Here is a 46,780-nt window from a genome sequence, read left to right as displayed (position 1 = left end):
CAATTTCATCTAAAGGAATGGCTAATTCTTGGCTTAATGCGCTGAGTGCCACGCCTTTATCTTCACGACCTTGCAATAAATGTTTAATGCCTAAATTGGCAGCACGTCTTGCCACTAATTGGGTGTTTCGGCCAGTAATAATGGCACATTGAATACCGGCTTGTTGCAACATTTTGATGCCATGACCGTCTTGTGTATCAAAGGTTTTTAACTCTTGGCCATCTTCGCTAAAATATAAACGGCCATCAGTTAAAACACCGTCTACGTCTAACACTAATAAACGAACGGCACGGGCTTTTTCGGTAATACGGACAGCAGCCATTTAAACAACTCCAGCTTTGAGTAAATCGTGCATGTTTAATGCGCCAATCGGTTTGTGTTGTTCATCAACAACAATGACACCATTAATCTTTTTCTCTTCCATTAAGGCAACAGCTTCAGCCGCTAATAAATGTTGACGAATGGTTTTAGGATTTTTGCTCATCACTTGCACAATCGGGGAGGTACGAATATCCACTTCTAAATCAAGGGTACGACGTAAGTCACCATCGGTATAAATGCCCGTCAGTTGACCTTGTTGGTTAACAACAGCCGTCATGCCCAAACCTTTGCGGCTAATTTCTAATAGGGCATCACGAATCAGAGTTTGTTCTTGGACAATCGGCACATTATCGCCACTGTGCATTAAATCAGCAACACGCAATAACAGCTTTCTGCCTAAAGCTCCACCAGGATGGGAAAGGGCAAAATCTTCAGCAGTAAAACCACGAGCAGCGAGTAAGGCAACGGCTAAAGCATCACCTAATACTAAGGTGGCGGTGGTGCTAGAGGTTGGCGCTAAACCTAATGGGCAGGCTTCGACACTTTTGCCAATCTCTAAACTAATATTGGCAAATTGTGCCAAACTAGATTGACCATTGGCAGTAATGCTAATTAATGGAATATGTAAGCGTTTTAAAACAGGTAAAATACTCAAAATTTCGTGTGCTTCACCCGAGTTAGAAATAGCGATAACGACATCTTGTGCGGTAATCATGCCTAAGTCACCATGACTTGCTTCGGCTGGGTGAACAAAAAACGAGGGCGTTCCTGTTGAGGCTAAGGTTGCAGCAATTTTATTGCCAATATGACCCGATTTGCCCATACCCATGACCACAACTCGACCTTTACACTCCAAAATTAACTGACATGCTTGTTGAAAATCATGATTAATAAAAGGTTTAAGAGTCTCTAAAGCAGCTTGCTCGGTGGCAATTACTTGTTGACCTGCTGCAATAAAATCAAAGGTCATGTCGACATATCCTATAGCAAAGCAAAACATGGGGGCTTATGTGTCAAGAATGGAGTGATTACGATAAAATCGTGAGCCACATAAGTCTAAAGCCAGCAATTATCGCTAACTCTGCGCCAGTATGGTAGAGCTTTATGTAATAACTGATTTATAATCATTGACTATTTTGCAAATTTTTAGGAAACATCATCGTATGTTAACGATTTTTAACACCGAAACTCGCCAAAAAGAAAATTTTAAACCTTTACAAGAAGGTCATATCAAAATGTATGTTTGTGGTATGACGGTTTATGATTATTGTCATATTGGTCATGCACGAGTGTTAGTGTCGTTTGATGTGATTACCCGTTATTTACGTGAGCGTGGTTATCAAGTCGAATATGTGCGTAATATTACCGATATTGATGACAAAATTATCAAACGTGCCAATGAAAATGGTGAGTCGATTGAGGCTTTGACGGCACGTTATATTGCGGCCATGGATGAAGATGCAGCCGCATTAGGCGTGATTAAACCTAATCAAGAACCCAAAGCCACCGAGTTTGTGCCAGAAATTATTAATATGGTACAAAAATTGGTCGATAATGGTTTTGCATATCCTGCTGCGAATGGTGATGTTTATTATCAAGTCAATAAATTTGCTTCTTATGGGCGTTTATCGCATAAAAATTTAGAGGATTTGCAAGCAGGGGCGCGTGTTGAGGTTGATGAAGTTAAAAAAAATCCGATGGATTTTGTGTTGTGGAAAGCAGCAAAAGCCAATGAGCCAGCATGGTTGTCTCCGTGGGGTAATGGCAGACCTGGTTGGCACATTGAGTGCTCTGCAATGTCAACGTGCTGCTTGGGTAATCATTTTGATATTCATGGTGGCGGTGGTGATTTACAGTTTCCGCATCATGAAAATGAAATTGCCCAATCTGAAGGAGCAACAGGTGAAAAGTATGTAAATACATGGATGCACGTCGGTTTTGTGTTGGTTGATGACGAAAAAATGTCTAAATCACTCAACAATTTTTTTACCATTCGTGAAGTGTTAAAACTATTTGCGCCTGAAGTGTTACGCTATTTTATTGTTGCTAGTCATTATCGTAGTCCGTTAAACTTTTCGGATGCAGCTTTGCAACAAGCCAAAAGTGCCTTAGAGCGTTTTTATCACACTTTAAAAGGCTTACCTGTGGTTACTGCCCAAGGTGGTGAGGAGTTTGTGACTCGTTTTAATAGTGCCATGGACGATGACTTTAATACACCAGAAGCTTTAGCAGTTTTGTATGAATTAGCACGTGAAGTTAATCGCGCTGAAAAAGCGGGTGAAACCACAGTTGCTGCTGGTTTAGCAGGACGTTTACGCGAATTAGCGGCTATTTTAGGTTTATTGCAAGATAATCCCGAAAAGTTTTTGCAAGGCTTTGCTCAAGATGGTTTGAGTGATGCCGAGATTGACGCCTTAATTCAAGCACGAGCTGATGCCAAAAAAGCCAAAGACTTTGCTCGGTCAGATAAAATCCGTGCCGATTTATTGGCAAAAGGTATTATTTTGGAGGACTCTCGCCAAGGCACAACATGGCGTAGAGGCTGAAAAATAAGCGGTTGATATCAAAATGTAAAAAAAGCCATTTTGATGCTTGACCTATAATTTAAATGGCCTATAATGCGCGCCTACTTGATGACAACGTCGTTAAGTAAATAAGCGGGAATAGCTCAGTTGGTAGAGCATAACCTTGCCAAGGTTAGGGTCGCGAGTTCGAGTCTCGTTTCCCGCTCCAAATTTTTAAAAGCCGATTTTACAATCGGCTTTTTTTATGGCTAAAATTTGTTTTTAGGGTAATTCTATGCTGTCAGCCAGTTCTGCACCCATTGGTGTGTTTGATTCGGGGTATGGTGGTTTGACGGTTTTAAAAGAGTTATTACAGCATTTGCCACAATACGACTACTTATATTTGGGCGATAATGCCCGTACCCCTTATGGCACACGCTCCTATCAAACCGTGTATGAATTTACCTTCGAATGTGTTCGCTACTTATTTGATGCAGGATGTCCATTAGTTATTTTGGCGTGTAATACGGCATCCGCCAAAGCATTACGCACCATTCAACAGCATGATTTACCATTATTGGATGCATCTAAACGTGTTTTAGGTGTAATACGACCTAGTGTTGAGCAAGTTGGCTTATTAACTAAAACAGGACATGTAGGAGTCTTAGGAACAACAGGTACGGTTAATTCGGAATCCTATCGTTTAGAAATCAATAAGTTATTTCCTAGTATTCAAGTGTTTCAGCAAGCTTGCCCAATGTGGGTACCATTGGTGGAAAATGGTGAATATCAAGGTGATGGGGCAGATTTTTTTGTGAAACGCGATTTAGCATTACTTTTTGCTCAAAGTGAAAAAATTGATACAATTATTTTGGGATGTACTCATTATCCTTTATTAATCAATAAAATACGTCAATACTTGCCAAGTCATATACAGGTATTATCTCAAGGAGAGGTGGTTGCTCATAGTCTAAAGGATTATTTGCAGCGACATACTGAGATGGCTAAACGTTGTTCTCAATTTACTCAACGTCAGTTTTTAACCACAGATAATCCCGAAACATTTAGTCAATTAGCCAGTTTATTTTTAGGTCAAAGTATAGATGCTCAAAAAATCTCATTAGGCTAAGATGGTTTAGCAGCATCTATATCTAGCCAATTTTGATGCTTAGTGGTATTGTCTTAAAGTTACAAGCTTATTATATAAAGCAAAAGTATGGTAACTAGTTTGCAAAAAAAATGTTCAAAATGGATTGCTATAGTTTGCTTGCTAAAGTTATCGTAAGCTTCTGATGTGTTGATTAGATATAATTTAAAAAATCTGAATTTTTGTTTGTCAATGCTTTAAAAGTATTTGCCAAACTCAGTAATGAGTAAAAATATAAAACCTATGGATTGTGCTGCAACCAGTGTTTTTTAAGCGAGAGCCTAGGTTTTAAAAAATTAGTATTCAAATTTAATAGCTATATATTGCTACATTTTTAGGAAGTTTAATTGTGACCGATAAACGCTACCAAGTTTTTATCAGTGCGACCTATATGGACTTGCGTGAAGAGCGAGGTATGTTATTGCAGACCTTACCATCGCTAGGATGTTTACCAAGTACCTTTGAAGCTCACACGCAAAGTCTAAGTACCATGGTTAATATTCGCCGTCGAATTGATGAATGTGATTATTATTTGCTTATTGTTGGCAGTCGTTATGGTTCACTAATGCCCTCTGGTGTCAGTTATACCCATATGGAGTATGTTTACGCTGCGACCAAACAAAAGCCAATGTTGGTATTGATGCATGAAGCCCCAGAAACTCGCTCTACAGAGTTTCAAGAGCAAAGCATTGAAGGAAAATTAAAATTTAATGATTTTCGTAAAGTGTTGCAGCGCGAGCGTGACAATATCGTTTATTGGCGTGATGTTAAAGATTTAAGTCATGCCTTACATAATGCTATTCCAGCTTTAATTCGTAAATACCCAACTGTTGGTTGGTCAAGAGTCATTAAAGGAGCGAGTACTGGTGCCACAAGTACAGTTTCTAATTCTGCACTAGAAAAAGAGTGTGAAGCCCTAAAAAGACGTGTCAAAGAGTTAGAGGCTGAAAAAGAAAAATGGTTAAGTGCTGGTGTCAATAGCCCAGAAACCTTAGCCAAAGGTGAAGACTTATTTGACATTCAATACAAGTGTAAAGCCTATGCTGGCGGCAACTGTCAAGATGTATTTGGCAAAACTCGCCTATCATGGAACGAGTTATTGGTTAGTTTTGGCTCCAACTTATTGCAAGCTCAAACAGAAGAGTTTATGGCTGCTAAGTTAAATGAACGCTTACAAAAGAATGCCTTAGCTGAAATACAAAGCGAATATCCTAAAACTCATGCCGTTGTTGATGTACAAATTACGCCTGCAACATTTAATGCCATAAAAATGCAATTTAGAGTCTTAGGATATATTCAACGTGTTTCACGAGAGAACGATCTCAAACAATGGTGGCAGATGACCGCGATTGGTGAGCGTATGTTGGCTAGTATTATGAGTGTTAGACGTACAGCGAGCCGATTAGCTTAAATGACCTTTGGTTTTTATCGATGTGTCGATCAGTCTAAGTTAACTTATTGTTGAGGTACGGTATGCGTCAGTGGAATAGTTGGGGTGATAGTGAAACTAAAATGGCAATTAATGCCAAAGCAGCCCAATTTTTACAAGAGCTTATTGGCCAGTCAACTGCCTTAGCTGATGCGACTTTAGCAGAGGTGATGGCAAAAGTTCCTGTCACACGGTTACCTAAACATCCATTAATTTCTATAGACGCTGAAGATCGAGTTCGCCATGCGCGTGGTCAAAGTTTGCCTGATTGGTTGGCATGGCGTTCAGGTGAGATTCCCGTTTTTCCAGATGGCGTTGCCTTTCCCACAAATAGCCAACAAGTTGCGGAGTTATTAGCTCTTGCCAAAACTCATAATTGGGTAGTGATTCCTTATGGTGGCGGTACTTCTGTTGTTGGTCATATTAACCCTATTGCTGACGAACGGCCCATTTTAACCTTGTCATTAGCGCGATTAAATCAATTGATCGCCTTAGATGAAGCTTCTCAATTAGCAACAATTGGGGCAGGTGCAAACGGTCCGCAAGTTGAAGCCTTATTAAAACCGCATGGTTATACATTAGGGCATTATCCTCAATCATTTGAATTATCTACTTTGGGTGGTTGGATTGCTAGTCGTTCTAGTGGTCAACAATCATTGCATTATGGTCGTATTGAGCAGTTATTTGCTGGCGGACGTGTTGAAACCTTAGAGGGTACTTTAGATATTCCAACGATGCCTGCGTCTAGTGCTGGCCCAGATATTCGTGAAATAATTATGGGGTCAGAAGGGCGTTTTGGTGTCATTACTGAAGCTGTTGTTCGTGTTAGCCGTACGCCAAACAAAGAAGTGTTTTGTGTTTATTTTGTGCCTGATTGGGCAAAAGCTAAAGCAGCAGTACGTGAATTAGTCCAACAAAAAATTCCCTTGTCTATGGTGCGTTTGAGTAATGGAGAAGAAACTCGTACTCAACTGATTTTAGCAGGCCATGCCTTAGCCATTGCGGGTTTAGAAAAAGTGCTAAACTGGCGTGGTGTTGGCGCAGGTAAATGTATGTTAACTATCGGTTTTACGGGTAGTGACCAACGAATTAAGTTTGCGCGTAACGAAGTAACCCGAATTCTTAAAGAGTTTGATTGTGTGGCAACAGGTCAAGTGTTGGGCAAACGCTGGGCGCAAAATCGTTTCCGTGCTCCCTATTTACGAGAAGCTTTATGGTATTTGGGATATGCAGTGGATACCCTAGAAACGGCAGTTGATTGGCATAAAGTGACGCCATATATGACTGATGTTGAACAAGCTTTACGTTTCGCATTACAAGATGAGAATGAGCATGTATTGGCTTTTAGTCATTTATCGCATGTTTATGGTCAAGGATCGAGTATTTATACCACTTATGTTTATAGAGTGGCGGGCAATTATCAACAAACCTATGCTCGTTGGCAAAAATTAAAGGCAGCAGCATCAGCACAAATCATTAAGCACGGTGGCACTATTAGTCATCAACATGGTGTTGGTCAAGATCATGCACCCTATTTACCTGCCGAAAAAGGTGTATTGGGTATGTCTGTATTAAAAACATTGGCAAGCCATTTTGATGTAGATAAGCGTCTAAATCCGCATAAATTATTAGAGGATTAAGCCAATAAAGTGGCTGTTTATTTTTATTAAATAAACACTTTGTCGGCTATTTATCTGATTTGTATAATCTTTGTTGATGAAAAATTGATGTTCTAAGTCCTTAAATTGTCAGTTAAGAACAATCATTTTAATAAAAGACCGAGTATCCTTTGTTTATTCGGTTCTTTTAGTATCTAAGGTAAATACATGTTAAATCGTGATGTCTTGTGGCAAGAGTTGCCTCAAACAGAATGGGATATTATTGTTGTTGGTGGTGGTATCACAGGTGCAGGTGTTGCTCGTGAAGCTGCTCGTGCAGGTGCAAAGGTTTTATTAATTGACCAAAAAGATTATGCCTTTGGCACATCCAGCCGTTCTTCAAAAATGGTGCATGGCGGATTGCGTTATATTGCGATGGGTGATATCAAATTAACTCGTCACTCCTTGGTTGAACGTGAGCGTTTGTTGCGTGAAGCACCTGGCTTGGTTGACCGTATGAGTTACTTTTTTGCCCATTACCAAGGTGGTGGAATCAAAAGTAACCGTTGGGCATTTGCGATTTTATTAATGGCTTATGATATTTTGGCAGGTATCAAAGACCGTAGTTATTTTAATGCTAAAAAGTTTTTAGCCCGTGTGCCAAATTACCGCAGTGATAAATTACTAGGTGCTTCACGTTATACGGATGCAGTGACTGATGATACTCGTTTAGTGATTCGAGTTTTGGATGAAGCTTGTAAGGATGGGGCGGTTACCGTTAACTATGTTAAAGCCGAAAAAACCATTATTACCAATGATCAAGTGACGGCTCTTGTGGTGCGCGATGAACTGAGCCAAGAAACAGCGACATTGAAGGCAAAAGTAGTGGTTAATGCAACGGGCGCATGGGTCAATCGTTTGCGTCAGGAAGTTGCTACAGAGACTGTCAGTGTGCGACCACAACGTGGTAGTCATTTAGTTGTTTCGGCCGAACGCTTACCCTTAAACGATGCTTTAATTTTATTTCATCCTGATGATAATCGTGCCATGTTTATTTATACATGGGAGGGTCGTACGGTTATTGGTACGACCGATTTAGATCATAAAGATAATCTTGATGATGAAGCGGTGATTACGGCTGAGGAGGTTAAATACTTATTACGTGCAGCTAATCATGAATTTCCTCAAGCTAAATTGACACCAAATGATGTAATTGCCACATTCTCTGGCGTGCGTCCTATTGTGAGTAGTGGTAAAGGTCTAGACCCATCCAAAGAGCGTCGTGATCATGCCGTATGGGCGGACAAAGGTGTGATTAGTGTTTCAGGTGGTAAATTAACCACTTTCCGTCAAATTGCTCAAGATGTATTAACAGCGGCTGAGTCTTGGTTGCCAACAATTAAACAACGAGATCAAAAAGCGTCTGTGTTTAGCAAACCTGAAGGACATATTAGTAGTCCATTATCGCCAGAGCAATATCGCCGTTTTGTGGGTAAATATGGCTATTTAGCACAACGTTTTTTGGCTGAAATGCCAGCTCAAGAGTTAAAGTTAATTCCAGAAACTCAAACCATGTGGGCAGAGGTTCGTTGGGCATTGCGTTATGAACAAGTCGTTCATTTAGATGATTTAATGTTACGACGTACGCGTTTAGGTTTATTGTTGGTCAAAGGTGGTGCTGCCCATTTTGACACCATCAAACAAATAGCCTTGAGTGAAGGTTGGACAGAAGAACGCTGGGTAAGTGAGCAAGCTCGTTATAGTCAAATTTGGCAAGCTTATTACAGTTTGCCTAAATTATAGGGTGGGTCATCGACCCATCAATTTGTTGATGGAATGATTAGCATGAATAAAGCACGTTTTTTGAGTATAGATTGTGGTACACAAAGTTTACGTGCTTTTATTTTTGATACTCGTGGTGAGTTGTTGGCGCGTAGCCAGATTCATTTTGAGCCACCTTATCAAGCACCCAAACAGGGTTTTGCTGAACAAGATGCTAATTATTATTGGCATCAATTAGTGACTGCTTGTCAATCATTATGGCGGCAGGGTATTGATCCTAATACAGTGACGGCTGCAAGTGTTACCACTCAGCGTGGTACAACGGTAATTGTTGATGGACGAGGTCAACCTTTATATCCTGCGGTTTTATGGCTAGATGAACGACAAAGCGAAAAATTGCCAGCATTGCCTGTTTATTGGCAAAAACTCCATCAAGTCAGTGGCCATCAACAAACTATTTTAAAATTACGTAAACGTGCGCCTGCCAATTGGTTTATTAGTCATCGTCCAGAATTATGGGCAAAAACCTATAAATTTTTATTATTATCGGGGTATTTAAATTACAAACTAACAGGTGAGTATAGTGATGCTATTCCTTCACAAGTTGGTTATATCCCTTTTGATTATAAAAAGCATCAATGGCATAGTCGTTGGGATTGGCGTTGGCAGGCGTTGGGTTTAACAGCTCAAAAATTGCCTAAATTGATTCCAGCAGGCAAATTAATTGGCCAGCTAACCGTTGCTGCCGCCCATGAATTAGGTTTGCCAGCAGGCTTGGCGATTGTTGCCGCAGGCGCAGATAAGGCTTGTGAAGTCTTAGGTGCAGGATGTGTGAATGCTACTCAAGCGGCATTAAGTTTTGGTACAACAGCCACTTATAATACCGTGACTTCGCGTTATTTATCGTTAAATCCGCCTATGCCACCATATCCTGCTGTATTACCTAAGCAGTATTGTTTGGAGACCCAAATTCCTCAAGGATTTGCTTTAGTTAAATATTTCAAAGAACAGATTGCTGCGAACGAAATTGCTCAAGCAGAACAAGGCAGAGATTGGTTGGCTGTTCTTGAGGATTGGTTAAATGCAACACCAGCAGGTGCTAACGGCTTGATGTGGCAGCCTAGTTTGAGCGTGCAAGCATCAGGTGAAAGTGTGTCAAAAGGAGCATTGTTAGGCTTAAGTACGCAACATACTAAAGCTGATTGGTATAGAGCTTTAGTTGAAGGCTTATTGTTTGCCTTAAAACAAGGCAAAGAACACGTCGAGCAACATACCAAACAAAAAATTGCACAGCTTTTTGCTGCTGGTGGTGGTTCTCAGTCTAATGCAGTGATGCAAATAGCAGCTGATATTTTTAATATGCCCATCAGTAAACCACATACCAGTGAAACTTCTGGTTTGGGTGCTGCGATGTGTGCGGCAGTCGCAATGGGGATTTATCCCGATCTGAATCAAGCGGTACGAGCCATGAGTCGCACCGAAAAAGTTTTTTACCCCAATGCAATCAATGCACGTTTTTATCAGCAACGTTATCAACATGTTTATAAGCCTTGGGTTCAAAACTTAATACAATTGTATGCAGCAAACTGAATTGCTTGAAAAAACATGCGTTAACCGCCATTATTAGCTAAATATTAATTGATTTAGGTTTTTGCTATGAAGTGGCGTCAATGGTTAGTGGCATCTAGTTTTGCTGTGCTAACAGCGTGTACTAGTAGTACTCATGAGGGAGCAACAGGCATTCAACGCAAGCAGTTTTTATTATTGCCTGCAGAGCAAGTGAATGCAATGGCACTACAATCTTATCGTGGAGAGCTGTCGCAAGCCAAACAAAAAGGCGCGCTCAATACCGATAAAGCTAATCTTGAACGTATTCGCAAAATTGCCGATCGTCTCATTCCTCAAGTTGCAACTTTTCGTCCAGATGCCCTGAATTGGGCATGGGAAGTCAATTTAGAAAGTCGTAATGAATTAAATGCTTACTGCGCACCTGGCGGTAAGATTATGTTTTTTACAGGTATTATTAATAATTTAAAACTCACTGATGACGAAATAGCCGCAATTATGGGGCATGAAATTGCTCATGCTTTGCGTGAGCATGGTCGCGAGCGTATTTCGCAAGCCTATGCTCAACAAGCAGGTATGGCTATTTTGGCGATGGTGACAGACATGAGCCAAAAACAAGCGACCATTTTACAAACCGCCACACATTTAGGTTTAACATTACCACATGGTCGAGGCCAAGAAACCGAAGCTGATGTTATGGGTTTAGAATTATTGGCTAGAGCAGGTTATGATCCTAAAGCGGCAGTGACTTTATGGCAAAAAATGGCGGCAGCCAATAAAAGTGCGCCACCTGCTTTTTTGAGTACCCATCCTTCGAGTAGTCAGCGTATTAATGAATTAAATAGTAAAATAGCGGTGGTTATGCCACTTTATCAGGCGGCTAAACGTAATCCACCCGCCACAAAAATTGTTGTGCCACGTAGTTAAGAGATTTTATTTATGTTTCATCATTTGAATATTTTTTCCTCGGTTGTAGCTTCTACAGTACGTGGTTGGCGTGGCTCCAAAGGCAGTAAAACAACACAACAGCCTGTTCAACTGCCAATATTGTTTGATAGTGAAGATAATGCTGAATGTCGCTTAGTACGTGAGGCATTAACAGAGTTAAATTTGGATGTGTTGATCTATCCTTGTCCACAGGGTGCAGACCGTTTTGCAGGTGAATTACAACGATACGGAGGTGCTAATGCAAGTATCCCTTATTTGGTTGATCCTAATACAAATGTCAAATTAGAAGGGGCAGAGGCAATAAATGCTTATTTATTTCAGCAATATAAACAACAGGAAATACCTAAAAATTTAGATGCTACGCAGTTAAATTTGTTTAATTCTCGATTGGCTTCTTTTGCGCGTTTAAGAATAACGGCATTACAGGCAAAACCTGCAAAATCAGCTGCTCAACCACTCATCTTATATAGTTTTGAATCTAGTCCATACTCACGGCCTGTTCGTGAAAAATTATGTGAATTGCAGTTGCCATATCGTTTAATTAATTTAGGGAAACAACAGTTAGCAGATGTTGGGCCAGCAACTTTTCGGTTTCATTTAGGGGAGTATCATCCTATACCTAATAGCAAACGAGCAGAGTTGTTAACAACAAAAGGTCGTGTACAGGTGCCTTTTTTGATCGATCCTAATAACAATATAGAAATGTTTGAGTCTAAAGATATTTTGGAATACTTAGATAAAATGTATGCCTTATAAAAACAGACTACTAAATAAAAAAACCACCAAATTTGGTGGTTTTTTTATGACGGTAGTTATTATGCTGTGGCGTTTTTATTAAGTTTAGCTTTGATTGCTTGAAAAACAATAGGTGCAAAACTAATACCAATAATGCCAAAAATAACTAATGTGAAATTCTCTTTAACAATGGGTTGGCTGCCAAAAAAATAACCTAAGGGTACAAAAGTCAAAATCCAACACAAAGAACCAAACATACTAAAACTGATAAACCGTTTAAATGGCATTGCACCCATACCTGAAACAAAAGGTGTAAAGGTGCGAACAATCGGGACAAAACGAGCAAAAATGACGGTTTTGCCACCGTGTTTTTCAAAATATCGTTCAGTTTGATGTAAATAATCCATATTAATTAATTTGTATTTTTCTATCAATCCTCGCCCAAAATATTTACCAATATGATAATTACTGGTGTCTCCTAAAGCTGCTGCTGTAAAAATGACTAGGCCTAATAAAAATGGATCCATTTGCCCAATAGCTGCTAATGCTCCTGCGGCAAATAACAAGCTATCACCAGGTAAAAAAGGCATCACCACTAGGCCAGTTTCTACAAAGACAATTAAAAACAGAATGGCATAAATCCATATTCCATAATTGGCAACAAACTCGGCCAAATGTTGGTCAATATGTAAGATAAAATCAACTAAAAACATTGCTGGCATCCCATCTAGTTGTAAACCAAAAAACGGGTCTATGCTAACAAAAGATAGTTATGAAGAACGTAATCTTATGTGAACAAAAGCAGTGTTTAACAAAACACTGCCTTTAAAAGAGAGGACTGACACTTTTAATCGCAAATATCGCTCAAGTCTCAAGTCATTTAAACGCCACATTCACTGTCGGATGGACTGATTTTGCAGCGTACTTTTTTCATTAAATTCATCATGCGTTCATCGTAATAGCCTTCTTTGGTTAGATGGTTACGTGCTTCGCGCATCATGGTGATATAACGATTTTTTTCGGCGTCAGATAAATCCAACCAATATTGTTGTGGAATAGCTTTTTCAGTTTTCTCGATATAGGCAATCGTTTTGTCCATTTCACCTAAAGCATATTGACGAATTCGCTCTAAACGTAAATCTAAATCTGGAATTTGTTTAGCAAGATTAGTTCGATTAATTAAAACTGTACCCGTCATTTGCATAATTGGTAAACGATAAATACCACCATAATAACTTAAACCTTTAGACAACTCTAAGGGTTTAAAAGCAATCGCAGGAGCAGTAATAATATCTACTTGGCCATTATTAAATAAATTTGCAAAATTATAAAAATCCGTATTAATTGCTTGAGCACCTAATAAATGGACTAATTTACTGTGAGCTTTATCGGTCTCAATCACAGCTACTTTTTTACCAGTCGCTTTTTCTACCGAGTCAATATGTCGATTATTGACCATGACATAGCTTGCCCCTAAAGGCATCACAGTAACAACTTGATAATCACCTTGTATGGTGAGCGGTGCAATTTTAGGGTGATTAAAGGTGCTGACTAATTCTTTAATATGTCGATAGCTTGGTGCAGAACCAATAGAGTCAATACTTCCAACAAAATTATTAAATTGTTTAGCACGTAATGTGCTAACAGCAATACCATCACATTGATTTGCTTTAAAATCTTCGGCAATCACCCGTTCATCGGTATAGGCTCTAATTTTAGCGTTGACATTCCATTTTTGAGCAAACAAAGACAAGTCTTTTGCGTAGCGGTATAAATCGCCGCCATTACCTGCCACATCATAAACGCAAAAAGTCATATTTAGTGGTTTACTTAGCGGATTAAGTGGAGCAGCAAACACATTTGCTGTATATAAGGAGCTAATTAACGCAAGTCCTGTTACGTATTTAGTCGTTGATAAACGTACCATAATTCGTACCTCACTTGAAAAACTAATGTGTACTCATTAGTACAGATAATTTAGCATTGTTTTGTGACAAATTGATTTTATGTTGTCCTACTGTTAGACAGTAAATGGCATAATTTATCAATATTTAATAATTTTATATGAGTTAATTAACAAAAATTTATTAAATTCAATTAGTTATTGTATTTTAAATAAATATACCCATTTTATGGGTGACTGATATTTTTAAAAGGGAGACAAATAATGTCTTATGATTATGATGTAATCGTTGTTGGAGCTGGCCCAGCAGGTGAAGGGGCGGCAATGAAACTCACTAAAGAAGGCAAAAAAGTTGCTGTGATAGATGCACGTCCACAAGTAGGTGGTAATTGTACTCATGTCGGCACAATTCCATCTAAAGCGTTGCGTCAAACGGTTTTTAATATTATGAGATATCAACGTGACTCGATGTTTCAACGTGTAGGAGAGTTGCGTAATGTTCCATTATCACAAGTATTGGCACGTGCACATAAAATTATTGAACAACAAGTAGAGGTACATACCCGTTTTTATGATCGAAATCGTGTTGATATGTATTTTGGTCAAGCGCAATTTGTCGATGAACATACCTTAAAAGTGACGACAATTGAAGGTGGTCATGAGATTTTGACCTTTGAAAATGCAGTATTAGCCACAGGAAGTCGCCCTTATCATCCTACAGATATTGATTTTTCGCATCCTCGTATTTTTGACAGTGATAAAATTTTGACATTAAATTACCCCGTTCATAAATTGATTATTTATGGTGCAGGCGTTATTGGTTGTGAATACGCGAGTATATTTGTTGGTTTAGGTTACAAGGTTGATCTGATTAATACTCAGCAGCAGTTATTATCGTATTTAGATGATGAAATTGCCGATGCGCTGTCTTATTATTTGCGTGAATTGGGGGTGTTAATTCGTCATCAAGAGCAATATGATTATGTTGAAACTTTTGATGATTATGTGGTTTTGCATTTAAAATCAGGCAAAAAGATTAAAGCAGATGCTATTTTATGGTGTAATGGGCGCACAGGAAATACTGACAATTTAGCTTTAGATCAAATTGGCGTAAATGCTAATAGTCGTGGTCAAATAGCGGTCGATAAACAATATCGAACCTCTATTTCTAATATATTTGCAGCAGGCGATGTGATTGGTTGGCCGTCGTTAGCTTCAGCGGCTTACGATCAAGGACGTTGTGCCGCTGCGCATATTTTGGGCTTAAAAGATACGCCTCATGTTGAAGACGTACCAACGGGTATTTATACCATTCCAGAAATTTCATCATTAGGTAAAACCGAAAAGCAACTGACTGAAGAACAAGTACCTTATGAGGTTGGTCAGGCTTTTTTTAGACATTTAGCGCGTGCACAAATTACGGGTGAAACAGTAGGGATGTTAAAAATACTTTTTCATCGCGAGACATTAGAGATTTTGGGGATTCATTGTTTTGGTAACAATGCAGCAGAAATTGTTCATATTGGACAAGCAATTATGCAACAAAAGAATGGTGGGAATACCTTGCAATATTTTGCCAATACAACCTTTAATTATCCGACAATGGCTGAAGCGTATCGTGTTGCGGCATTAAATGGATTAAATAGGTTGTTTTAGGGAATACACAATAAAATCCCCTCTAATTAGAGGGGATGGATTGAGTGTTATGTCTCGTCTTTAGTTGAACACTCAGCAAGTGTAGGTTCAAACTTACAGCGAATTTTCTTTAATAACACCATCATTTTAGCATCATAAAAGCCTTCTTTGGTCATACTGATACGTGCTTCGCGCATCAGTGCAGTATATTTTTCTTTATCAGCAGGCGTTAAGTCTAACCAATATTTTGCTGGAATATCTGCTTCACTTTTAGCAACAAGCTTTTCGACCATATCCATTTTGGTTGCAGCAAACTGACGCATTTTAATGATACGTTGGTCAAAATCAGGAATATCTTTGTATTTTTCACGATTGATTAAAATAGAAGCGGTGACTTGTACTAATGGAAAGCGGAAAATTGCACCGTTTTCACCCAATCCACGGTATAACTCTAAAGGACGGAAGGCAACCGCAGGTGCACCAATAATATCTACTTGACCATTGTTAAATTTGCCTGCAAAGTTAGTAATATCTGAGGCAACAGGTTGAGCACCTAGTTTTTGCACAATTTTTGCTTGAGCTTTATCGAAGTCTAATACGGCAACTTTTTTTCCAGCCGCTTTTTCGACAGAGTTAATTTTTTTGTCATTCACAAAAACATAAGCACCACCTAAAGGAATTAAGGCAGCAACTTGATAGGGGCCATTGATTGTTAAATTATTTAATTTAGGGTTTGCTAAGGTGTTAACTAATTCACGTACGTGTTTGAAGGTTGGTAAAGAGCCAGGTGAGTCAACACTACCAATAAAGAAGTTAAATTGCTTAGCGCGCATGGTAGAAATCGCCACACCTTCACATTGACCTGCTTTAAAATCTTCAGCAGCGACACGTTCATCAGTATAAACTTTTAAATCAACATCTAAATTCCACTTTTTAGCTTCTAAGACCAAATCTTTGGCATAGGTGTAGGCATCACCTTTAGTGCCTGCAATATCAAAAATACAAAATTTCATTTTGACAGTTTGAGGAAATTCAGCATTGGCAGGTGCTGCGATTGCCCAAGAGCTAACCAGCGTACTAAGTACGGTTGAGGCCAAAACAAGATTTTTTTTCATATTACGCTTCTCTGGTTGTTAGTAAGTAAAATAATTGTTATCAATCTATGATTATAAAAAAATAACAAAACAGCACATTGGCTGTTTTGAAATGTTTTTCTTTTTTATTATCAATAACTATTCATCATTTGTTGAACACTCCGCTAAACTCGGTTCATGTTTGCAACGTACTTTTTTTAATAATTTCATCATTCGTGGATCATATACGCCATCTTTGGTCATCAAAATACGAGCTTCACGCATCATTTGGTTATATTTGGCATAATCCTGTTCTGGAATTTTCATCCAATATTTAGCAGGAATGGCCGCTTCCTCTTTATCAATAAAAGCAAACATTTGGTCAAGGACTTTATCCAAAAACTGTACACCAACTTCACGCAAACTCATAATTTTTTGATCTAGATCAGGTAACTTGGCACGGATTTTTTCGCGATTAATGACTAAGCTTCCTGTGATTTGAGCTAAAGGAAAATTATAAATTGCTCCTGTATCACCTAAACCGCGATAAAGTTCCATCGCTTTAAAAGCAATAGCTGGTGCAGCAATAATATCTACTTGGCCATTGTTAAATTTACCTGCAAAGTTAGTAATATCTGAGGCGACAGGTTGAGCACCTAATTTTTGTACCATTTTGGCTTGAGATTTATCCCAATCCAAAACAGCAATTTTTTTACCTGCTGCTTTTTCAATGGAGTTAATTGAGCGGTCGCGTACCATGACATAGAGCGCGCCAATTGGCATAACACCAACAATTTGATAAGGCTCGGTAATAGATAAAGGAATAACTTTTGGCTCAAGCAAAGTGTGTAACACTGTACGCATATGAGCATAAGAAGGCACAGCCCCTACAGCATCAATACTGCCAATAAATTGATTAAATTGACGCGCACGTAGGGTAGAAATTCCTGCTGCATCACATTGACCTGCTTTAAAATTCTCGGCTGTGATACGTTCATCGGTAAAAACTTGTATATCAACAAATACGTTCCAACGGCGTGCAAGCAAGGTTAAATCTTTAGCACGACTATAAATGTCGCCATTTTTCCCTAAAATATCAAATAAACAAACGGAAATATAAAGTGGTTTTTCTAAAGGAGGAGGAAGACCATTTTCACCGGGTTTTAATGCTTGACCAAAAGTCATAACTTCTGTTGCATGGCTAGTGGTTGTTATTAGTACCCAACAGCAGACAGCTAATATCATTTTTTGTAAGAATTTTAACATGACATTTAATGCTCATTATTGTTTACATTAGTGTAATCAATGGTTTTTCAATAGATCAGTGTCAAATGTCATGTTAATAAAACTATTCGTCGGTTTGACTACATTCAGCGCGTTCTGGATTAGTTTTGCAGCGTACTCGTTTTAAAATACTAATCATTTTAGGGTCGTAATAACCTTGTTTAGTCATTTCAATACGCGCGGTTTTTAGCATGTTCCAGTATTTTTGTTCATTATCTGGATCAATTGTTAACCAATATTTACTTGGAATTGCAGCTTCTTCTCGATCAATCCATTGGTAAGTTTGTGTTAAAATTTGATCAATAAATTTATCGGCTATTGTTCTGAATGCAACAAGTTTTTCATCTAAATCTGGAAGTTTTTGTTTGATTTTGGCACGATTAATGACAAAACTAGCGGTCATTTGTGTTAATGGTAAACGATAAATACCACCTGTTTCGCCTAAACCTCGATTTAATTCAAAAGGTCTATAAACTAATGCGGGAGCAACAATAATATCAACTTGGCCATTATTAAATTTGCTTGCAAAGTTAGATAAATTAGAGGGAACGGGATGTGCGCCAATTTTATTAACTATTTCAGTTTGCGATTTATCCCAATCTAATACGGCAATTTTTTTACCTGCTGCTTTTTCGACAGAGTTAATCATACGATCACGAACATGAATGTATGTGCCTCCCACTGGTAATACGCCTAAAATTTGATATGGCTCAGTAATAGTTAATTGCGAGATTTTAGGATCTAGTAAAATACGCAATAATAAACGTAATTGCTCATAAGTAGTGATCCCACCCACAGCTTCAATACTGCCCATAAATAAATTAAATTGCCGTGCGCGCATGGTTGAAATCCCTGCTGCATCACATTGGCCAGCCTTAAAATTTTCGGCTGCAACACGTTCATCAGTAAACACTTTAATATTGGCAATGACATTCCAACGTTTGGCAATTAAAGCTAAATCTTTTGCTTTACTATAAAAATCACCATTTTTGCCCTGCATATCAAAAAAGCACACAGAAACATCCAGTGGTTTTTCTAAAGGAGGAGGAAGACCATCTTCATTGGGGTTTAAATCATTGGCTATAGATAAAATATCACCTGCATATAGGCTAGTAGATAATAAGCCAAGAGCCAATGTTTTGCCCAAAAAGCTTACACGGCGATTAAAGAAAGTAACGATTGAAGAGAAGGCCATAAAGAATATCCATCATTAATAACTTAAACGGCTAATCAGTACAGCAGAGAAAAGCTATGTTTTGAGTGAATAAATAGCTTATTTAATATATCAATACAAATAGATAATGGCTTGCTTTATGAGTTTAGTCTTTTAAGTTGTTAGATTATTGTTGTTTTATTCAACAGGTTTTGATACTAGGACAATCAGTTCATAAAAACAAGTCTACTCAAGGCAAAAATGACCGTTTTCAGAGAAAAAAACATTGCCAATAATATAATTTGTTACAAATTTAAAAATGATTTTCCAGCGTTGTTTGAATCAAACCTGTTGGCCAAAAATTGAGAACTAATTCAAAAAAAGCTATATAAAAAACAAGCAATTCTATCAAGCTAACTTTGTCGGTTTTGGCAGTTTAAAACAAAATCATGACAGAAAAAATCAATAATGCAGCCAGTTTTTTAATTTTTTGATAGATGAAAACCATTTATCGTTAAAAAAATGCTTTTCATCGGAAAATAAAGCGTCTATTATTTAGTCACTCAAGCAATTGATTGCTTGGCGAAAACAAAAATAATTTTGCGTAGCTAATAACGCAATTGACAATAAAAATGGGACACCACAATATGAAAACTCAACAAAAGATTTTTGCTAGTCTAGTTGTTGCCTTATCAACATCGTTAGTAACACAGGGTGCAATTGCTTCTACTTATAGTCAAACTAAATATCCTATTGTCTTAGCGCATGGTATGTTTGGTTTTAAAAGTTTATTAGGAGGCGTTGTTGATTATTGGTATCAAATTCCTTCTGATTTACAGGCCAATGGGGCAAAAGTCTATGTGACGCAAGTGGCTGCTTTAGAAAGTTCTGAAGTTAGGGGTGAACAGTTTTTAAAGCAAGTTCAAGATGTATTAGCAATTACAGGTGCTGCAAAAGTTAACCTGATGGGTCATAGTCATGGAGGACATTCTGTGCGCTATGTTGCAGGTTTGATGCCTAGTAAAGTTGCTTCTGTGACTGCCATTGGTAGCCCAGTCAAAGGTTCTCCTGTTGCCGATTTAGTGACACAAACAGGTGTATTAAGTCCTGTTGCTTATGGTGCATTAAATGCGTTAGCAGGGATAATCGAATTGTTTAATGGGGCTGGTAGCTTTAATCAAAGTGCCAAAAATAGTATTGCCTCATTATCAACTAAGGGGTCTGCAGCTTTTACTGTAAAATTTCCTCAAGCTGTGCCAACAACTGCATGTGGTCAAGGTGCTGCAACGGTTAATGGTGTTAAATATTATTCATGGAGTGGCACAAAACGTTTAACAAATGTTTTAGACCCAACAGATGCTTTAGTAGGTGCAACAGGTTTATTTATCAGTACGGCTAATGATGGTTTGGTGAGTCAATGTAGTAGTCATTTAGGTGTTGTATTGCGCGACGATTATTCGATGAATCATTTAGATGAAGTTAATTTGATGTTTGGTTTGAGAGATATTTTTTCTACTGATCCTAAATCTGTTTATCGTAGTCATGCGAATCGCTTAAAATTAGCAGGATTATAATTAATAACAAAAAACCCCGCATTCGCGGGGTTTTTCTAAATCAATTTGCTCTTATTATTAAGAGAATTGACCCATAGTGTTGGCAGTACCACCAGCTTTCAATGCGTTGTCACCAGAGAAAATTTCTTTGTGATCGTCACCGATGTCAGAACCAGCCATTGCTTGGTGCTTAACGCAAGAAACACCTTCACGGATTTCTTTACGTTGTACGCCAGCCACATAAGCCAACATACCCATTTCACCGAAGTAACCTTTAGACAACTCGTGCATATGTAATGCAGTGGTGTGGTAGGTTGGTAAAGTGATGAGGTGGTGGAATACACCAGCTTCACGAGCAGCGTCAGCTTGGAACGTACGGATTTTTTCATCAGCGTCAGCAGACAATTCTGTGTTGTCATACTTAGCGTCCATTAACTTAGCGCGATCGTATGCAGAAACGTCTTTACCTTCTTTAACCCAACGGTCATAAGCTTGTTGACGGAAGTTTAAAGTCCAGTTGAAAGATGGGCTGTTGTTATAAACTAACTTAGCGTTAGGAATAACTTCTTTCACGCGGTTAACCATGTGCGCGATTTCGCCAACGTTTGGTGTTGGTGTTTCGATCCACAACATGTCTGCGCCGTTTTGTAAGCTGCTGATACAGTCTAAAACCACGCGGTCGATTTGTGTACCTTCGCGGAATTGGAACAAGCCAGAAGCTAAACGTGTTGGACGATGTAATTTACCGTTACGTTTAATCAACACTTCATCGTCTTGAGCTTCAGAGATATCAATTTCTTTAGTATCTAAGTAGCTGATGTATTGAGAAGCGATGTCGCCAGCTTTCTTAACAACTGGGATCTTCTGAGTTAAGTCAGCACCTTCAGAGTCAGTACGTGCAACGATAACACCTTCGTCAACGCCTAATTCTAAGAATGCGAAACGAACAGCATTGATCTTAGATAAGAAGTCTTCGTGTGGAACAGTTACTTTACCAGCTTGGTGACCACATTGCTTAGCATCAGATACTTGGTTTTCGATTTGAATAGCACAAGCACCCGCTTGAATGATTTTCTTAGCTAATAAGTAAGTTGCTTCTTCGTTACCGAAACCAGCGTCGATGTCAGCAATGATAGGCACAACGTGGCTTTCGTAGTTGTCGATTTTAGCAGTCACTTCAGCAGCTTTAGCAGCATCACCCGCATCTTCAGCTTTTTGTAAAGCACGGAATAAATCGTTTAATTCTTTTGCGTCAGCTTGACGTAAGAAAGTGTAGATTTCTTCGATTAATTTTGGCACAGCGGTTTTTTCGTGCATAGATTGGTCTGGCAATGGGCCAAACTCAGAGCGTAATGCAGCAACCATCCAACCTGATAAGTAGATGTATTTACGTTCAGTAGTACCGAAGTATTTTTTGTTGGCAATCATTTTTTGTTGCGCAACAAAACCATGCCAGCAACCTAAAGACTGGGTATATTTGCTGCTGTCAGCATCGTATGCAGCCATATCTTTACGCATAATAGCAGCAGTGTACTTAGCGATTTCTAAACCTGTTGGGAAACGGTTTTGAATAATCATACGCGCTGCATCTTCTGGATGAATTGCGCCCCAAGTATTGCCTAATTTTGCTTTAACGGCACGAACATGCTCAAGAGCAGATTGATAAGTCGCCATAAATGCCTTCCTATGTTTTAGGTTGAGGGATAAACAAGTCTTTGACAAAAGACCTATTTTTGGATGTTGCAAGTGTAAAGTTTATGGCATAATTTAGCTAATTTATCAGATTAATCTTCGGTATTTATTTTATGAATCTCGAGCGCGTTGACTTAAATTTGCTCACGCATTTAGATGTTTTGCTCCGTGAAAAGAATGTAACCCGTGCGGCTGAGCAGCTAGGTGTCACTCAACCAGCCATGTCCAATATTTTGCGACGTTTAAGGGTATTGTTTAATGATCCTTTATTAATTCGCTCTAGTGAGGGCATGACTGCAACCGAGCGTGCTTTAGAATTACAGCCGCGCATTAGAGAAGTATTGAGTGATTTAGGACAAATTTTAGAGCCACGAACGGAGTTTAGACCTTTAAGCAGTGCGCGTGTGTTTAGAATTATGGCCTCTGATTATGCTGAGGCGACCTTGATTCCTGCTTTAGTCAAAGCGATGCGCTCCGAAGCCCCGAATGTGGTTTTAGATTTTTTAACGCCTTCTGATGTGTCTTATCGAGATATGGAGCAGGGTAAAGTTGATTTAGCGATCAATCGTTTTAATGAGATTCCACAAAGTTTCCACCAAGTTCTCGTTTGGCGTGATAGCTTTAGCTGCTTATTGCATTGCGATAGTCCCATTGTTGACCATTTTAATTTAAAAACTTACCTAGAAGCACAACATATTTGGGTGAGTAAAACAGGTATGGGCGTAGGCTTTGGTGTTAATCCTGATAAATCTGGTGGTTTAGGTTGGATTGACCAAGCTTTAGCACGTTTAGGTAAAAAACGTAAAATCAGTATTTTTACAAGGCACTATCAAATGCCTGCTTTATTGGCAGCAAATGCAGATTTAATCGCCACTTTACCCAGTCGTGTGGCTAAATTACAAGCCACTAATCCGCGTTTAGTGATTAAAGAACCGCCATTTTATGTGCCAGAGTTTGAATTAAAAATGGCATGGTGTCCGTTGCTACATCATCATCCTGCCCATCGTTGGTTACGGCAATTAATTTTGTTTGTGGCACGTCAATTAATTGAAGATGAGCGTAAACAAATGGAAAGACAAATCGCCTTGCAACAAATGATGGGACGTTATGAAGATTAGTCTTTAATGGTATAATCAACAAAATTTTTATTGTGCGTGGTGCGTCAATTGCTCACTGTTTCTGATTTATGTGCAGTACGAGATGATCGAGTTTTATTTGCTAAACTCGATTTTCAATTACAAGCTGGCGAAATCATGCAAGTAGTTGGTGCTAATGGAACTGGTAAAACAACCTTGCTAAATGGTCTAATGGGCTTGGCTCCATTTGAATCAGGGGCTATTTATTGGCAAGGCGAAAATATTCAAGATAATCCTTCCGTATTTAAGCAAAATGTTGCTTTTGTTGGCCATTTATTGGGTTTAAAACCCTTATTAACGGCTGTTGAAAATTTACAGTTTTTAGCGCAACTGCATCAAAAATTCATTTCTTTGGCAGATATAGAACAAGCCCTAAAAAAAGTTGGTTTATATGGTTATGAAGATGTACCCATTGCGCGTTTATCTGCTGGCCAAAAACGCCGTGTTGCTTTAGCACGTTTATTTTTACAACAAGCGAAGTTATGGGTTTTAGACGAGCCGTTTACTGCCATTGATTTGGCTGGTGTGCAATCCTTAGAGCAATGGTTAGTAGATCATGCTCAACAAGGAGGCATGGTATTGTTGACTACGCACCATGTATTTGAGCCAAACTTTCCACTTAAACATTTAGATTTAGCACAATATCGTGTACAGGAGGGCTACTAATAATGTGGCCGTCTTTATGGGCTGTGATTCAGCGTGATCTCAAATTGGTCTCTCGGCAAGGTGGCGAATGGCTTAATCCATTAAGTTTCTTTTTAATGGTGATTACTTTATTTCCTTTAGCGATTAGTTCTACCCCTACAAAATTGGCAGCCATGGCAGGAGGCGTGGTATGGATTGCCGCGTTATTGGCGGTATTATTGTCGATGGATAGTTTATTTCGTCAAGATTATGATGATGGTAGTTTAGAACAATTATTAGTATCGCCTGCACCATTGCCCTTAGTGGTATTAGCTAAAGTGATTGCCCATTGGCTACAAACAGGAGCTTGTTTAACGGTATTAAGTCCCATTGCTGCTTTATTGTTGCATTTGCCCAATGACGCGGCTGTAGCCTTGTTTATTACCTTGTTGATTGGCACACCAACCTTAAGTTTGGTCAGTGCTATTGGTGCGGCATTAACCGTCTCTTTAAAACGTGGTGGTGTATTAATTCCGTTACTCACCTTGCCTTTACATATTCCTGTGTTAATTTTTGCCACCGCTGCTGTCCAAGCGGCGTTGAATGGTTTACCAATTGGTGGTTATTTAGCCTTGTTAGGGGCGTTTTTGGTTTTAGCTTTAACATTAAGTCCCTTAGCCGTTGCGGCGGCTTTACGTTTAGCCGTGGGAGGTTAGCGCATGTTTTTTTTAAAACGTTGGTGGCAATTATTTGAACAAACCGTTAGCCCAAAATATTTTTATAGTATTAGTGAACGTTTTATCCCTTGGCTAGGCATATTAGCAGGTGTGTTAATTACGCTTGGCACAATCTGGGGCTTGGCATTTGCACCAACAGATTATCTTCAAGGTAATAGTTATCGCATTATTTTTATTCATGTGCCTTCAGCAAGTTTAGCCATGAGTGCCTATTTTTTGTTAGGTATTTGTGGCGTGATTAGTTTAGTTTGGAAAGTAAAAACCGCCGAGATGGTGGCGCGAGCTGTTGCCCCAGTTGGTGCTGTTTTTTGTTTTTTAGCACTAATGACAGGGGCAATTTGGGGCAAACCGACATGGGGAACTTATTGGGTATGGGATGCCCGTTTAACTTCTATGCTAATTTTATTGTTTTTATATATGGGTGTAATTGCACTGTATAACGCCTATGAAAGTAGTTCAACAGGTGCAAAAGCGGCTGCCATTTTATCGGTAGTAGGCGTGATTAACTTACCCATTATTAAATATTCGGTAGTTTGGTGGAATACCTTGCATCAAGGTGCAACATTTACCGTGACCCAAAAGCCTAAAATGCCGCCAGAAATGTGGATGCCATTATTAGTCATGATTTTAGGATTTTATAGTTTATTTGGATTATTAACTATTTTACGCACCCGAAATGTGATTTTAGAGCGTGAGCGTCGTAGTCAATGGGTCAAAGAGTTAGTCAAAGCAGAGGCAGGTAGAGGGGGGCAACGTGGCGTTTAATTCTTTAGCTGAATTTTGGGCGATGGGTAATCATGGCATTTATGTATGGTCGTGCTATGCCTTAACCTTTAGTGCGATTCTCTATTTGGTATGGCAAGCCAAAGCACAGCGTCAGCGTTTTTTTAAAGAGCAGATTCAACAGTTAAAACGAGGTCAACAGCATGAATCCTAAACGTCAACGTAAATTGGTGTTAATTATTTCGTTGGTACTAGGGATTGGTGTGGCAATTGGCTTAGCAATGTATGCCATGCGTCAAAATATCAATTTGTTTTATACGCCAAGTCAGTTGGCAAATGGCGAAGCACCTGATGGTCAACGTATTCAGGCAGGTGGTTTAGTGGTAAAAGGAACGGTTGTTCGAGACCCTAGTTCTTTAGCAGTCACTTTTATGATTAGTGATTTAAAAAAGCAAGTGCCTGTAACTTATACAGGAATTTTGCCTGATTTATTTAAAGAAGGTCAGGGCATTGTGGCTAATGGCTACTTTAAAAATGGTCGTGTAGAAGCTGAAGAAGTTTTAGCTAAACATGATGAAAACTATATGCCGCCTCAAGTTAAACAGGCGATTGAAGAGGCTGGACATCCAACAGGTAAATAAAACAGGTGAGACAAAATTATTTATTTTATTTACGCTGTTTAGCCATACTAGGCCAAAGCATCACCATTGGCCTAGTGCATTTTTTTCTGCAACTCAGTTTACCGCTATTTCCCTTGATCCTCACCTTGTCGGTTTTAGTGGCAGCCAATATTCATTTAGCGTATTACCTCAAAACACATCCTAATAAAGATACCGATGACTTTATCGCGATTCAGTTAACCATAGATATGTTGGCCTTAGCAACCTTATTGTATTTTACGGGTGGCGCACAAAATCCATTTATCTTTTTGTTTTTATTGCCCTTAGTGATTGGTGCAGCCATGTTGCCTGTAGGTTATACCATGGCTTTATTTTTATTGAGTGTGTTTTTATTTACTAGGCTGATGTTCGATTATGTACCACTCGAAAACATCTCACAAAAACTTCCCTTAGCAATTAATGGGTATGTATTGGCAATGTGGATATGTTTTGTGTTAAGTGCTGTATTAATCGTATCTTTTATTGCCTATTTGGCCTATCAAGTCAAACATTCACAACAAAAAATGGCAAAAATACAAGAAATCCAACATCGCCAAGAACAAATTTTAGCATTAGGAACGTTGGCGGCAGGGACAGCACACGAGCTAGGTACACCGCTAGCTACAATTACGGTATTGGCTCATGAGTTGAAAAGTGAAGTAGCAGAGCCTCTCAAGCCTGATATGGAGTTATTGTGTCAGCAGGTCAATCAATGTAAACAAATTTTGACACAGATGACACAACGTATTGAGCAAGCCAAAAATCAACAATTTGACTTATTATCTTTAAGTAAATTATTAGAGCTTGTCTTAGATAAATTTCAATTATTAAGACCAACTATTCAGATTAAACATGCCGATTTTGGTGGGTTAACAGATATTCTAGTGGCAACAGATGCGACTTTAGAACAAGCGATATTAAATTTATTAAATAATGCCGCAGATGCCTCGCCTGATTATGTTGAATTAACGGCTTATATTGATAGCTCACGTGTTTATATTAATGTGATTGATAAAGGTTTAGGTATGTCTGATGAGATATTGACCTCATTAGGACAAAATAGAATTTCAACCAAAGGTCAACAAGGAATGGGTATTGGTTTGTTATTAGCCAATGCAACTTTAGAAAGATTGGGTGGAGAAATGAACTTTACTCACCGACAGGGTGGCGGTGTGGTTGCACAAATTGTTTTACCCATTTATCAGCGAGTGATTCATCTTGGATAATTTACCATTGTTACTGATTGTTGATGATGATCATATTTTTAGACAAGTGTTAGCCAAAGCCATGCTCAAGCGTGGTTACGAGGTCATCCAAGCCGAAAGCGTTGAACAAGCAATTGAGTTAATTGCGCTTCAAACACCTGAATATGCAGTGATTGACCTAAAAATGAATGGTGCGTCAGGGTTGGAATTAGTGAAGTATTTGCATGATTTAGATGAGCAAACACGAATGGTGGTATTAACAGGTTATGCAAGTATTGCAACGGCTGTTGAAGCCATCAAACTCGGCGCAACACATTATTTAGCAAAACCTGCAAATGCTGATGAAATTATGGCGGCTTTTTTGCGTATTGAAGGAGATTCAGCTTTGTTAGTGAATGACAATCCTTTGTCGGTGGATCGATTAGAATGGGAACATATTCAACGTGTTTTACAAGAGCATGAAGGCAATATTTCGGCAACAGCGAGAGCATTAAATATGCATCGTCGTACGTTGCAACGTAAGTTAGCAAAGTATCCTGTTAAGTTTTAGATGGACATAAATCTGCTAATAAACACCTCTCACATTGCGGTTTACGTGCCGTACACACATAACGACCATGCAATATTAACCAATGATGCGCATCTAACTTATATTGATTAGGCACATTAGTTAGCAATTGTTTTTCTACGCCATCAACTGTTTTTGAGGTGGCTAAACCCAAACGATTGGCTACCCTAAAAATATGGGTATCAACCGCAATGGTTGGCTCACCAAAAGCAGTATTTAACACCACATTGGCGGTTTTTCGACCAACACCCGCTAAAGCTTCTAAATCTTCGCGCTGATGAGGCACTTGTCCTTGATGCTTGTCTATTAATATTTGGCAAGTGGTCATAATGTTAGCCGCTTTGCTGTTATATAAACCAATGGTTTTGATATAACTTTTTAGACCATCTAAGCCCAAAGCCAAAATCTTTTGTGGCGTATTGGCAATAGGGTACAGCTTGGCGGTTGCTTTATTGACACTCACATCGGTGGCTTGAGCCGATAAAATAACGGCAATCAATAACTCAAAGGGCGAGTTGTAGACTAATTCGGTGGTCGGTTTGGGATTTTGTTGTTGGAAACGGCGAAAAATCTCATTAATTGTAGAGGCATTCATTAGCTAATATGTCCTGTGGTTCTGACTCGTTTGCTACCTGCCACAACCTCTTTGGCTTGTTGGCTTGCACGTTGTTTTAAACGTTCATCAATCACATTTTTGCCTGCAATAATAAAACCTAAACAAATAAAGGCACTAGGCGGCAAAATAAAAAACAAAAACTGTTTGTAGTCGGCAATTTTTATCGTCCATGATTGGGCGAGATTGCCTAATAATAGGTGCATATTGGCGAATAATGTACCGTTACCTAATAATTCACGCATTGCCCCCAACAGCACTAACACCACGGTAAAACCCAAACCAACCATCAAGCCATCAAAGGCGGCAAAACGGGTATTGTGTTTAGAGGCAAAAGCTTCAGCACGTCCCAACAAGGCACAATTGGTGACAATTAACGGAATAAAAATTCCTAAAGCTTGGTAAAGTTGATAGGTAAAAGCGTGCATTAATAATTCGATACACGACACCAAAGAGGCAATAATCATTACAAAAATAGGCAGTCGTAAATTTGCAGGAGTGTGATGTCTAACCAAAGAAACAGCCGCATTAGAACTTGCTAAGGCTAGGGTGGTGGCTAGCCCCAAACTTAAGGCATTAACTACTGAATTTGAGCAAGCTAAAAGAGGGCATAAACCTAATAATTGGACGGTGGCGGTGTTGTTGCGCCATAAGCCATCAACAGCAATTTGACGGTAACTGGTTTCGCTCATGGTCGTTGACTCAACAGTTGTTCACTTTCATCATCAATCAAATCATTGGGTTGTGCAAAAAGTTGGTTTTTATGTTGTTGATAGTACAACAAACTATTATGCACCGCTTTAACCACTGCACGAGGCGTAATGGTTGCGCCTGTAAATTGGTCAAACATGCCATTATCTTTTTTAACGTGCCATTGTTGAGCAGTGGTATTGGCTAATGAGCGAAAATTAAAACTATCAATCCAGTTGGATTTTTGCTTTTCAATGGCATCGCCTAAGCCAGCCGTTTCTTTGTGTGTTAATACTCGCACACCTGCCAATTGACCATTTTCTTCAATCGCAACCAATAATTTAATTTTGCCACTATAACCATCAGGTGCAACGACAGGAAAAATCACTGCGACATTTTCGCCATTTTTACGCGCCCGATAAGCCGTTTCATCATGATCTAAATGCAATAATGTGTTGTCTTTGATGCTAAGCGTATCGTGTAATAAATCATTGTTATAGCGTTGTACGGGTACTAATTGATTTAAAGAGTCTAATAAATTAGCTTTTTGGCTGGCAGCAATACGGTCAACAGTCATGGTGTTGACAATGGCAATTAAGGCAGTGGTAATGCCTGCAAATAATGCCAAAATTAAGCCGCTTTTTAAGCTCTTTTCGCGTAGATTCATGATTTATTGCGCCATTTAACAATACTGACTTGATGGCCAAAAGTGCGTGGTTGATATAAATGATCAATCATTGGAGCAGCCAAATTCATTAATAACACCGCAAAAGCCACAGCATCAGGATATCCACCCCACGTGCGAATGATATAAATTAACATACCAATTCCCATACCATAAATTAACCTAGCACCATTAGACGTGGCAGCAGTGACAGGGTCGGTAGCAATAAAAAATGCGCCAATCATGGTTGCGCCTGTCAATAAGTGCAGCATAGGTGAAGCATAATGTTGGTTATCAATCATAAAGAACAACGTTGATAACACAGTTAAACAGGCTAAGACACTGACAGGAATATGCCAAGTAATAATTTTTCTGGCTAATAAATACAAGCCGCCCAAAGCAAACATCACATTCACAAGCATTGATTCAGGAAGATCAATGTTGCCATTAGCTAACCATGTCAGTGTTGGGCTGTGGTGGTTGGTTTTAAAGTTATCTAGTGGTGTTGCCCCCGTCGTTAGATCAACAGCACCATATTGATCTAAAAAAATATGTAATGTCGAATCAATTGAATTCATGCCTGTTGGCCAGTGGGTCATTTCCACAGGAAAAGACACTAATAATAAAGCATAAGCAATCATCGCAGGGTTAAAAGGATTTTGTCCCAAGCCACCATATAAATGTTTGGCAATCGGAATGGCAAAAGTTAAACCAATAACACTTAACCACCACGGTGATAAAGGACTGATAGATAAACCTAATAACAAGCCAGTCACGGCTGCTGAGCCATCGCTTAAATAAAATTCAAGATTTTTTTTACGCAGCTTTAAGCAAATGCCTTCTAAAATGAGCGCAATGGCAACACACCACAACACGTTAATGATTGAGCCAATACCAAAACTAAAAGTTAACGCTGCTAAGGCGGGTAAAGTAGCATAACACACTTGGCGCATGACCCATGCAGTGCGTTGTTGACCATTTTGATGTGGCGAGGTGACCGTGATAAAGGACATTGATTAAATCCTTGATTTTTAGGCTTTTGCTTTAATGTAGATTATAACGAAATGACAAGTTTGGTGGTAGATTGGCGTTTAATGAATAGTATTAGACGAAGTTTAGATGTTGAGACAGTAACTGATGATTATTCGTCTAAGCCTTAAAACCATTTAATTGATTCATAGCTTTGTTTAGATTGCCATTAGTCATTAAATCGGTGACTTTGACAGCAGCAATAATCGCAGATTCGATTTTTTCTTGTTCGGCAGAAGGAGCTTTGCCAAGCACGTAATTAGACACTAATTTAGCATCACCGGGATGAGCAATACCAATGCGTAAACGGTGAAAATTATTTTGATTACCTAAACCACTAATAATATCGCGTAAGCCATTATGACCACCATGACCACCGCCAGTTTTTAAACGAATGCTACCCACAGGTAAATCTAATTCGTCATGAGCGACTAACATGGCATCAGGAGATATTTTGAAGAAATTGGCTAGCGCAGAAACGGCTTGGCCAGAACGATTCATAAATGTGGTGGGAATTAATAAACGAACTTCCTGTCCGTTAATTTGACCGCGCCCGACTAACCCAAAATATTTGCTTTCGGGGGTCATGCGGATGTTATATTGTTCTGCCAAGGCAGCCACATACCAAACACCCGCATTGTGACGAGTTTGCGCATATTCTAAACCTGGATTACCCAAGCCAACAATTAATTGCAAACCCGCCATCGCTTAGTTCACCTTAAGCTTTGTGAACGTTAGCGATTGGTTGGTCATAGTCATGACCTTGTGCTAATAAAGGAATCTCTACACCTGCTGGCAAAGCAATATCAGATAAGTGTAAAGTTGTACCAATATGTACAGCAGCAAAATCAACAGTTAAGAACTCTGGTAAGTCTTTTGGTAAACAAGCGATTTCAACATCGTTAGCAATAATAGAAATTGCACCACCTTCAGCTTTTACACCAACACAAGATTCTTGGTTGAGGTAGTGTAAAGGCACTTTCATGGTGATTTTGTGTGTTGCATCAATGCGTAAGAAGTCAGCATGCATAGGAATGTTTTTAGCAGGATGACGTTGTAATGCTTTGATAACAGCTTGTTGTTCTTGACCATCAATAGTTAAAGTCAAAATGTGAGAGTAAAAAGCTTCGCTTTCTAAGGCTTTAACCAAATCTTTAAATGGAATAGCGATAGATTGAGGGGCTTGACCTGCACCGTAAATAACAGCTGGAACTTGTTGAGCGTGGCGAAGGCGGCGGCTCGCACCTTTCCCTTCGTCTTTACGGCTAACAGCCGTTAAATTGAAGTTAGCGGACATAATAGTCTCCAAAAGTTCAGCATCTTGCGACCAGATACTGAGGTTATTAGTATCACCTAAACGTGATACTTAGAAAAACAGGCACTTAAAAAGTACCTGAGAAAATCGTTTTATGATTAGAATAAATCAAACATTGCGCTGATAGATTCTTCATTATTAATGCGACGAACTGTTTCGGCTAACAATGGCGCTAAAGACAATTGACGAATACGGCCACTGGCTACTGCCTCAGCAGATAAAGGAATGGTATCCGTGACTACTAATTCATCCATTGCGGAGTTAACAATATTTTTGATTGCCGCACCCGATAAAACAGGGTGGGTACAATAAGCAACCACACGACGTGCGCCATGTTCTTTTAAAGCAGCGGCAGCTTTACACAATGTACCAGCAGTATCAACCATATCGTCAACAATAATACAGTCACGGCCAGAAACGTCACCAATGATATGCATCACTTGAGATTCGTTAGCGCGGGCACGACGTTTGTCGATAATGGCTAAATCAACTTCACCTAACTGTTTAGCAACCGCACGGGCGCGAACTACACCACCTACGTCAGGCGAAACGATCATTAAATTATCAAACGATTGTTTTTGTAGATCGGCTAATAACACAGGTGAACCGTAAATGTTATCAACAGGAATATCAAAAAAGCCTTGAATTTGGTCGGCGTGTAAGTCAACCGTTAATACACGGTCAATGCCTACCGAGGTAATCATATCGGCAACTACTTTGGCAGTAATCGGTACACGTGCAGAGCGTGGGCGACGATCTTGGCGTGCATAACCGAAGTAGGGGACAACTGCTGTAATACGGCCAGCACTTGCACGACGTAAAGCATCAGCCATGACAATTAATTCCATTAAATTGTCATTGGTAGGTGCGCAAGTAGATTGCAAAATAAAGACGTCTTTACCACGAACATTTTCATTAATTTCGACAGAAATTTCCCCATCAGAGAAGCGAGTTACTTGCGCTCTGCCGAGAGGAACATGTAAACGGTCAACGACTTTTTGTGCGAGTTCAGGATTGGCATTGCCAGTAAAGACGACCAAATTAGGCATTTTGCTTTACACTATCAAAAAGTAGCATTAACAAGATAACAAACGGCTGTTAAATGTTGATTGCTATTAATAATAAGAAGATGGCAGGGGTGGCTGGATTCGAACCAACGCATGGCGGGATCAAAACCCGCTGCCTTACCGCTTGGCGACACCCCTAAGAGAGATATTTTTGCAATGCTTTGTGTGCAGGCGAGAGATTGTAGCCTCTTGTCACAAAGCCGTCAACTGTTGATTTTGCTAATATTTTATTGGCTTGTTCAACACTTGAGCAGTCAACAAACACACAACAACCTGTGCCAGTGAGTTTGGCATTGCCAAATTGTTTTAACCACAATAGGGCGTTTTGAACAGGAGGATATAGCTCGCTGACTATCGCTTCACAGTCATTTTGGCCATGCTGTGCAGCGTGGGGCGAAACTGTAATAGGCGGTGTATTTCTTGTCAATGCTGGATGGGTAAAAATCTCACGAGTGCCTATTTTGCAATCAGGTTTGAGTACAACATAGACAGGTTCGGGTAACTCTAGGGGGGTTAAAGCCTCACCAACACCTTCTGCCCATGCTGCACGACCATAAACAAAAATTGGGACATCAGCACCCAAAGATAAACCTAACTGAGCCAATTTTTCATTTGGCCAGTGCAAATTCCATAAAATGTTTAATGCTAATAGTGTGGTGGCCGCATTAGATGAGCCTCCCCCTAAGCCTGCACCCATAGGAATGATTTTGTTTAGATGAATATCTACACCAAGATGGCTTTGACTTTGCTGTTGTAACAGGCGTGCTGCTTTAACAATTAAGTTGTCTTGACTGGCAATATCAGCCAAAGCAGGACTTAGGGTAATCATGCCATCTTCACGCAGCGTAAATGTTAAGGTATCAGCATAATCTACAAACTGAAAAATAGTTTGTAGATTATGATAACCATCGGCACGTTGTCCTGTGATGTGCAAAAATAAGTTGAGTTTTGCAGGAGAGGGCAAAGTAATGGTCGTCATTATTGAGTTGCTACAATCTGTGGTTGCCACTCATTAATTAAAACCGTCATATTAACATTGGGGCCAGTGACAACAATTTTTTGGGGTAAAAATTGACTGTTAATATAACGATAATTTTTAAAATCAGCTTGCCAATTACCTTCTCGCACACTTTCGAGTTGACCTGATGTTGTATAATTCAATACTGCATCAGTTGTCGCAGGGCGACCTTCAAGCCAAAATTTTAAATAAGAAACTGGGGCTGTCCAGCCAAAAGCTTGCTCAAATAATGCTTCTGGTGTTTGTGCCGTGACTTCACCTGTTTTAGCACTTTGCAAAATAACGCCTTTGCTATTGCCAATTAATGTTGTGCGTCCTTGACCTAATGGGCCAATTAGAATAATACGATAGTCTTGAGTGTCTTGTTGCCAATTAAAATAAGCACTACCACCTTTTTTGCTGCCGTTTTCATCAATCATTTTAACAGCAAGCTTGCCAGAAGCTGTCCACATACTGAGTGGGTTTAATGCAGGTAATTGAACTGAATCAACATCTTCAGCAATTTCGAGTTTGGCTAAGGGATGTTGTTCGGCGATTGGTGCAGGTGTAGGGACAGTATAAGCTTCCTTATAATGTAAAATTGCAGATTGGCTAGCACAACCACTTAATAAAATTAAGCTGGTAGCAGTAAAAAAATGTCTCACGCTTCATTTCTCCCATTGCGCGCGATGCTTCAAAACGGCTTCACTGTTTGGTTTTTGCGTCAAAAGTTCCTGCCAAATTTTAGCAGCTTCTGCTTTAAAACCGCAAACCCATAAAACTTCAGCTAAGTGTAACCCAATTTCTTCGTCTTTGGATGCGGCATAAGCCTTTTTAATATACGTCAACGCTTCAAATAAGTGGCCTTGTTTGTACAACAACCAACCAACACTATCCATAATAGCGGGATCATTGGGTTTTAGTTTAATCGCTTCGCGCAAATAACGATCAGCTTCTTCAAGTCGATTTGTTCTGTCTGCTAAGGTGTAACCATAAGCATTGAGGTAACTAGGATTTTTGCTGTCTCTTTTAAGAAGTTCGAGCATATCTAGTTCAAACCGAATTAAATCATTTCGCTTTTCGGCTAATAATGCACGGCTAAATAATAACAGATTATCTTGAGGAAATTTGTTGATGGCATCGGCAAGAACAGCATAAGCTTCATCTAATCGTTGATGATCTCGCAAAATTTCGGCTTCAACAGCATAGAGTGTATTAGCAATTTCGGGGTGTTGTTGTCGAGATTCATTAAATTGTTGGCGCATTTGCACATCACGTTGATCTTTAATTCTTAAACTGGCTAATTCAACTTGTGCACTTAAAAAACGATCACCATCGTTTATTTGGCTAAAATAAGACTCTGCCTGACTCAAATTATTTTGTCGTTTGGCAATCATCGCTAAATAATAAAAAGCTTCGTCAACATTACTATTTAAAACAATGAGTTTATTAAAACTTTTAATGGCTTGTTCATCATGTTGGTTATCAAAAGATAACAAGGCATGCATGAGTAACATTTCTGTATTTTGAGGCTGTCTTAGTAGTTGTTGCGCTAGTTTGGTTTCGGCAGCGTTATATTGTTTATCATTAATTAAAGCTCGTATGTAGTGCATGTTAAGCTGAGGACTATTAGGTGTTTTTTGTAGGCTTTGTTCTAGCAGTTTAATGGCTTTATCGCTTTGTTTATTGAGTGTCAACAATCGGGCTTGTAATAAAACCGTGGGAATACTCCGCGGATTGAGCTTTTGAGCTTTTTCAATAAAAATTAAGGCTTGTTTATAGTCACCTGTTTCTCCGACCAATAAGCCATGTGCAAATAGTAGATGAGGATTATCAGGATAATTTTTACTTAAATTTTGAATCGCGTCTAAAAGTTGTTTGCGTTGTTCGGGAAGGCTTGGGTAAGCACTTAAAAAAAGAGCTTCTAAGTCTGATTCAGGCTCTAGTAATAATAGTTTATCTATCGCTTCAATGGCTTGATTATATTTTTGTTTTTTGAGCGCATGATAAGCCAGCTGATAATAAGCCTTTTGATCTTTAGGCGTTGTTTCTATCCAGAGCTTGGCTAAGTTTAAACCTTGTTCATTATCTTGTAAAAAGTTGGCAATTTGTAATGCTCGTTCAATAATGGCTTTATCTTTAGTTTGTTGTGCTTGTTGACTATATTGTTCCAAAGCAAGATTAGTTTGGTTGCGTTGTAGAGCTATTTCGCCCAGTAATAATCCATATAAACTGTCATAACTCAAGTTATGATTATTTTGCGGTGTGTTTGCATAACTGAAGTTGGCTAATGTGAGAGTGATCAACGCTGTTGTACGATAAATCTTAACCAATGTTTTGTTCATGGTAATGGTGTTAATCCCGTTTTAAGTAACTTGCTTGGCTGACTATAAACAAAAATGTTGCCCTTGTTTGTAATCCGTTTGAAAAAAATCCTGCTTTCGCGCACAATAACCACCCCCTAGCTAATTGTTGTTTCCCTTTTATGGGTTTTATCGCGCTCGGCATTAATCATAAAACAGCTTCTGTGCATTTACGCGAAAAAGTTGCGTTTTTGCCAGAGTTTTTACCTCATGCTTTGCAGGTGGCTTGTGCTCGTGCAGAAATTAATGAGTTGGCGATAGTTTCAACCTGTAATCGTACCGAGTTTTATGGTATTGCCAATGATAGCCAAAAATTATTGCAATGGTTAAGTCAAGAGCGACAAATTTCATTAACAGAATTACAAACATCTATTTATTTACATCAAGATCAACAAGCTTTACGTCATTTGATGCGTGTAGCCTCTGGTTTAGATTCAATGGTATTGGGTGAGCCACAAATTTTTGGCCAAGTAAAAGTTGCTTATCAACATGCTCAACAAGCAGGAACAGTTGGCTCTCAGCTAGATCGAATTTTTCAACAGGCTTTTGCTGCAGTAAAACGTGTTCGTACCGAAACGGCGATTGGTGCAAATCCTGTGTCGATTGGTTTTGCGGCAGTGCAATTAGCCAAACAAATTTTTACCGACCTTACCAAAGCTAATGCTTTATTGGTTGGGGCAGGTGAAATGATTAGCTTGGTGGCTAAGCATCTTAAAGAACAGGGTATTAAACACATTACCATTGCCAATCGCAGTTTAGAGCGTGCTGAAAATTTAGCAGCAGAGTTGGGTGGTGCAAAAGTCGTGTTACTGGCCGATTTGGCCGAAGTTTTGCCCCAAGCAGATATTGTTATTAGTTGTACAGGTAGTCAGTTGCCTGTGATTGGTAAAGGTATGGTTGAGCGCGCCTTAAAGAAGCGTCGTTATCAGCCGATTTTTATGGTTGATATTGCTGTTCCACGTGATATTGAACCCGAAGTTGATGATTTAGAAGATGTTTATTTATATACCGTTGATGATTTAGAAAGCACCATTGAAGAAAATCGTCGTGCCCGTCAACAAGCAGCACAACAAGCCGAACAATTAATTGAACAATGTGCCATAGAATTTGGCCATCAACAACGTGCCCAAGCTGCCAGTGGTTTGGTGATGGCTTATCGTCAGCAAGTTGAAGAATTACGATTAGCCGAAATTGCTAAAGCACAACAATCCTTAGCCCAAGGTGTGAATCCTCATGACGTATTAGAGCGTTTATCTCGTAATTTGACCAATAAATTGATGCATACCCCGAGTGTCCAACTCAAACAAGCAGCAGCAAACAACGCTCATGATAAGTTAATGTGGGCGGCTGAGTTGTTAGGTGTGCAGCAAAACGAATAGTCGGTCAAACAACTTATCTGTATCTTATAAAACTTCTATACACTCCCTAGTGATTGTTCACTAACGAGACACGAAAAAATTTTGAGTTAATTATGAAAGCATCTATCCGTAGTCGCTTAGAACAGTTAAGCGAACGTTATGAAGAAGTGACCGCCTTATTATCTGACAGTAGCACGATTAGTGATAACGAAAAATTTCGTAAATTATCCCGTGAACACAGTGAGTTAGGTGAAATTACCCAAGTATGGCAGGCATTTTGTCAGGCCGAGCAAGATTTGGCCACTGCACAAGAAATGAAAACTGACCCAGAATTTAAAGAAATTGCTGAAGAAGAGATTGATGCGGCATTAAAACGTATTGATCAATTAACTGAACAGCTTAATGTGTTAATGATTCCAAAAGACCCGAATGATACTTGTCCTGTATATTTGGAAGTTAGAGCGGGAACGGGTGGTGATGAGGCGGCTATTTTTGCAGGCGATTTATTTAGAATGTATTCTCGCTTTGCGGAGCGTCAAGGTTGGCAAGTAGAAGTGATCTCTTGCAACGAAGGTGAGCATGGCGGTTATAAAGAAGTGATTAGCCGTGTCAGTGGTGAAGGTGTATATGGCACGCTCAAGTTTGAGTCGGGTGCACATCGCGTACAACGTGTTCCCGAAACTGAGTCCCAAGGTCGTGTTCATACTTCTGCGTGTACGGTGGCGGTGATGCCAGAGCCTGAAGAACAAGCCGCGATTGAAATTAATCCTGCCGATTTGCGTGTTGATACTTACCGTTCGAGTGGTGCAGGTGGTCAGCACGTTAACAAAACTGACTCAGCTATTCGTATTACCCATATTCCAACTGGTATTGTTGTTGAATGTCAGGAAGAGCGCTCGCAACATAAAAACCGTGCTAAAGCAATGAGTTGGTTAGCGGCTAAATTAGAGTCTCGTCAACGTGAAGCACAACAACAAGCCACCGCCACTATGCGTCGTGATTTGGTCGGTAGTGGTGATCGTTCTGAGCGTATTCGTACTTATAATTTCCCTCAAGGTCGTTTAACAGATCATCGAATCAATTTAACGTTGTATCGTTTAGATGCAGTGATGGAAGGTGATTTAACCGAAGTGGTTGAGGCTTTAGCACGCGAATATCAAGCTGACCAATTGGCAGCATTAGCCAATGATGAAAGCTAATCTGATATGACTCTAAGCATTCAACAGTTCCAACAGCTTGCCCGTCAGCGTTTAAGTAACGAAGATGCTGCTTTAGAAATAGAGCTAATGTTGTGCCATGTGCTTAATAAAAATCGGACTTTTTTGCGTACTTGGCCAGATTCATTATTAACAGACGTTGAATTAAATCAGCTTAATGAGTATTTGCAACAACGTGAACAAGGTGTGCCATTAGCCTATTTATTGGGTGAACGTGCTTTTTGGACATTGAATTTATCGGTTAGTCGCGAAGTATTAATCCCACGACCAGATACTGAATCTGTCGTCGAAAAAGTCCTGGCTTTGGGGCAGGGTAAACAGTGGCGTGTGGTTGATTTGGGCACAGGCAGTGGTGCGATTGCCTTAAGCCTTGCCAAAGAACACCCTGAATGGGTTGTGGTGGCAACTGACTTATATCCACAAAGTTTAGCAATTGCCCAACAAAATGCTGAAAAAAATCAAATTCCCAATGTTGAGTTTGTGCAGGGTTCGTGGTTTGAGCCATTGACTGGTTTATTTGATTGTATAGTCAGTAATCCCCCTTATATTATCGAAAATGATCCCCATTTACAGGCATTAAGTCACGAGCCACAACGCGCTTTGGTAGCTGCTGAACAAGGTTTAGCCGATTTGCGACATATTGTCCAATTGTCGGGCAAGTTTTTATGCGATCAAGGTTATTTAGTGTTAGAACATGGGTTTGACCAAGGCCAAGCGGTGCGTGATTTGTTACAAGCATCAGGATTTAGCCAAATTATGACGGGCCAAGATTTTGGTGGAAATGACAGATATACCGTAGCAAGACTGCATAAGTCTTAAATAGAGTCAAAAATGCTAACAGATGACGAGTTACTCCGCTATAACCGCCAAATTATGTTGCCCCAATGGGATATTGCTGCTCAAGAACGTATTAAAGCCTCTAAAGCTTTGATTGTCGGTATGGGCGGTTTGGGTTGTCCTGCTGCTTTATATTTGGCCAGTGCGGGTGTGGGCGAGTTGTGGCTTGCCGACTTTGATACGGTGGAAGTTTCTAATTTACAACGGCAAGTGTTATATCGAGATAGCGATATTGGCTCACCAAAAGCCCAAGCAGCGGCTAAACATTTGCAACAAGTGAATCCATATATTGTCCTTAGGCCAATGCTTGATGCTTTAAATGTCGATAACTTATTGGCCATTGTGCAACAGGTTGATGTGGTATTGGACTGTAGCGACAATTTTACCACACGTGATGCAGTGAATACGGCTTGTGTACAAGCCAATAAACCATTGATTTCGGCAGCTGCTATTGGTTTAAGTGGTCAATTGTCGGTGTTTGATGGTGGGCATGAGCATCGTCCTTGTTATCGCTGTTTGTATCCTCAAGCCGATGAACAAAGTATGACTTGCAGCGAATCTGGTGTTTTGGCGACTTTGGTTGGTGTCATGGGAACTTTACAAGCACATGAGGCATTAAAATGTTTAAGCGGTTTAGGAGAGGGGTTGTACGGCAAGTTACTACTATGGGACGCCGATATGCCCACATGGCGCACACTCAAATTTCGCAAAGATCCCGCTTGTCCCGTTTGTGGTCACGTTATCAGCAACAAGGTGAAATAATGAATCGTTATGCAACGTTTGGTAATGCTTTAAAAGGGATTGTTCGCATTGGTGAAACAACAGCCGTTTTAACGACAACAGGATTAAGTTGGTTGCGTGGTAATCGTCCACCTACACCTCGTTTAGTTCGGCAAACCTTTGAAAGATTAGGGGCAACATACGTTAAGTTAGGCCAGTTTGTGGCTAGTTCACCCTCATTATTTCCGCCTGAATATGTCAATGAATTTCAGTATTGTTTAGATAAGACGCAAGCTTTACCCTTTAAATATATTCGCCAAGTGATTGAAGAAGAGTTAAAACAACCCTTAGACAAAGTGTTTGCCAGTGTTGATGAAACGCCATTAGCGTCTGCTTCTATTGCCCAAGTTCATGCAGCAACTTTAATCACAGGTGAATCGGTTGTTATTAAGGTGCAAAAGCCTGATGTTAAAAATATTTTATTAACGGATTTAAATTTTATTTATTGGGCAACACGTATTTTTGAACGTTTATTTCCAAAAATTAAATTTGCTTCGTTATCAGCCATCGTATCGGAAATTCAAGAATGTATGATGGAAGAGGTTGATTTTTATAAAGAAGCCGAAAACATCAAACAATTTAACGAATTTTTAAAAGCCACCAATAATCCTTTAGCCATTGCGCCACAAGTGTACCCACAAGCATCCAGCTTGCGTGTGTTAACGATGGAACGTTTTTATGGTGTGCCATTAACCGATTTAGAAACCATTAAGCGTTATGCTAAAGATCCTGCAAACACTTTAATTAATGCCATGAACACTTGGTTTTCTAGTTTAATGTTTTGTGAATCATTCCATGCGGATTTACATGCAGGTAACTTAATGGTGTTAACCGATGGCCGTATTGGTTTTATTGATTTTGGCATTGTCGGTCGCGTTAAGCCAGATACATGGTCAGCAACGATGGCTTTTATGGAGTCAATTGGCACTGGTGACTTTGAAAAAATGGCCGATTCGATGATGAAAATTGGTATGACCAGCCAAAAAGTTAACACAACTGATTTAGCCAAAGATTTAGAAGTGATTTATCAAGCTTTTACTGTGGTTGATCCAACCAGTGTGTTAAATGGCGCGGTTAACGACAATGAAATTAATCAATTGATGTTGGAAATTGTCGCTGTTGGAGAAAAGCACGGCATTCGTTTCCCACGTGCGTTTGCTTTGTTATTTAAGCAAATTTTATATTTTGATCGTTATATCAAAATTTTAGCACCAGACATGGAGTTGTTTAATGATGATCGTTTGCAAATGTTTGGTAGCTTGGAAGATTTAAGTGGTAAAAAACCAAGCCCCAGAGTGTTACATTGAAACATTTAAAAGCGACTTAGGTCGCTTTTATTTTTTCAAACTGCTCAACTGCAAAGGCACACGCTTGTTTATGATTTACCATCGGTAATGGGTAATCTAAAAATAATTGTCGTTGTTTGCCGTGTGGTTCGTGAATGGTTTTGCTGTCTAAATGAGCGAGTTCAGGCACATAACGGCGAATGAAATCGCCATTGGCATCAAACTTTTGGCTTTGTAGTGCAGGGTTAAAAATTCTAAAATAGGGTGCTGCATCATTACCTGTTGATGCGCTCCATTGCCAACCGCCATTATTGGCTGCCAAATCACCATCAATTAAATGTTCCATAAAATAACGTTCGCCCCAACGCCAATCTATAAACAAATCTTTGGTTAAAAACATGGCTGTTACCATGCGTAAACGGTTGTGCATCCAACCAATGGTATTTAGTTGGCGCATCGCCGCATCAACAATCGGAAAACCTGTTTTTCCTTCACACCAGCGTTGAAAGTCAGCTTGGTCATGTCGCCAGACAATATTATCAGTGTTGACTTTAAAGGCTTTATGTTTGCATAAATGTGGATAAGCAACCATTAAGTGTTTATAAAAATCACGCCATGCTAATTCGCTAATCCAACAATCAATACCGTCACTATGACCATAAGCTTGTTGCTCATTAATTGCCGCTTGAAAACATTGTCTAGCCGAAATTGAACCAACCGCTAAATAGGGCGATAAACGGCTAGTACCTTCGGGATGTAATGGGTAATCACGATTATCTTTATAACCACGAATATGATGTTGGCAAAAAATATCTAAACGTTTTAGAGCCGCTTCTTCACCCGCAGGCCAATAAAGCTGTGCCGTTTCTTGACTAATGTGCGAGCTAAATGAATTTAATTGTGAAGGAATGGCGGTGACTTGTTGTTTTGACGGAAATTTTCGTGCTTGTGGGGCAGTTAATACCTGAATGCCATTTTGTTGAATATGTTGTAACCACGTTTTTTTAAAGGGAGTAAAAACAGTATAAAAACGGCCATCATTGGTTAATACACGCGATGGTGTGACAATACATTGGTCATCAAAACTAGATACCTGAACATTCAATTGTCTCAGTTGTTGCTCAATTTGGGCATCACGTTGTAATTCATTAATTTCGTATTGCTTATTATAAAAAACATGAGTGATGTTTTCTTTTTGACAAAATTTAACTAAATCAGTTATTTGGGAGTTAAAGTTAAGGCTATTTATAACAATTAATGGGATATTTAATTGCTGTAAACGGTTGCTAAGTTGTTGAACAGTCGCCAATTCAAATTCAACTTTACAGCCAGCCGTATGATGTTTTTGCCATTGTTCTGCACTGATAAAATATAAGCCGACCACCTCTGCTTGTGGATGTTGACAAGCAGCGGTGAGAGCGGTGTTATCAATGGTGCGTAAATCGGCACGAAACCACATTAAATGCTTCATGTTTATTACCTAACGATAGGTCTTAAATCTAAACCTTTTTGTCTACGCCATTGCAAAACCGCTTGGCGTGTTGCTGGCAGATCGTGAAAAATTTGTACTGCATCTATTTGACGGCGTGTGTTACGCATACCGCCACCGCCTGCCCAAATTTGTACACTGAGTGGTAAGCGAAAACGTAACTCTTCTAAAAAGTCGATGGCACGATTAGTAGGAAATGCAGCACTAAATGATAAACACACCACATCCATTTTATGTTTTTGTACTGCTTGAACAATTTCACGAATTGGCATTTGTGCACCAAATGAGATGGCATCGACTTGATCTAATCTAAACAAAGCTTCTAACATTAAGATACCTAAGGTATGCAACTCATCGGGCGCAGTAGTGAGCATAATCCGTGGTGCTTGGCTTGCAGGTCTCAATAAGGCAATATTTTGCTTAATCAAACTTTGAATTTCTTCGGTATATAAATGCTCTTCAAAAATCTCAATTTGGCCAGACATCCACGCATCACCCACCAAATTATTGGTATGTTGCACTAAATCTAAAATAAACGATTCTAAGCCCATTCTAATGAGTTGGTGATTGAGGTATTCACGGACACGGTAAGGGTCACGACCTTTAAGAATGGACAATAATTCCGATTCAATATTATTAGGTACAGCAGGGCTAGGATTGCCATGACTAGAACCGACTAACTCTTCTAGGGCTGGCATTTCCAAATTAATCACTTTACTGGGTCTAAAACCTGCATCTAATAAACGACGAATAATACGCAGTTTATTGATTTGCTCGGTGGGATAAACACGATCTCCTTGTGCATCACGTTGTGGTTGAGGAAAACCATAACGTCGCTCCCACATGCGTAATAATTCTTTAGAAATACCTGTTTCTCGTTCAACAGCATTAATGGGTAGTAACATAGCTGTTACCTCGTTAGTAGTAGGATTTAATAGGGTATTTATGAACTTTTCTTCCGAAAAAATAAGGTGACTTCACCTAAACGAAAGCCAAACTTAGACATGACTGCACGATTAACTAAAGTTTTATCATCATGCAAATACATCCAGTCATCAAAATTAACATGATAGATTTTGCCATTGACAGGCAAAGCTAAAGTGTATTGCCAATTTAAAACTGACCCTGACACTTGGCCTTTAGCAATACCAATCACATCGTCAGCACGACCAATGTATTGACCTTGGCCTGTTGCTTCTAAATACCAAATACGTTGTTGTTTGCTGCCATCGTCATAACTAAACTTTTCATCTAAAACGCCTTTATTGCCTTGCCATGTGGCAGTCATATCAACATGAAAACGTTTAATTAACTTGCCTGAGCGATCTTGAAACTGCCCCCAAGCCTCTAACTCCCCATTGAGATATTGCTTTAAATCTAAGCTAGGGGTGGTGTTTTTATACTGTTCTATCGGATTAGTCATACAAGCACTCAATAATAAGGAAGCACTGATTGCAGCAAATTTTTTCATGATGTTATTCTCGGGTGAGTAACACTTGGCAAACGCCAGTTCGTTTGGTTAAAAAACCTGCCTCGCAATACCAATAATAAAAACGCCAAATACGAATAAAGGCTTCATCAAAACCTAAAGCACGAATTTGAGGAAGTTGTGCATCAAAACTTTCACGCCATAATTTGAGAGTGTGCGCGTAATCTAGGCCAAAATCGACAAAATCGGTGATGGTTAAATCAGCTTGTTGACTTTGTTGATAGAGTTTTTCGGGTGAGGGCAGCATCCCACCGGGAAAAATATACTGTTGAATAAAATCAGTTTTTAACCGATAGTCATCAAAACGCTCATTACTAATGGTAATGGTTTGAATCGCTGCTTTGCCGCCTTGACGTAAACAACTAGCTACTTTGGCAAAATAAGTTGGCCACCATTGTTCGCCCACTGCTTCTAACATTTCAATAGAGACAATCGCATCATATTTACCGCGTAAATCACGATAATCACAAAACTTAAAATGAATTTGATTGGTATAAGGCTTATTAGCAATACGTTGTTCGGCATAAGCTAATTGTTCTTTAGATAAAGAAATACCTGTGACAAAACAACCATATTCACGTGCTGCATATTCGGCAAAAGCCCCCCAACCACAACCAATTTCTAAAATATGATCGCCTGCTTTAACGTTTAACTGTTTGAGTAAACGGTCGTATTTGGCGTATTGTGCTTGTTCTAGGCTTTGAGATTGGCCACTAAAATAAGCTGAGGAATAAGTCATTGATGAGTCGAGCCATAGACGATAAAAGTCATTACCAATGTCATAATGCGCATGAATATTCTTTTTACTATTGGCTTTGGTGTTGCGATTTAACCAGTGTTTAACCCGATAAATTAATGTTCCCAAAAAGCTACCATATAAGGCTTTATCAAGGGCTTGCTCATTGGCTAAGGCCAATAACAAGACATTAAGCATGTTGTCACTATCTATCCAGTCATCACGGTAAGCTTCAGCAACGCCAATATCACCACTTTGTAAAATCTTACTCACAGCAAGCCAATTTTTGATGTGTAAATCAGCTTCTATCCCTGCGTGTTTGCCATTAAAAAAGATTTTTTCTCCATCAGGTAAAGTCAGACGCATCGAGCCATATTCGAGTTTATCCAACATTTTTAAAAATAATGTCGCTTTAAATGGCACTTGATTAGATAACAAGGCGGAAGGAATACTCATGAACTAATCTCCATCTGTGGGGGTAATGGCTTGCGATGAAAAATTGCACCTTTACGCCATAGTTTTAAGGCTTGCCAATGAATACGCGCGACAACTAATACCGTTGTCCAACCTAATTTGGCGAGCTGTTGGCAAATATTGCTCAAGCTCAAATCTTGGGCTTGGCCTGTGACCACGGTTTTTAGGGTGAGTTGTTGATTAACAACATACTTAATCGCCACAGTGCGTGTGTTTTGCCGATGAATAAAACGAAATTGATATTCACCTTCAACCGCAAAAAAGGGTGAAACATGAAAAATCTTTTCGCAATTTAAAGTGGTGTGGTTATCAATTGCTTGATGATGAGAGGCAGTGAGTAAATAACAATGACGTTCGCCAAAGGTGTTGTTAACCTCACACAAAATCACCCGAAGCTGTTG

The 46,780-nt window shown here is 39.3% G+C and carries 46 protein-coding genes and 2 tRNA genes; 24 read left to right on the top strand and 24 right to left on the bottom strand.

Annotated elements, in window-relative coordinates; all coding sequences use genetic code 11:
- On the bottom strand, window positions 1-322 hold a 322-nt coding region (locus Q0212_RS15210), incomplete at its 3' end, for a KdsC family phosphatase (protein ID WP_367176050.1).
- On the bottom strand, window positions 323-1,291 hold the full coding sequence (locus Q0212_RS15205) for a KpsF/GutQ family sugar-phosphate isomerase (protein ID WP_297927079.1): 969 nt from the start codon (window positions 1,289-1,291) through the stop codon (window positions 323-325).
- A gap of 193 nt (window positions 1,292-1,484) precedes the next feature.
- On the opposite strand from Q0212_RS15205, the gene cysS reads away from it, so the two are divergent.
- The 9 genes from cysS to Q0212_RS15160 all read left to right on the top strand — a co-directional run bounded on the left by cysS (window position 1,485) and on the right by Q0212_RS15160 (window position 12,051).
- Window positions 1,485-2,867 (top strand): cysteine--tRNA ligase, encoded by a 1,383-nt coding sequence (gene cysS, locus Q0212_RS15200; protein WP_297927077.1) that lies wholly within the window; start codon window positions 1,485-1,487, stop codon window positions 2,865-2,867.
- A 111-nt stretch (window positions 2,868-2,978) separates the two neighbouring features.
- A tRNA-Gly gene (locus Q0212_RS15195) sits at window positions 2,979-3,054 on the top strand.
- Between the two features lie 66 nt (window positions 3,055-3,120).
- Complete coding sequence (gene murI, locus Q0212_RS15190; protein ID WP_297927075.1) at window positions 3,121-3,954, top strand: glutamate racemase; 834 nt, start codon at window positions 3,121-3,123, stop codon at window positions 3,952-3,954.
- 367 nt (window positions 3,955-4,321) lie between these two features.
- Window positions 4,322-5,383, top strand: coding sequence for a DUF4062 domain-containing protein (locus tag Q0212_RS15185; RefSeq protein WP_297927073.1), 1,062 nt, complete (start codon window positions 4,322-4,324; stop codon window positions 5,381-5,383).
- Between the two features lie 62 nt (window positions 5,384-5,445).
- On the top strand, window positions 5,446-7,041 hold the full coding sequence (locus Q0212_RS15180; protein WP_297927071.1) for an FAD-binding oxidoreductase: 1,596 nt from the start codon (window positions 5,446-5,448) through the stop codon (window positions 7,039-7,041).
- Window positions 7,042-7,227: 186 nt separating this feature from the next.
- Entirely contained in the window at window positions 7,228-8,802 is a 1,575-nt protein-coding gene (locus tag Q0212_RS15175; RefSeq protein WP_297927069.1) for a glycerol-3-phosphate dehydrogenase/oxidase, read from the top strand.
- A gap of 42 nt (window positions 8,803-8,844) precedes the next feature.
- Entirely contained in the window at window positions 8,845-10,371 is a 1,527-nt protein-coding gene (locus tag Q0212_RS15170; RefSeq protein ID WP_297927067.1) for an FGGY-family carbohydrate kinase, read from the top strand.
- Window positions 10,372-10,437: 66 nt separating this feature from the next.
- Window positions 10,438-11,274 carry a M48 family metallopeptidase gene (locus Q0212_RS15165; protein ID WP_297927065.1) on the top strand — a complete coding sequence of 279 codons (837 nt, stop codon included), beginning with the start codon at window positions 10,438-10,440 and terminating at the stop codon, window positions 11,272-11,274.
- A gap of 12 nt (window positions 11,275-11,286) precedes the next feature.
- On the top strand, window positions 11,287-12,051 hold the full coding sequence (locus tag Q0212_RS15160; protein ID WP_297927063.1) for a glutathione S-transferase N-terminal domain-containing protein: 765 nt from the start codon (window positions 11,287-11,289) through the stop codon (window positions 12,049-12,051).
- A gap of 59 nt (window positions 12,052-12,110) precedes the next feature.
- Here Q0212_RS15160 and Q0212_RS15155 read toward each other — a convergent pair whose 3' ends face one another.
- Together Q0212_RS15155 and Q0212_RS15150 are read right to left on the bottom strand one after the other, a co-directional pair.
- Entirely contained in the window at window positions 12,111-12,743 is a 633-nt protein-coding gene (locus tag Q0212_RS15155; RefSeq protein ID WP_297927061.1) for a DedA family protein, read from the bottom strand.
- Between the two features lie 167 nt (window positions 12,744-12,910).
- Entirely contained in the window at window positions 12,911-13,957 is a 1,047-nt protein-coding gene (locus Q0212_RS15150) for a putative solute-binding protein (RefSeq protein ID WP_297927059.1), read from the bottom strand.
- Window positions 13,958-14,197: 240 nt separating this feature from the next.
- On the opposite strand from Q0212_RS15150, the gene sthA reads away from it, so the two are divergent.
- The gene (sthA, locus tag Q0212_RS15145; protein WP_297927057.1) at window positions 14,198-15,589 is read left to right on the top strand and encodes a Si-specific NAD(P)(+) transhydrogenase; all 1,392 of its coding nucleotides are present in this window, start codon (window positions 14,198-14,200) and stop codon (window positions 15,587-15,589) included.
- 47 nt (window positions 15,590-15,636) lie between these two features.
- On the opposite strand, the gene Q0212_RS15140 is transcribed toward sthA, so the two are convergent.
- The 3 genes from Q0212_RS15140 to Q0212_RS15130 all read right to left on the bottom strand — a co-directional run bounded on the left by Q0212_RS15140 (window position 15,637) and on the right by Q0212_RS15130 (window position 19,120).
- Window positions 15,637-16,683 carry a putative solute-binding protein gene (locus Q0212_RS15140; protein ID WP_297927055.1) on the bottom strand — a complete coding sequence of 349 codons (1,047 nt, stop codon included), beginning with the start codon at window positions 16,681-16,683 and terminating at the stop codon, window positions 15,637-15,639.
- Window positions 16,684-16,800: 117 nt separating this feature from the next.
- The gene (locus tag Q0212_RS15135) at window positions 16,801-17,826 is read right to left on the bottom strand and encodes a putative solute-binding protein (RefSeq protein ID WP_297927053.1); all 1,026 of its coding nucleotides are present in this window, start codon (window positions 17,824-17,826) and stop codon (window positions 16,801-16,803) included.
- A gap of 163 nt (window positions 17,827-17,989) precedes the next feature.
- Window positions 17,990-19,120: a putative solute-binding protein gene (locus Q0212_RS15130; protein WP_297927052.1), complete on the bottom strand. Its 1,131-nt coding sequence runs from the start codon at window positions 19,118-19,120 to the stop codon at window positions 17,990-17,992.
- A gap of 605 nt (window positions 19,121-19,725) precedes the next feature.
- On the opposite strand from Q0212_RS15130, the gene Q0212_RS15125 reads away from it, so the two are divergent.
- Complete coding sequence (locus Q0212_RS15125; RefSeq protein WP_297927050.1) at window positions 19,726-20,652, top strand: triacylglycerol lipase; 927 nt, start codon at window positions 19,726-19,728, stop codon at window positions 20,650-20,652.
- Window positions 20,653-20,709: 57 nt separating this feature from the next.
- On the opposite strand, the gene Q0212_RS15120 is transcribed toward Q0212_RS15125, so the two are convergent.
- A complete protein-coding gene (locus Q0212_RS15120) occupies window positions 20,710-22,305 on the bottom strand; it encodes an isocitrate lyase (RefSeq protein WP_297927047.1) in 1,596 nt (531 codons plus the stop codon).
- Between the two features lie 131 nt (window positions 22,306-22,436).
- Here Q0212_RS15120 and Q0212_RS15115 point away from each other — a divergent pair, with 131 nt between their 5' ends.
- From Q0212_RS15115 to Q0212_RS15080, 8 genes are read left to right on the top strand one after another with little or no spacing between them, the layout of a single operon-like run.
- The gene (locus Q0212_RS15115) at window positions 22,437-23,441 is read left to right on the top strand and encodes a LysR family transcriptional regulator (RefSeq protein WP_297927044.1); all 1,005 of its coding nucleotides are present in this window, start codon (window positions 22,437-22,439) and stop codon (window positions 23,439-23,441) included.
- 48 nt (window positions 23,442-23,489) lie between these two features.
- Window positions 23,490-24,125 (top strand): cytochrome c biogenesis heme-transporting ATPase CcmA, encoded by a 636-nt coding sequence (gene ccmA / locus Q0212_RS15110; RefSeq protein ID WP_297927042.1) that lies wholly within the window; start codon window positions 23,490-23,492, stop codon window positions 24,123-24,125.
- Between the two features lie 2 nt (window positions 24,126-24,127).
- Window positions 24,128-24,799, top strand: a complete 672-nt coding sequence (gene ccmB / locus Q0212_RS15105) for a heme exporter protein CcmB (protein WP_297927040.1) — start codon at window positions 24,128-24,130, stop codon at window positions 24,797-24,799.
- 3 nt (window positions 24,800-24,802) lie between these two features.
- The gene (locus Q0212_RS15100) at window positions 24,803-25,585 is read left to right on the top strand and encodes a heme ABC transporter permease (protein WP_297927038.1); all 783 of its coding nucleotides are present in this window, start codon (window positions 24,803-24,805) and stop codon (window positions 25,583-25,585) included.
- On the top strand, window positions 25,575-25,757 hold the full coding sequence (gene ccmD, locus Q0212_RS15095) for a heme exporter protein CcmD (protein WP_297927036.1): 183 nt from the start codon (window positions 25,575-25,577) through the stop codon (window positions 25,755-25,757). The genes Q0212_RS15100 and ccmD overlap by 11 nt, the downstream gene beginning before the upstream one ends.
- Complete coding sequence (gene ccmE / locus Q0212_RS15090) at window positions 25,747-26,184, top strand: cytochrome c maturation protein CcmE (RefSeq protein WP_297927034.1); 438 nt, start codon at window positions 25,747-25,749, stop codon at window positions 26,182-26,184. Before ccmD ends, ccmE begins: the two co-directional genes overlap by 11 nt.
- Before the next feature lie 5 nt (window positions 26,185-26,189).
- Complete coding sequence (locus Q0212_RS15085) at window positions 26,190-27,428, top strand: ATP-binding protein (protein ID WP_297927032.1); 1,239 nt, start codon at window positions 26,190-26,192, stop codon at window positions 27,426-27,428.
- Window positions 27,421-27,957 (top strand): response regulator transcription factor, encoded by a 537-nt coding sequence (locus Q0212_RS15080; RefSeq protein WP_297927030.1) that lies wholly within the window; start codon window positions 27,421-27,423, stop codon window positions 27,955-27,957. Before Q0212_RS15085 ends, Q0212_RS15080 begins: the two co-directional genes overlap by 8 nt.
- Here the strand turns inward: Q0212_RS15080 and nth are convergent.
- From nth to Q0212_RS15025, 11 genes are all read right to left on the bottom strand, one after another.
- The gene (nth, locus tag Q0212_RS15075) at window positions 27,947-28,570 is read right to left on the bottom strand and encodes an endonuclease III (protein WP_297927028.1); all 624 of its coding nucleotides are present in this window, start codon (window positions 28,568-28,570) and stop codon (window positions 27,947-27,949) included. The genes Q0212_RS15080 and nth overlap by 11 nt on opposite strands.
- Window positions 28,570-29,280 (bottom strand): electron transport complex subunit E, encoded by a 711-nt coding sequence (locus Q0212_RS15070; protein WP_297927026.1) that lies wholly within the window; start codon window positions 29,278-29,280, stop codon window positions 28,570-28,572. The genes nth and Q0212_RS15070 overlap by 1 nt, the downstream gene beginning before the upstream one ends.
- On the bottom strand, window positions 29,277-29,945 hold the full coding sequence (rsxG, locus tag Q0212_RS15065; RefSeq protein WP_297927024.1) for an electron transport complex subunit RsxG: 669 nt from the start codon (window positions 29,943-29,945) through the stop codon (window positions 29,277-29,279). The genes Q0212_RS15070 and rsxG overlap by 4 nt, the downstream gene beginning before the upstream one ends.
- Window positions 29,942-30,955, bottom strand: a complete 1,014-nt coding sequence (locus tag Q0212_RS15060; protein WP_297927022.1) for an RnfABCDGE type electron transport complex subunit D — start codon at window positions 30,953-30,955, stop codon at window positions 29,942-29,944. Before Q0212_RS15060 ends, rsxG begins: the two co-directional genes overlap by 4 nt.
- 136 nt (window positions 30,956-31,091) lie before the next feature.
- Window positions 31,092-31,676, bottom strand: coding sequence for an aminoacyl-tRNA hydrolase (gene pth / locus Q0212_RS15055; RefSeq protein ID WP_297927020.1), 585 nt, complete (start codon window positions 31,674-31,676; stop codon window positions 31,092-31,094).
- 13 nt (window positions 31,677-31,689) lie between these two features.
- A complete protein-coding gene (locus Q0212_RS15050) occupies window positions 31,690-32,268 on the bottom strand; it encodes a 50S ribosomal protein L25/general stress protein Ctc (RefSeq protein ID WP_297927018.1) in 579 nt (192 codons plus the stop codon).
- Between the two features lie 116 nt (window positions 32,269-32,384).
- Window positions 32,385-33,335, bottom strand: a complete 951-nt coding sequence (locus Q0212_RS15045; RefSeq protein WP_297927016.1) for a ribose-phosphate pyrophosphokinase — start codon at window positions 33,333-33,335, stop codon at window positions 32,385-32,387.
- Between the two features lie 81 nt (window positions 33,336-33,416).
- Window positions 33,417-33,491: transfer RNA gene (locus Q0212_RS15040), tRNA-Gln, on the bottom strand.
- Window positions 33,490-34,332, bottom strand: a complete 843-nt coding sequence (gene ispE, locus Q0212_RS15035; protein ID WP_297927015.1) for a 4-(cytidine 5'-diphospho)-2-C-methyl-D-erythritol kinase — start codon at window positions 34,330-34,332, stop codon at window positions 33,490-33,492. The genes Q0212_RS15040 and ispE overlap by 2 nt, the downstream gene beginning before the upstream one ends.
- Window positions 34,332-35,015 carry a lipoprotein insertase outer membrane protein LolB gene (gene lolB, locus Q0212_RS15030; RefSeq protein ID WP_297927013.1) on the bottom strand — a complete coding sequence of 228 codons (684 nt, stop codon included), beginning with the start codon at window positions 35,013-35,015 and terminating at the stop codon, window positions 34,332-34,334. Before lolB ends, ispE begins: the two co-directional genes overlap by 1 nt.
- Window positions 35,016-35,018: 3 nt before the next feature.
- Window positions 35,019-36,695, bottom strand: a complete 1,677-nt coding sequence (locus tag Q0212_RS15025) for a tetratricopeptide repeat protein (RefSeq protein WP_297927011.1) — start codon at window positions 36,693-36,695, stop codon at window positions 35,019-35,021.
- Window positions 36,696-36,835: 140 nt separating this feature from the next.
- Here Q0212_RS15025 and hemA point away from each other — a divergent pair, with 140 nt between their 5' ends.
- The 5 genes from hemA to Q0212_RS15000 all read left to right on the top strand — a co-directional run bounded on the left by hemA (window position 36,836) and on the right by Q0212_RS15000 (window position 42,212).
- On the top strand, window positions 36,836-38,092 hold the full coding sequence (gene hemA, locus Q0212_RS15020) for a glutamyl-tRNA reductase (protein ID WP_297927009.1): 1,257 nt from the start codon (window positions 36,836-36,838) through the stop codon (window positions 38,090-38,092).
- Between the two features lie 92 nt (window positions 38,093-38,184).
- Window positions 38,185-39,270: a peptide chain release factor 1 gene (gene prfA / locus Q0212_RS15015; RefSeq protein ID WP_297927007.1), complete on the top strand. Its 1,086-nt coding sequence runs from the start codon at window positions 38,185-38,187 to the stop codon at window positions 39,268-39,270.
- A 6-nt stretch (window positions 39,271-39,276) separates the two neighbouring features.
- Window positions 39,277-40,107, top strand: coding sequence for a peptide chain release factor N(5)-glutamine methyltransferase (gene prmC, locus Q0212_RS15010; protein ID WP_297927005.1), 831 nt, complete (start codon window positions 39,277-39,279; stop codon window positions 40,105-40,107).
- A 12-nt stretch (window positions 40,108-40,119) separates the two neighbouring features.
- A complete protein-coding gene (locus Q0212_RS15005; RefSeq protein ID WP_297927003.1) occupies window positions 40,120-40,887 on the top strand; it encodes a molybdopterin-synthase adenylyltransferase MoeB in 768 nt (255 codons plus the stop codon).
- The gene (locus Q0212_RS15000) at window positions 40,887-42,212 is read left to right on the top strand and encodes an AarF/ABC1/UbiB kinase family protein (RefSeq protein ID WP_297927081.1); all 1,326 of its coding nucleotides are present in this window, start codon (window positions 40,887-40,889) and stop codon (window positions 42,210-42,212) included. Before Q0212_RS15005 ends, Q0212_RS15000 begins: the two co-directional genes overlap by 1 nt.
- A 16-nt stretch (window positions 42,213-42,228) precedes the next feature.
- Here Q0212_RS15000 and phrB read toward each other — a convergent pair whose 3' ends face one another.
- The 5 genes from phrB to Q0212_RS14975 all read right to left on the bottom strand — a co-directional run.
- Entirely contained in the window at window positions 42,229-43,662 is a 1,434-nt protein-coding gene (phrB, locus tag Q0212_RS14995) for a deoxyribodipyrimidine photo-lyase (RefSeq protein WP_297927001.1), read from the bottom strand.
- Between the two features lie 5 nt (window positions 43,663-43,667).
- Window positions 43,668-44,585, bottom strand: coding sequence for a MerR family transcriptional regulator (locus Q0212_RS14990; RefSeq protein ID WP_297926999.1), 918 nt, complete (start codon window positions 44,583-44,585; stop codon window positions 43,668-43,670).
- A 38-nt stretch (window positions 44,586-44,623) separates the two neighbouring features.
- Window positions 44,624-45,151, bottom strand: coding sequence for a DUF3833 domain-containing protein (locus Q0212_RS14985; RefSeq protein WP_297926997.1), 528 nt, complete (start codon window positions 45,149-45,151; stop codon window positions 44,624-44,626).
- A 4-nt stretch (window positions 45,152-45,155) separates the two neighbouring features.
- A complete protein-coding gene (locus tag Q0212_RS14980) occupies window positions 45,156-46,361 on the bottom strand; it encodes a cyclopropane-fatty-acyl-phospholipid synthase family protein (protein WP_297926995.1) in 1,206 nt (401 codons plus the stop codon).
- Window positions 46,358-46,780, bottom strand: a 423-nt coding sequence (locus Q0212_RS14975) for a DUF1365 family protein (protein ID WP_297926993.1), incomplete at its 5' end; no start/stop codon positions are given. The genes Q0212_RS14980 and Q0212_RS14975, both read right to left, overlap by 4 nt.

The organism is uncultured Agitococcus sp. (genome assembly GCF_937920075.1).
Lineage (GTDB): Bacteria > Pseudomonadota > Gammaproteobacteria > Pseudomonadales > Moraxellaceae > Agitococcus.
The sequence above is the reverse complement of the archived record's forward strand: the minus strand, read 5'-3'. Positions and strand labels throughout refer to the sequence as shown.

What these genes read in the sequence shown, in the direction of transcription:
- Q0212_RS15000 (WP_297927081.1), top strand. Translation starts at nt 40,887, where the DNA reads ATGAATCGTTATGCAACGTTTGGTAATGCTTTAAAAGGGATTGTTCGC.
- Q0212_RS15120 (WP_297927047.1), bottom strand. Translation starts at nt 22,305, where the DNA reads ATGGCGACTTATCAATCTGCTCTTGAGCATGTTCGTGCCGTTAAAGCA.
- Q0212_RS14990 (WP_297926999.1), bottom strand. Translation starts at nt 44,585, where the DNA reads ATGTTACTACCCATTAATGCTGTTGAACGAGAAACAGGTATTTCTAAA.
- Q0212_RS15180 (WP_297927071.1), top strand. Translation starts at nt 5,446, where the DNA reads ATGCGTCAGTGGAATAGTTGGGGTGATAGTGAAACTAAAATGGCAATT.
- Q0212_RS15025 (WP_297927011.1), bottom strand. Translation starts at nt 36,695, where the DNA reads ATGAACAAAACATTGGTTAAGATTTATCGTACAACAGCGTTGATCACT.
- Q0212_RS15170 (WP_297927067.1), top strand. Translation starts at nt 8,845, where the DNA reads ATGAATAAAGCACGTTTTTTGAGTATAGATTGTGGTACACAAAGTTTA.
- Q0212_RS15050 (WP_297927018.1), bottom strand. Translation starts at nt 32,268, where the DNA reads ATGTCCGCTAACTTCAATTTAACGGCTGTTAGCCGTAAAGACGAAGGG.
- Q0212_RS15135 (WP_297927053.1), bottom strand. Translation starts at nt 17,826, where the DNA reads ATGACTTTTGGTCAAGCATTAAAACCCGGTGAAAATGGTCTTCCTCCT.
- Q0212_RS15155 (WP_297927061.1), bottom strand. Translation starts at nt 12,743, where the DNA reads ATGTTTTTAGTTGATTTTATCTTACATATTGACCAACATTTGGCCGAG.
- pth (WP_297927020.1), bottom strand. Translation starts at nt 31,676, where the DNA reads ATGGCGGGTTTGCAATTAATTGTTGGCTTGGGTAATCCAGGTTTAGAA.
- Q0212_RS15070 (WP_297927026.1), bottom strand. Translation starts at nt 29,280, where the DNA reads ATGAGCGAAACCAGTTACCGTCAAATTGCTGTTGATGGCTTATGGCGC.
- cysS (WP_297927077.1), top strand. Translation starts at nt 1,485, where the DNA reads ATGTTAACGATTTTTAACACCGAAACTCGCCAAAAAGAAAATTTTAAA.
- nth (WP_297927028.1), bottom strand. Translation starts at nt 28,570, where the DNA reads ATGAATGCCTCTACAATTAATGAGATTTTTCGCCGTTTCCAACAACAA.
- Q0212_RS15150 (WP_297927059.1), bottom strand. Translation starts at nt 13,957, where the DNA reads ATGGTACGTTTATCAACGACTAAATACGTAACAGGACTTGCGTTAATT.
- Q0212_RS15175 (WP_297927069.1), top strand. Translation starts at nt 7,228, where the DNA reads ATGTTAAATCGTGATGTCTTGTGGCAAGAGTTGCCTCAAACAGAATGG.
- ispE (WP_297927015.1), bottom strand. Translation starts at nt 34,332, where the DNA reads ATGACGACCATTACTTTGCCCTCTCCTGCAAAACTCAACTTATTTTTG.
- ccmB (WP_297927040.1), top strand. Translation starts at nt 24,128, where the DNA reads ATGTGGCCGTCTTTATGGGCTGTGATTCAGCGTGATCTCAAATTGGTC.
- Q0212_RS14985 (WP_297926997.1), bottom strand. Translation starts at nt 45,151, where the DNA reads ATGAAAAAATTTGCTGCAATCAGTGCTTCCTTATTATTGAGTGCTTGT.
- ccmE (WP_297927034.1), top strand. Translation starts at nt 25,747, where the DNA reads ATGAATCCTAAACGTCAACGTAAATTGGTGTTAATTATTTCGTTGGTA.
- phrB (WP_297927001.1), bottom strand. Translation starts at nt 43,662, where the DNA reads ATGAAGCATTTAATGTGGTTTCGTGCCGATTTACGCACCATTGATAAC.
- Q0212_RS15125 (WP_297927050.1), top strand. Translation starts at nt 19,726, where the DNA reads ATGAAAACTCAACAAAAGATTTTTGCTAGTCTAGTTGTTGCCTTATCA.
- Q0212_RS15115 (WP_297927044.1), top strand. Translation starts at nt 22,437, where the DNA reads ATGAATCTCGAGCGCGTTGACTTAAATTTGCTCACGCATTTAGATGTT.
- Q0212_RS14980 (WP_297926995.1), bottom strand. Translation starts at nt 46,361, where the DNA reads ATGAGTATTCCTTCCGCCTTGTTATCTAATCAAGTGCCATTTAAAGCG.
- Q0212_RS15165 (WP_297927065.1), top strand. Translation starts at nt 10,438, where the DNA reads ATGAAGTGGCGTCAATGGTTAGTGGCATCTAGTTTTGCTGTGCTAACA.
- Q0212_RS15130 (WP_297927052.1), bottom strand. Translation starts at nt 19,120, where the DNA reads ATGGCCTTCTCTTCAATCGTTACTTTCTTTAATCGCCGTGTAAGCTTT.
- sthA (WP_297927057.1), top strand. Translation starts at nt 14,198, where the DNA reads ATGTCTTATGATTATGATGTAATCGTTGTTGGAGCTGGCCCAGCAGGT.
- Q0212_RS15005 (WP_297927003.1), top strand. Translation starts at nt 40,120, where the DNA reads ATGCTAACAGATGACGAGTTACTCCGCTATAACCGCCAAATTATGTTG.
- Q0212_RS15140 (WP_297927055.1), bottom strand. Translation starts at nt 16,683, where the DNA reads ATGAAAAAAAATCTTGTTTTGGCCTCAACCGTACTTAGTACGCTGGTT.
- rsxG (WP_297927024.1), bottom strand. Translation starts at nt 29,945, where the DNA reads ATGAATCTACGCGAAAAGAGCTTAAAAAGCGGCTTAATTTTGGCATTA.
- Q0212_RS15205 (WP_297927079.1), bottom strand. Translation starts at nt 1,291, where the DNA reads ATGACCTTTGATTTTATTGCAGCAGGTCAACAAGTAATTGCCACCGAG.
- prfA (WP_297927007.1), top strand. Translation starts at nt 38,185, where the DNA reads ATGAAAGCATCTATCCGTAGTCGCTTAGAACAGTTAAGCGAACGTTAT.
- hemA (WP_297927009.1), top strand. Translation starts at nt 36,836, where the DNA reads ATGGGTTTTATCGCGCTCGGCATTAATCATAAAACAGCTTCTGTGCAT.
- Q0212_RS15060 (WP_297927022.1), bottom strand. Translation starts at nt 30,955, where the DNA reads ATGTCCTTTATCACGGTCACCTCGCCACATCAAAATGGTCAACAACGC.
- Q0212_RS15100 (WP_297927038.1), top strand. Translation starts at nt 24,803, where the DNA reads ATGTTTTTTTTAAAACGTTGGTGGCAATTATTTGAACAAACCGTTAGC.
- Q0212_RS15045 (WP_297927016.1), bottom strand. Translation starts at nt 33,335, where the DNA reads ATGCCTAATTTGGTCGTCTTTACTGGCAATGCCAATCCTGAACTCGCA.
- murI (WP_297927075.1), top strand. Translation starts at nt 3,121, where the DNA reads ATGCTGTCAGCCAGTTCTGCACCCATTGGTGTGTTTGATTCGGGGTAT.
- prmC (WP_297927005.1), top strand. Translation starts at nt 39,277, where the DNA reads ATGACTCTAAGCATTCAACAGTTCCAACAGCTTGCCCGTCAGCGTTTA.
- Q0212_RS15160 (WP_297927063.1), top strand. Translation starts at nt 11,287, where the DNA reads ATGTTTCATCATTTGAATATTTTTTCCTCGGTTGTAGCTTCTACAGTA.